Here is a 57,671-nt window from a genome sequence, read left to right as displayed (position 1 = left end):
GCTCGACGTCCAGCGTTATGCGGAGTCTCACCCCGAGTTTCCGCACCAGACGACCGCGGATCAGTTCTTCGACGAAGCCCAGTTCGAGGCGTACCGGCTGCTCGGTGAGGCGCTCGCTCACGAGGTGGTGCGCACGCTGGACGACGCGACGGGGAGCGCGGGCAAGAGCTGGGCGAGCACCGTGGAGGACCTTCGCCCCGAGCCCCGCGCCGTCAGACCAGGCGACGTCGCCGGCCGCGTCGCTCCGGCCTGAGCGCGGCGAGCGTGGCGCGGGTGAAGACCTGCGCGATGCGCCCGATGGCGCGCTCGTCAAGAGCGAACGCGTGGTGGCGCGGCGCCGCGCTCGGCCCGACAGCGCCCGGAGCTGCGTGAGGGGACGCGTCGCGCAGGCGTGGACGCGTCGCGCAGGCGTGGACGCGTCGCGTAGGCCTGGATGCGTCGCGCAGGCGTGGACGCATCGCGCAGGCGTCGCTCGGTCGTTTTCTGCGCCATTGGCGCAACGATTTCGTGAATCCTCCACCCCGCGCCGGGGCTTCTCCGGACGAAAGGTGGAGGAGCTCATGAAACGCAATGTGGGGAACATGGATCGGTTGCTGCGTGGTCTGGGTGCGCTTGCGCTGCTGGCGTGCGCCTGGGCGGCGCCGCTGACGCTCGCGACGCGCCTCGCCGTGTTCGGTCTGGCGGGCGTGTACATGCTGTTCACGACGCTCTCGGGCACGTGCTTCGGGTACGCTCTGATGGGCAGATCCACATGCCCCCTCCAGCGGAGCTGAGGCGCTGAATGGACGCATCGAGATCCCACGATCCGGTCTTCACGGCGGCGGCGCTCGGCGATGACGGCGCGCTGGAGCTGCTCGTCCGCGCCTACCACGACCGGGTGTACCGCTTCGGGCTGCGCGCGTGCCGCGACGCCTTCGACGCCGACGATGCGGTCCAGGAGGCCTTCACGAAGCTCGCTCGCCGCCCCGAGGTGGCGCGCGATCCGGGCGCCCTCTCCTGGCTGATGACGGTGGTCCGGAACGCGTGCCTGCGCATGCTTCGCCCCTTCGCGCGGGAGCGCTCGAGGCTGGGGGACCGGGTGGACGACATCGATGCGGTGCCGTCGGGCGATCTCGACCCGCAGGCAGCCTTCGAGCGCTGGCGGCTGGTCCGCGCCGTGCATGAGGCGATCGCCGTGCTGGAGCGGCCCTATCGGGAGGTGCTCGTGCTGCGCGACGTCGAGGGGCTGACGGGCGAGGAGGTGTGCCAGAGGCTCGGGCTCGGCGAGGCGGCCATGAAGAGCCGCCTGCACCGGGCGCGGCAACTGGTGCGGCGGGAGGTCCTCCGGCAGGAGGGCGCGCCTTCCGCCTCGGGGGTGCGGGGAGGGGAGGAGAGGAGGAACAAGCCATGTTCGTGAGCAGGAGCCTTGTGGAGCACTTCGCGCGCGGGGCGATCTTCGTCGCGGCCCTCGTGGCCTCGGTGCTCGTCGCGCGCGCTTCCCTCTGGCTGGCGATGGCGCTGCTGCCGGTCGCGCTGGTGGCGGTGGGCGGATGCCCGATGTGCTGGACGCTGGGGTTGATCCAGATGGTCAGGGCCAGGGCGCGAGGGGAGCACCTCGAAGAGCCGTGCGACGACGGCGGATGCGCCTGGGCGCCGCAGAGCCGCCGGTGAGCTAGCGCGAAGCGCTGGTCCCGGGGGCGCGCTCGGCGTATGAACACGGCCACCATGCATCGGGTGTTCATCGACGGACAGGAAGGTACGACGGGGCTCCAGATCCGCGAGCGGCTGCAGGGCCGCCGCGACCTCCAGCTGCTCGAGATCGACCCCGAGCGCCGCAAGGACCCGGCGGCGCGCCGCGCGCTGATCAACGAGGCGGATGTGCTCATCACGTGCCTGCCCGACGACGCCGCCCGCGAATCCATCGGATGGATCGAGAACCCGAGGACGCGCGTCATCGATCCGAGCACCGCGCACCGCACGGCCGACGGGTGGGCGTACGGCTTCCCGGAGCTCCGCCCCGGCCAGCGCGAGGCCGTCCGCGGCGCGCGGCGCGTCGCCGTCCCCGGGTGTCACGCGACCGGGTTCCTCGCGCTCGTGGTGCCGCTCGTCGACCAGGGGCTCCTGCCCAGGGACGCCCGCGTGATCGCGCACTCGCTCACCGGCTACAGCGGCGGCGGGCGCAAGATGATCCAGGCCTACGAGCAGGCCGAAGGGGCGCGCCGCGAGCAGCTCCGCGGCCCGCGCCCGTACGGGCTCACCCTGCAGCACAAGCACCTGCCGGAGATGCGCGCCATCGCGGGCCTCGACAGGGCGCCCCTGTTCCAGCCGGTCGTGGGCGACTTCTACAAGGGCATGCTCGTCTCGGTGCCCCTGTTCGCGGACGCCCTGGCCCGGCCGGCGACGCCCGCCGCGGTCCACGAGCTCTACACGTCGTATTACGCCGGCGAGCCGTTCATCCGGGTGATGCCGCTCGGCGGCCAGGGCGCGCTGGAGGACGGCTACCTCGGCGCGGTGGAGTGCAACGACACGAACCGACTCGACGTGTTCGTGTTCGGCAAGCCGGACCAGATCCTTGTCGTGGCGCGCCTCGACAACCTCGGCAAAGGCGCCTCCGGCGCGGCGGTGCAGAACCTCAACCTGATGCTGGGCGCGCCGGAGGCCACCGGCCTCGACTGAGCGCCACCCGGGTCACCCGGGTCACCCGGCGCGCGTGTAGAGCCGCGGCGCCGCGCTCTCGAGGGCGCCCATCAGGCGCTCCGCGGCGTCGGCCGACGCGCGCCGGAACGCGATCCGCCAGGGCCGGCGGAGCGGGCCGGACGAGAGCCGCTTGACCAGAAGGTCGCCGCTGCCGAGGTAGGCTTCCGCCACCCATTCCGAGAGGATCGCGATCCCCATCCCGGCGCGCGCCGCGTCGACCACGGCCTCCGTGAGCGGGAAGCGCAGGAGCTCGATCTTGGGCCGCTGCCGCCCGAAGACGGCGCCCATGAACCAGCGCGCCTCGGCCGGCGTTGCGTTCGGCGTGATCAGCGGGCCCTCGCGGAGGTGGTCGCGCGTGAGCGAGGCCCGCCCGGCGAGCGGGTGCGAGCTCGAGATCACGAAGACGACCTCGTCCGAGAAGAGCGGCCGCTCCACGAGCGCGCAGCCCGCCTCGCGGTCGCTCGGCAGGGACGACGTGGTGAGCAGCGCGACGTCGATGTCCCCCCGGACGAGCGCGGCGACCGGATCGTGGGTGTGCTCGACCGCGAGCACGATCTCGAGGCGGGGCAGCCTGCGCCGGAGGCTCGTCATCGCGGAGGGGAGCCAGCGGTACGCCGTGTAGCACTCGCACACGAGGCGGACGCGCGTCGTCGCGGCGACCGGCGCCGCGACCTCTCGCTCGAGCTCCCGGAGCTGCGCGAGGACGAGCCCGGCCCCCGCGATGAGCCGCTCTCCCGCGGCGGTCGGCGTGACCCCGCGCGCGGTGCGCTCGAAGAGGCGCGCGCCGACGCGGTCCTCCGCCTGGGCGAGCGCCCGGCTCACGGCGGACTGCGTGATGTGCATCGCCGAGGCGGCGCCGGACGTGCTCCCGGCGGCCGCCAGGGAGAGGACGAGCTCCAGGTCGCGGATCTCGAGCTGTGGCCGCGGTCCGATCGCGGGAGGCGCAGGGGGAGACGCTATGCGTGGCACGCATAGACCCTATCACGACGATGCGTTGGACGCACAGCCCCGCGAGGCGCACCTTGGGCGCCGTCAGGAGGTTTTCATGAAGCTCTATTTCGCTCCGCTCGCATGTTCTCTCGCCACGCGCATCGCCTTCTACGAGGCCGGCGCGGAGGCCTCGTATGTGGAGGTCGACCTCGAAACGAAGCGGACCGAGGGGGGCGCCGACTACCGTGCGATCCACCCGCTCGGGTTCGTCCCTGCGCTCGAGATCGAAGGAGGCGAGATCCTCGCCGAGAACGCGGCGATCCTTCAGCTCGTGGCGGATCGGTTCCCGGCGGCGGAGCTCGCGCCGCGGGATCCGCTCGGCCGGGCGCGCCTCCAGCAGTGGCTCGGCTTCATCGGGAGCGAGCTCCACAAGGCGGTCTACATGCCGCTCCTGGACAAGACGGCCTCGGCCGAGGTCAAGGCCCATGCGCTGGCCGGGGCGCCGCGCCGCCTCGGCTGGGCGGCCGATCGGCTCGAAGGGCGGGAGTTCCTTCTCGACCGTTTCTCGGTCGCCGACGCGTACCTCTTCGCGGTGCTCAACTGGTCCGTTGTCACGCCGATCGACCTGAAGTCCTGGCCGGCGCTCGCCGCGTACCACGCGCGCCTCCACGGACGTCCGAGCGTGGCGCGCGCCTTCGCCGAGGAGCGGGAGGGCTACTTCCGGGAGCAAGCGCGGCACGCGAAGGCCGCCGAGGCCGTCGACGCGCCGGCGCCGAACGTCTGACCCGAGCGGAGCGCGCACGGCGCGCCCGGCGGCGGGCGCGCTGGGTCCGCCGCGATCGCGGACCGGGACCGGGGCGACGATGCGTGCGACGCGAGCCGACAAAGTGGACGGAATGCGAGAGGAGGCGAGAGCGGTCGACGGCCGTTGAGGCGATGAGAAGCGGCGATGGAAGGACCGAAAGATTCGATGAATGATGGGAGGGGGCGGCGCAACCAAGGCATAGGCGCATGGGCATGGCCGGCCAATGGCCGGCCGATGGCCGGCGGCCAGCCGATGACCGGCGGCCAGCCGATGGATGACGATGACCGACGGTCAATGACCGACGGTCAATGACGCATGACCGACGGACGCGCGACGTCATGGCGCCCCTCACGAATCCAGCTTTTCACGCGCGACCGGCTCTGATACGAGAGTCATTATGAGACACTTGCGACAACTCTTCGTATGTTCGGTCCTGGCCATTGCTGCGATCCCGGTCGGCTGCACGGCGGACGCGCCGGAGGACGCCGAGCAGGAGTCCGAGGTCGGCTCGCTCAGCCTGGCCCTCGTCGGGAACAGCTCCTCGGGCGCGACGTACCGCCTGTCCCAAGCGTGGTTCGATATCTACGGCCCGACGGCGCGGACCATCTACGGAGGGGTCGACACGCCGGTGCTCGCGGAGGTGCTGCCGGTCGGCGGTTATAACGTGGCGCTCCAGCCGGGCTGGGTCCTCGAGCGGTGGACCGGCGGCGGTTACCAGGCCGTCTCGGCGTCCCTCACGTCGGCGAACCCGACGTGGGTCTACATCGGCGAAGGTACGACGTCGACCGTGGCGTTCCAGTTCCGGGCCGATGGCGACGTCATTTCGGTCGGGCAGGGGAGGCTCGACATCGTCATCGGGGTCGACGACACGACGCCGCCGCGCGAGGACACCGATGTGGCGTGCAGCAACGGTTACGACGACGATGGCGACGGCCGCCCGGATTGCTCCGATCCGGACTGCCAGTTCCAGCCGTTCTGCGGGCCGATCGGCGAGGACACCGATTGGGAGTGCAGCAACGGCTACGACGACGACATGGACGGCCTCGCGGATTGCTCCGATCCGGACTGCCAGGGGTATCCCTTCTGCGCGCCGGTGCGCGAGGACACCGATTGGGCCTGCAGCAACGGCGCCGATGACGACATGGATGGCCTCGCGGATTGCGCTGATCCGGAATGCCAGCCCTATCCGTTCTGCTCGCCGTGGCGCGAGGACACCGATTGGGCGTGCAGCAACGGCGTCGATGACGACGGGGACGGCCTCGCGGATTGCGTCGATCCGGAGTGCCAGTGGATGCCGTACTGCATGCCGGTGCGCGAGGACACCGACTGGACGTGCAGCAACGGCGCCGACGACGACGGGGACGGTGCCGTGGATTGCTCCGATGCGGACTGCCAGTCGCAGCCGTACTGCATGTCGTGGCGCGAGGACACCGATTGGGCCTGCAGCAACGGCTCCGATGACGATGCGGACGGCCTCACGGATTGCTCCGATCCGGACTGCGTGTGGTTGCCCGTCTGCGCGATGCCGGGCCTCGTCATCGAGGACTTCGAGGACGGCGATTTCCTCTTCTCCGCGCCGTACGCGGGCAGCGCCCCGCCGTTCACGGGGCCGTGGGTGACGTACGACGACGGGACCGTCCCGCCGGTCAACCTGTTCCCCGCTCCGGGGCCTTTCAGCTCGACGGCGCTCGCGGCGCACTCCCCGGGGGTGCCGTCCGCGTCGGGCGCTGGCGTGGCGCTGTCCTTCGAGATGTGGCCCGTCGATGTGTCGCCGTTCCAGGGCATCCGCTTCCACATCCGTGGCCAGGGCACGCAGGTTCGCTTCGACGTCGGCACGCTCCTTACGACGCCTGAGGGCGGGCTCTGCTCGGCTTGCTACGACAGCCACGGTATCGACCTCTGGGTCGGACCGGAGTGGGTCACCGTGGAGCTGCGCTGGTGGGATCTGATGCAGCAGGGGTGGGGCACGCTCGTGCCGTTCGAGCCGTGGAACGTCATGAACCTGAACTGGCGCACGCCCGTGGGACAGCCGCTGCGCATCGAGATCGACGACGTCCAGCTGTTCTGAGCTCGGGCGCCCAGGGAGCAGCGCCAGCGCTGCGCTGCTCCCGGGGGCCTCGTCCTCCGCTGTCGTGTCAGGCGACGTTGCGGGGGGGCGGCGCCGGGCGCGCGGTCAAACTTCGCATGCAGTGCATCAGGCCGGCCCGCAGGTTGGCCTTGGTCACGATGGCGCTGAGGTCGAGCCCCAGCGCCACCATCGTCTGCGCCACCGTCGGGCGGATGCCGCAGATGATCCCCTCGGCGCCGAGCAGCTGGATGGCCCGCACGAGCTTGATCAGGTGATCGGCGACCTTCGTGTCCACCATCTGCACGCCGGTGAGGTCCAGGACGGCGAACCGCGCCCCGCGGCTCGAGATCGCCTCGAGCAGGCTCTCCATCGCGTCGGCCGTCCTCGCGCTGTCGACGACGCCGATCATGGGCAGCGCCAGCACGCCGTCCCACACCTCGATGATCGGCGCCGCGAGCTCCCGGATGACCCGCTGCTGCGCCTCGATCACGTCGAGCTTCGTCTGGAGGGCCTGCTGCGCGCGCTGCCCCTCCGTCACGTCGAGCGAGAACCCGACGACGGAGCTGACGTGCCCCTCTTCCTCCGCGAGGGGGACCATCCAGCTCTCCCATACACAGCCGTGCACCTCGGCCAGCCCGTGCACCGGGTCACCGGCCAGCGCGCGCCTGACGGCGCCGTTGGCCTCGCCGTAGAGGTCAAAGATGTTCGCGCCGACGAGCTGTCCAGGTTGATGGCCGACGGCCTCCAGCCCCTTGCCTTCATGGTAGAGATACGTTCCGTCGGTATCGACGGCCCACATCGCTATCGGAAGAGCGTTGATCAAGGCGCGGAGCATCCTGTCCCGCGCCCTCAGCTCGGTCAGCTCGTCGAGCGCGCCGTCGCCGGCCGGCGCGTCACGGAACGAGCCGTAGACGAGCCCCTCCGAGCGCGCGCCGCGCACGACGCAGGCGAGCGGTTTGTAGCTGCGCTCCGCGCTCATGACGCGGCCGTGGACGTGAATGGGGGCCGTGCTCTCACGCACTTGCTCCCACCTTGTGGTGAGCGCGCCGCGGTCCTCCGGGTGGAAGAGCTCGGTCAACGGGGTTCCTTGCGCGAGCGCGGGCCCGATCGTCCGGCCCAGCGCGTCGCTCCATCGCAGCAGCGCGCCGTCGCCTCCGGCGACGAACAGCATCTCCGTGGAGTGAGCGATAAAGTCATCCAGCGAGCTCAGTGCTCCGTTTGCGTCAGCCATCGTATTCCCCTCCGCAACCGGACAGGCATACCGGGATTGCGCGTAACAAGGTAGATCGATGACCGCAAGCGAATAGTAGGGTGCAATCCGCGACGCGCACGAAGGCATGGCCTTACTCCAATCGTCGGAGCGCACGAGGCGGACATACCGCCTCGTGCCACGAACTCCGGCGGTCTGTACGACCGGTACGTACCGGTTCGTCCGCGTCGGAGCGGCTCAGCCGCCGGCGCCGGCGTCGCGGGTAGGAATGCCGAGCAGATAGAGCTTCTTCGCTCTCCCGCCGATCACGCCCTTCTCCCATCTGTAATCTTCGTTCTGGAGCCCGCTCAACAGCTCATCGAGGTCAGCGAGCGTGTAGGTCCTCGCGTTCGAGACCGCCCCGTCCCACGCGAAGCACAGCGGGATGATCGGAACGATATAGGTGAAGACGAGCTGCCGCAGGGTCATGGGCCTCGCCAGGGGCGTGATGAGGAGGCACATCACGAAGTTGATCGGGAGGGCGAGCCACCCGAGGAACAGCGGATGACTGTTGTCGCTGATCTCGAAGATACAGATGGGCTGCCTGCTCCTCTGGGCCGACTCCAGTATCTTCCTCGCGTTGTCCGGCCTCATGTGATGAAAGCTGCTGACCATGGTTCTGAGGCTATTGTTGAACCCAGCGATGTCGCCGCCGATCTTCGTGGCGTCCACCGGGGTTGTCTGGTAGGATACACGGCTCCCTTCCTGGTTGTTGATGAGCTCCGCCGCCTCCTTGCTCGGGTACAGGTCCGTGAGCGTCAGTCGGGTGCCCTCGAACCCGGGCTTCTCGCGCAGGGTCCGCACGACGTCGATCATCGGCCCGCCGCTCCCGGAGCAGAGGTCGACGATGTTCGATGTGTTCGACTCCTTCAATGCTCTGGCGACCAGCTCGACCAGCGCCTCGCGCGTGCCCAGCGCCCTGTGCATGATCACGAGCAGGCGTGTCATGCAGGCCCGTAGCCACCCGGGAAACCAGCTGAAATCCTCTATCTCGAACAGGTGTATGCGCTTCATTCGCTCCTCGGGGTCGTGCGGCCTGACCGCGCGCGCCAGCGCGGGTCGAGTGCTGGCACCGTCGGGCGGCCGGTCGTCTCTCCGGCTGCCCGGTCGGATCGAGTCTATTCAATTTTGCTCTGCGGCGCGATGGCATGGAGGTGCGGCGTGAAGCGCATGATCTTCGAGATGGAGACCGCGGACCCGGATGATTTCATGACGCTGCTCTGGCTCGCCGATCACCCCGACGTCGAGCTGCTCGGCGTGCTCGTCACGCCCGGCTCCGAGGATCAGTGCCGGCTGGTCCGCTGGGGGCTGGATGGCTGCGGGCGGGCGGAGGTCCCGATCGGCGCGCTGCACGGCCCCGCGTGGTGGGCGACGAGCGAGGGCAAGAAGGCGCGGGTCTCCGGCTTCCACCAGGCGTGCTACGGCCCCGGCATCCTGGAGCACCCGGCCGGCGAGGTCGCGGGCGGCCCCGCGCTGCTCGCCGAGCTGCTCCGCGAGCCGGACGCCACGGTGCTCGTCGGGGCCGCGCCCAAGAACATCGGCAAGGCGTTCAACGACGTCCCGGGGCTCCGGCTGGCTCGCTGGGTCCAGCAAGGCGGCTTCGCGGGCGACAACCTGGTCGCCGAGCCGCTCGAGAAGTTCCGCGGGCGCCTCACCTGCCCGAGCTATAACCCCGGCGGCGCGCCCCGGGAGACGCTCGCGCTGCTCGCCTCACCGCAGATCGGAGAGCGGAGGTTCGTCTCGAAGAACGTATGTCATGGGGTCGTCTATACCGAGGCCATGCGCGACGCGCTGAGCCGCCGGGTCTCCGGGCGATCGCCGCGGAGCGGCCTGACGGGGATGATCGACGCGCTCGATCGGTACCTGGCAGACAAGGGCGTGGGCAAGGCGATGCACGATCTCGTGGCGGCCGCCTGCGCGCTCGACGAGCGCGTCTGCGACTTCGTCGAGGTGGAGATCTACCGCGAGAAGGGCGAATGGGGGGCGCGCGCCATGGAGGGCACGAACACGCGGATCTCGGTCGGGTTCCACGAGGAGCGCTTCCTCGACGTGCTCGCGCGCTGAGCCGCCGGCGGAGCCCGCCTCACCGGGCTGCGCAGGTCGTGCGGAGGGCGCGCGCCCTGTCGATGCACGCGGCGAGGGCGTCCTCGGGCGGCTCGTCGGGGCACGCGGCCTCGAAGGCGCGGATGGCGTCGCGGAGGCCCCCCGCGCCGCCGGCGCCGAGATCGAGCTTGTGCTTGCGATCCTCGTCGTCGTCGTCGCCGCCGACGAGCAGGAGCGTCCCGACGACGGCGCCCACGACGACGACGCCCGTGACGACGCCCGCCACGATCACGCCCGTCTTGCCGTCCACGTCCGGCGGCTCCGCGTCCGGGAGCGACGGCGTGCCCGCCGGGATCGGCTTGGCCTCGAGGCCCGCGGCGAGCGCGGTGGTGGCGATGCCGCCCGCGAGCCCGAGGCCGCCGATGACGAGGCTCGACACCGTGAGCGCGCTCGGCCCCGCGTCCGCGCGGGCGCTCACGCTGGCGGAGAGGCGCACCTGCGCCGCGTTGCACGCGGCGTAAGCGTCGAGGCGGTGGATCTCGAGCGACGCGCGGGGCGCGGTCTCTGGCGGCAGCTTCGCGGCCAGGATGATGTCGTCCGCCGATCGCCGGACCGTGAGCGGTGCGAGCGGCTCGGGGGCGGCCGCGGGCCGCGTGGAGGCCTTGCCGCAGCCGGCCAGTCCACACGCGATGAGCAAGAGCGTCGTGCAGGAGAGGGCATGATCGCGCCTTCGGGTCATACAGCCACGCTACGCCGATCGAGCGCGGTTTTGTCGAGCGAAATTGGCCTCGTCGCGGTCCGGAACGACCGCCGGCGAGCGGGCTGAGCCAGGATGACAACGTGGTGTGGCCGACGCGTCGAGGAGCGGAAGGTGCGATAGGCGCTCGCCTCTCGACCGCCCTGAACGTGACCTTCACCGCGTGCGCGTCGAGGTGCCTTTCCAGGCGGCCGATCTCATGTTTGGCATGAAGCGGCGCGGGGGCGGTGGTCATCCGACGCGCCACCCGGCCGCCTCTGCGTGTCACGAGCACATTATCGCCCGGCTCAGCGCATGGCGGCCGGCGGGGGGCGTCGGCCCATCACGGGGTGAATGCCTGCAGCAGCCGATCGCGCTGCGCCCGCAAATAGCGGATGTCCTCTTCGTACAGCGCAGGGTGCCCGGCCGCGATGTGCGCCTGGGACGCGACGTCGCCGGCCGCGGCCCGCGCGCGCATGGAGGCGAGCAGCGCCGCGAGTCGATCGGCCACGGTGTCGAGCAACAGGGGCCCTGGCGGGAGGCCATAAGCGCGGCAGAACCGAGCTGCGTGCCGCGCCTGGTCCTCGGGGCTGCCGGCGCTGTCCGGGTTGCTCGGCGCGTGCAGCGGCGCGAAACGGTAGACAGCATACGCCACGTCCCACACGCGCGGGCCGGGATGTGCGGTATCGAAATCGATGAAGCCGACGACCCGGCCGCCGCGGACGACACAGTTGTAGGGCGCGAGGTCGCCGTGACAGATCACCTCGGCCGGCGGGCGGGGCGGGAGCTGCCACCGGTCGTCCGGTCCTGGCACGAACGTCGCGCTCGCGTCGTGGAACCGGCGCAGCAGGGCGGCGGCGGACGCGAGGAGCTCGGGCGTGCGCAGCTCGGCCGGGAGCGGGTTGTGTACCTCGCCATCGAGGTACGACAGCACCTCGTTCCCCTCGTCGTCGCGCCCGAGCGGCTCCGGCGCCGCGTCGAAGCCCGCCGCCCGGAGGTGCCGCAGGAGCCGGTGGATGGCAGGCGTGGCCGCCGTCGCGGGCCGGTGGACCCTGTCGCCGCGCCGGCGCACGGTGTTGACGCCGCCCTTGAATACCTGCTCGTCGACCATGCAAAGCCCTCTCCGCCGGGGCGCCAGCGCCGCGGTGGCGGAGTCGGCCCCTGTTTCGCCGCTGTCCGCGGAATAGCGGGTCTCCCCCGACGCACCTCGACCGCCTCGGCGCGCTACGGCCGGAGGAGGAGCTCCTCGAGGACGGTGGTCAGCTCGTCGACCCTCACCGGCTTGGTCAGGTACCGATAGAACCCGGCCTGCTCGGCGCGGCGGGTATCCCGGGCCATCGCCGCCGCGCTGAGCGCGATCACGGGGATGTCGCGCGTCTCCGGCCACTCCTCGAGCTTGCGCATGGCCTCGTAGCCGCTCATCCCGGGGAGGTTGATATCCATGATGACGACCTCGGGCTGCCGCGAGCGCGCGAGCTCGATGCCGATCTCGGCGTTCGGCGCGGTGATCAGGTGGACGCGCTCGAACTCGGAGATGAGCTCCTCCATGAACGCGATGTTCGACGGGTTGTCTTCGACGTACAGGACCGAATGGCGGACGCCGCCGGGCGCGGCGAGCGGCGACGCCTCCAGGCGCGCATCCGCCTGCGCCGGGGCGGCGACCGCAGGCGGCTCCTGGTGCGCCGGGAGCTCGATCCAGAACTCGGACCCTTCGCCCTGGATGCTGGCGAAGCCGACGCCGCCGCCCATGAGCTCCGCGAGCCGCTTCGTGATGGCGAGGCCGATCCCGGTCCCCTCGATCGGCCCCGTCTCCTGGCCGGCGCGCTGGAAGGGCTGGAAGATCTTCGCGTGCTGCTCCTGGGGGATGCCGATGCCGTTGTCGATCACGCAGATCTTCACGACCCCGTCCTCCGGCATCGACACAGCGATCGTGGCGCGGCCCCCCCTGCGGCCGTACTTGATCGCGTTCGAGCCGTAGTTCATGAGGATCTGCGCGAATCGCGTGCGATCCGCCGTGATCTTCGGGAGCTCCGCGGGGAGGGGCGCGAGGGCGATCTCGATCCCGGCGCGCTGGGCCATCGGGTCGAGCGTCGTCTTCACCTCGACCAGCACCTCGGGGACGTTCACCGGCTCGATCGACACCGTGACGCGGCCCGCCTCGATGCGCGAGAGATCCAGGATGTCGTCGATGAGCTTGAGCAGGTGCTCGCCGCCCTTGAGGACGTGCTCTATCCGCTCCTTCTGGCGATCGGTGAGCGGCGTCTTCCTGTCGCGGTGCAAGAGCTGCGCGAAGCCGAGGATCGCGTTGAGCGGCGTGCGGAGCTCGTGGCTCATCGAGGCGAGGAACTCGCTCTTCGCGGAGCTCGCGGCCTCGGCGATGCCCCGCGCCTTGCGCAGCTCCTCCTCGCGCTGCACGTCGCCGGTCATGTCCCAGAGGGTGCATACCGTCCCGCCCTCGGCCGTGCGGCGCTCGGTCGCGCGCAGGCTGCGCCCGTCGCTCGTGCAGAGATCCAGCGTGCCATCCGGCTCCGCGTGGTAGGCGAGCATCCTCTCGCGGAATCCGGCCGCAGGCTCGCCGCCCAGGGAGAACAGCCCCGCGGCGAGGCTCTCGCCGAGGATCTCATCATAGCTCCGCCCGATCATGGGGCCGTCCACCCGCGCGCCGAGCCAGTGCCGGTAGACGCTGTTGCAGAGCGCGAGCCGATCCTGCGCGTCGAACACGGCGAACGCGCCCTGGATGCTCTCCACCGCGCTCCGCAGGAGGTCGCTCGTGCGTTGCGCCACGGCCTCCAGGCGCTTGCGGTCGCTGATGTCGCGGATGGCGCTCGAGAAGAGCATGCCCCCCTCGGTCGTCAGCGGGCTGAGGCTGATCTCGACCGGGAACTCGCTGCCGTCCCTCCGGCGGCCGAACAGCTCCAGCCCCGACCCCATGGAGCGCGCCCTGGGCGCGGCGATGAACGCCGAGCGGTTGGCGACATGAGACCGCTGGAATCGCTCCGGGAGCAGGATCTCGATCGCCTGCCCGATGAGCCCGCCGCGCGTGTAACCGAACATCCGCTCGGTCTGGACGTTGACGAACACGATACGTCCGTGCTCGTCGACGACCACCATGGCGTCGGGCGCCGCGTCGATGAGCATGCGGAACGTGCTGTCGTCGATCTGGCGAGCGCCAGGCTCATGGGGCGCCTGCTCGGGTGCTGACAGGCGTTCGACGGAGGAGATCTCATGTGTCATCGGGGAGCCTCACACAGAACACGGCGCCAGGGGCGTTGTCCTCGATCCGGATGTCGCCGCCGTGCGCCTCGACGGCCATCTTGCAGAACGCGAGCCCCAGGCCGCGGCCGGCGCGGTGGAGGGCCGGGGCGTCGCCGCCGAGCTGGACGAAGCGATCGAACACCTGCGCGCGCATCTCGGCGGGGATGCCCGGCCCCGCGTCCGCGACGCGGATCTCCACGTGGGCGCCGCGCTTCGCGGCGCCCACGGTCACCGCGGTCCCGGCCGGGGCGTGGACGATCGCGTTCTCGAGGAGGTTCTCGAGCGTGCGGCGGAGCAGGTCCGGATCGGCCTGGACGCTGGGCACCTCGACGGCCTCGCGCAGCGAGAGCGACCGGGAGCTCGCGCGCAGGTCGAGCGCGGCGAACGTCTCGAGGACGAGCGCGCGGAGATCGACGCTCGCTCGCTCGGGGGTGAGCATCCCTTCCTCGCTCTTGCTGATGTCGAGCAGGTTGTAGATGAGCCGCAGCAGGGCACGCGCCTGGTCGCGGATGTGCCGCGCCGAGTCGCGCGCCTGCTCCGGGAGCGCGCGATCCCGGAGCAGGAACTGGGCGTGCAGGTCCATGCTGCTCACCGGGTTCTTCAGATCGTGCACGACGAACGCCGTGAGCCGCTCCTTCTGGAGCTGGAGGCGCATCAGCGCGTCGCGCTGCTGCCGGACGAGCTCGACGTGCTCGCGCAGCTCCGCGCCGAGCCGGCGCAGCCTCAGGGCGGCCTGCACCCGCACGAGCAGCTCCGAGGGGCGGATCGGCTTCGTCAGGAAGTCGTCGCCGCCGGCGCGCAGCGCGCTGTCGAACGTGTCGACGTCGCGGAGCGCCGTCAAGAAGACGATCGGCGTGCTCGCGCCCTCGGGCAGGCCGCGGATCCGGGAGCACACGGCGAACCCGTCCATCCCCGGCATCCGCACGTCGAGGAGCACGCAATCCGGCTTGTGGCGCTGGAATTGCTCGATTCCCTCCTCGCCCGTGACGGCGAGCACGACCTCGTAGCCGTCGTCCTCGAGCGTGGCCTGCGCCAGGGCGCGGTTCTGCTCGTTGTCATCGACGACCAGCACCCTGGATCTGGGCTCGTGCTGTTCCATGCGGCCTCGGCTCCGGGCGCGAGATTACATGAGAGGCAATGACTCTACAACCGCCGTCAGGCCATGCTCGTCCGCTGGACGGCTCGCCTCGGCCGGCGGGAAGCCTCATTTTTCCGTTACGACCTCGACACCGGTCCAGTCGGCAGGAGCGCCGTTGGCCATCAGATGAGCGATGCGCTGCTGATAGACATGGGCGGCTTTGTCGGCCGGGCTCTGCACGAGCACGCGCGCGATGCCCAGGTTCGCCTCCGCGAACCTCCGCGCGTAGTAGTCGGACAGCGCTTGCTCGAAGAGATCCCGGGTCTTCTGCTTGCGATCGATCGTCTCGGGAGGATCGCCGTCGAATACCTCGAAGACGGACACGGGCTCTCGCTTGCCCTTGAGCTGCACTCTGTCCAGAAAGCGGCAGCCGTGGCCGTCCCGAGCGTGCAATGCGGCCATGGTGCGCTCGCTCACCACGATGGCCACGCCGTACCGGACGGCGAGCCCCTCCAGGCGTGACGCCTGGTTCACCGTATCGGATATCACGGTCGCCTCCATGCGCTCTGCTTCGCCGATGGTGCCTAGCATCACGCTGCCGGTGTGAATGCCGATGCCCATGCCGATCGAGGGCAGGCCCACGCTTCGGCGCTCCTCGCTGAACCGCCTCACCGCGCGCTGCATCGCCACGGCCGCGGCCACGGCGTCATCGGCCTTGCCCGGGAAGAGCGCCATGATGGCGTCGCCGATGTACTTGTCGATGAAGCCTCCGTGGCGCCTGACGATCGGGCTGAGCCGGCCGAGATAGGCGTTGATGAAGGCGAACGCCTCTCCCGGCGTCATGCGCTCCGTCAGAGCGGCGAACCCACGCATGTCGGAGAACAGGACGGTCATCTCGATCGGCACGTGATCTCCGAGCGCGACGTCCGCGGCCCTGTCCCGGCCCAAAAGGCCGAGCATCTCGGTCGGCACGAAGCGGGCATAGGCCCGGTTCGTCGCGAGCAGCTCCTCGTTGAGCTGGGCGAGCTCGGAGGTCCGCTCGGCGACGCGGCGCTCGAGGTCGCTGTTGGCCTGCTGCAGGGCGCGTTGCAGGGCGCGCAGGGACAGGTGCGTCGTCACGCGGGCCAGCAGCTCATCATGCTGAAAGGGCTTGGTCACGTAATCGACGCCCCCGACCTCGAAGCCCATGATCTTGTGGGCCGTGTCCGTGAGGCTGGTCATGAAGATGACGGGAATGTCCCGGGTGGCCGGGTTGTCCTTGAGCCGGCGACAGACCTCGAAGCCGTTGACGTTCGGCATCATGACGTCGAGCAGGATGAGATCGGGGCTCTCGCGGCGGAGCAGCGCCAGCGCGCTCTCGCCGTCCTCTGCGGTGAGCGCGTCGATCCCGGCAAGATCGAGGTGCTCGACGAGCACCTGTCGGTTGGCCGGCGTGTCGTCAACGACCAGCACGCGGCGCCTCGACTCGCTCACCTCCGCGCTCCTCCAGCCATCGGGGTTCCTGTTGCAGCGTGATGCCGGGCTGTTCGACCGTCCGGGACCTTGCGGCTCGTCGCGTGATACGCGGGTCTCGTGTGTCTGTCCAGCGGAGGCGCCCGGCGCGCGCGGACGTCGCTCCTCGCGGCGCCCGCGCCTCGCGAGGTCGTGGCAAGCCGCGCGCCATGGCGGCCACCCAGGATGGCCGAGGTCGTGCAGCGTTCGCGTCGGCGCGCGTCGATTGCGCGACGAGATGCCTCTGCGCGCGGTGAACCGCGGGAGATCGCGCCAGACGGGGGCTGGAACGGAGGGTGCTAGAACAAGGTTGGAGTGAGGCTAGAGCGAGAGGGCGAGGCGAGCGCGGCGCAATGCACTGAGAAGCGCGAGGAGGAGAGACGCGAGGAGAAGGAGACGTATTTCTCGTGCGAGCGCTCCTATGGCAGCTTCAGCCGGAGCTTCACCTTGCCTGCGGGCGTCGACGCCGAGAAGGCGACTGCCGCTCTGAAGGACGGGGTCCTGACCATCTCCGTGCCCAAGACGCCGGAGACGCAGCCGAGGAGGATCCCGGTGCAGGCCCCTGCGCCGACTGCTGGAAGAGAGCAGGGCACGAAGGTGTCGTGAGCGGACCACGAGACAAGGCCGCTGCTCAAGAACCTCGCGTCGGCCATGACCATGCTGAGGCCGTCCTCCGCCGTTCCAGGCGCGTCGGGGTGCAATCGCGCGTAGGCCTGGGGGGCGTAGTCGCCCTGCGCAGCGCCAGCGCCGCGAGCAGCGCGCACAGCCACGCGAGGACGTAGGCGGCCGCCGGGGACGACCACGCGAGCCCCACGTAAAGCGCCGCGAAGAACGAGGCGAAGCCGAGCAGGCCGCGCACGAAGCCCGCGAGCAGGGCCACCGTGGCGGCCGCGCCGTGCCGGGGCAGGGTGAAGCACGGCAGGACGTTGCCGGTGATCGGGATCGCGAGCAGCAGGCCGCTCACGCCCGCCGGCGCGGCGCCAGCGCTGCGCACGATGCACCAGGCCATGGCCATCGCCGCGACCACCCGGCAGGCGAGCTCTACGCGCGGAATGGCCACCGCCGCGGGCGGCTCGCGCAGGCGCGGCAAGGCGAGCGCGCCCAGGGCGGGCGACGCCAGCGCCGCGGCGCACGCCAGCGGCGGGGGCAGCCGCAGCGCGAGCAGCGCCGCGCCCACCGACAGGAACGCCGCGTTGGCCGTGAGCAGCGCCACGCCCCAGCGCCGCCCCCGCCGCGCGCACCAGGCGAAGGTGAGCACATGAACGATCGTGGCCGGGACGCACACCAGCGTCGCGAGCGCGATCGCGCCCGCCTGGGCGGGCGCCTCCTGCAGCAGCACGAAGCCCATGATCGGGCCAACGATCATCGGCAGCCCGGCGAGCGTGCCGCCCACCGCGTGGCCGAAGCGGCGCGCCGCCAGCGAGGAGAGCAGCACCGACGCGCCCACCAGCGCGAGCTTCAGCAGCACGAAGGCCCGCGCCTCCATCGATCGCGCCGCACGACACGCATGGCTCGCGGGGTCCTGTAGGGCCACACCCCGTGTAAGACAATGCCAGAGGCTCTCCTGCTCGGCGCCGCGAGGTGGTCAGACCTCCGGCGCGCGCCTCGCGCCCCGCGGGGCCGCGAGGCGGGGCCTCGACGCGGCGCCGAAGCGACGCTTCACGCTGCGCCCGCCCGCCGGAGGCCGGAGGCCGGAGCGGAGACAGCGCGCTCGCCGGTTTGCGACGCTCGGGGGCTCTGGGCTGCGCCGGGCTCCCCGTGTACGCTCTCCGTGGTTTCCTCATGTCGACATGCCCTACGTGCCGAACCGAGCATGCGGACGGCGTCGCTGCCTGCGCGACGAACGCCGAGACGCTCGCGGCGGAGCCCGCGCCGCCTGGCGCCGATCCGGAGCTCGCGCCGGGAACGCCGGTCGGCGAGTACCGCGTCGAGGCGAAGATCGGGGCAGGCGGCTTCGGCACGGTCTACCGCGCGATCCACCCCGTCATCGGCAAGGCGGCGGCCATCAAGGTCCTGAGCCGCCAGTGCTCCGCGAACCCGCAGCTCGTCTCCCGCTTCGTCGCGGAGGCGCGGGCCGTGAACCAGATCAGGCACCGCAACATCATCGACATCTTCTCGTTCGGCGCCCTCGAGGACGGCCGGCACTACTACGTGATGGAGCTGCTCGAGGGGATGACCCTCGACGCCTACCGCCGCAAGCGCGGGCGCCTCCCGCCCGCCGAGGCGCTGCCCATCCTCGTCAAGATCGCGCGCGCGCTCGACGCGGCGCACGCGGCGGGCATCGCGCACCGCGACCTCAAGCCCGAGAACGTGTTCCTGGTCTTCGACGAGGACGGCGCGATCTTCCCGAAGCTGCTCGACTTCGGCATCGCCAAGCTGCTCGGCGAGTCCTCGAGCGCGGTGCACAAGACGCGGACGGGGCACCTGATCGGGACGCCGCTCTACATGTCCCCCGAGCAGTGCCGCGGCAAGAACGTCGATCACCGGACGGACATCTACTCGTTCGGGATCCTCGCGCACGAGCTGCTCGCCGGCGCGCCGCCGTTCGACGGCGAGAACGCGTTCGACCTCCTGATCAAGCACACGTCGGAAGCGGCGCCCCCTGTGTCGACGGTGGCGACGCACCTCTCGCCGGCGCTCGACGCGCCGCTCCTGCGGATGCTCGAGAAGGACCCCGTGAGCCGCCCGGCGTCGCTGCTCGAGGCGACCACGGCGCTCGTGGAGGCCGCGCGCGGCGCGGGGTACGAGCTGCCCGGTGGCCTTCTGCGGGCGAGCGACGCCGCCGTCGGACGAGGCGCCGGCGACGCCGCCGCGCGGCGCCGCGCGGCCGTGGAGGCGCTGGACGCTGGGCTCGCGCCGACGCAGCGCGGCCACGCCGCGGAAGCGAGCTCGGGGCTGCACGGGAACGAGACGTTGCTGCAGGGATCGCTGCCGAGCAAGCCGGAGAGCACGTCGACCACGGCGTCGCGGCGGAGGGCGGCGCTCACGGCGGTCGCCGTCCTCGGCATCGGCGCGGCTGCGGCGCTCACGCTGCACCTCGGGCACAGCGAGCCGGCGGCCGACGCCCCGCGCGCGCCCGCGTCGGCCGCGGCGATGCCGAGGACGGAGGCCGCGCTGGTCGCGCCCGTCCTGCCGGCTTCCGCCGCCGCCGAGGCCACGCCGGAGTCGGCCGCGCCGTCTCCGTCGCCGGAGGCGACCGCCGCAGCCGCGGCGAGCGCCGACGCGGCGCCGCCCGACGTCGAGCTCCGGATCCAGGCGACCCCGAAGGAGCTCGAGGTGTGGAGCGAGGGCAAGCTCGTCGGCAAGGCGCCGGGGCCGCTGCGCCTGCCCCGCGGGCGCGCCGTGACGCTCACCTTCAAGGCGCCCGGGTACCAGGAGCAGGCGCAGGAGGTCCCGGCCGAAGCGGACGGCGCGATCGCCGTGTCGTTGAAGAGGGCGGCGCCGACCGCGAGGGGCCCCGTCAGGAAGGGCGACCTGGAAAACCCGTTCCAGTGAGCATGCGCGCGCGGCCCAGCTCCAGGCGATACGTGCGCGCGATCGGGGGGGCCGCGGCGCTGCTCGTCGCGGCCGCCGGCTCCGCCGGGTGCGTGGAGCTCGGCGAGATCTCCCCGGGCGTGTGCGGCAACGGCGTCATCGAGCCGTCGCGCAACGAGGACTGCGACTGCTTCGAGGCCAGCGCGCCCTGCGAGGTGAAGACGCAGGACGCGCTGGGCGCGACCTCGACGACCTGGTGCAACCCGCGCGGAAGCGAGAACGAGTGCCGCTTCGTGTGCAACGACGTGGACCGCACGTGCCCGAGCGGGTGGGGCTGCGGGGTCGACGGCGTGTGCCGCGTCTCCACGGGCAATTTCAAGCCGCTCGGCGCCGCGCTGCCGCTCGGCGCGCAGCGGCTGATCACGGGTGATCTCGACGGCGACGGCCGCGGCGACCTCGTGGGCGTCGGCTCGACGAGCCTCGAGGCGCTCTATTTCGACGCGAACAGCACGGTGGGGACCCAGGTGTCGATCCCCTCGGCAGGGGACACGCCCGCGCTCGCGCGCCTCACCGACGACGAGACGACGGACATCGCGCTCAGCGTGGGGCCTGGCGTGGCGATCCTGAGCGGCGAGCCGGGCCGCACGTTCGCGCCGGTCCCCGTGCTCGCGTCGGTGTTTCGCCTGGGTTTGCTGCTCGGCGAGGCGTCCGAGACGACGACCCTCCGCGGCGCGTGGCTCTTGCCCGTCGGCAGCACGCGCGAGTACGGACAGACGTGGGTCGCCCTGGTCGCCGGGACCGACACGCGCGGGGCGGCGCCGGAGGATGTCATCGCCGTCGTGCAAGGGTCGGAGAGCGGCCCGCTGTCGTTCATCGATAGGCAGCGAGGGCTGCGCGACGTCGCCGGTCCGCTCGCGAGCGCGGAGCTCGGCGGCGGCCCGCTGCACGAGGTGGTCGTCGCCCTCGCGGACGACTCGGCCGTGCACATCTACTCGCCGGACGACGGCGCGCACACCGCGGTGGAGCTCCCGGCAGGGGCGCGGATCGCGGGCGCGGCCTTCCTCCGGGACGTGAACGGCGACGGCGTCCTCGATCTGCTCGTGGGCGCCACGTGCGCGCAGCCTGATCCCCGCTTGCCCGCGGGCGCGCCTTGCTACGAGCTCGACGTCGCGGAGGGCGCAGGCGGCGGCGCGTTCGGCGGCATGGCGCCGTACGGCGATCTCTCGTACCCGGCGGGCGGCATGAGCGCCGGGCGCTTGCCCGGCTTCGGGGCCCCCGTCGCGATCGGCGATCTCAACGGCGACGGGGTGCTCGACATCGTGGATCCCGACGCCGTGAGGCTCGGAAAGATCCGGCCGTCTCCTCCCTACCAGGTCGAGTTCGACCGGCTCGCGCCGGCGAACGGCCGGCGCTGGACCAGCGCGGTGATCGCGGACCTGACCGGCAACGGCGCGCCCGACGTCGTCGCCGGCTCCGCCGACGCGACGGATCTGACATTCTTCAACGGCGTCCCCGGCGCGGAGGCCGCCGATTTCAAGCTCAACGAGCTCAAGATCCCGACGCTGGGCAACGTCTCGAGCTTCGTCGTGGGCGACTTCGACGGCGATCTCTTGCCGGACCTCTCGTTCGCCGAGAGCGCCGGCAGCTCGCTGTCGAGCGCGGAGCACCCGACGCTGGCCGTCTGCTTCGGCCGGTACATGAAGGCGCCGGAGCCGCCGGTGCGGCTCGGCGCCTTCGAGGGGCTCCTCGACATTGCGGCGGTGCGGCTCCCCGAGCCGGACGACGCCGTGGACGACATCAGCGTGCTCTTCTCGCACGGCGGCGACGTCGCGTTCAGCCTCATCGAGGGCAGCAGCTCGCGGTCGCTGCTGCCGCCGTTGCCGCTCGTCCGCTCGGACGACGTGCGGCACGCAGGCGAGCTGCGCGCCGTGAGGAGCGTCGCCGGCCGCTTCGGGGGCGATCGGGCGGAGGTCGCCTCGCTGACGATCGCTCCTCCGAGCCCTGGCTCCTCCCGGGGCTCGGCCGAGCTCTGGCTCTTGCCGGCGGTCGACTCGAGCGCCATCGCCATGGTCGACGAGGCCAAGCACCGCGTCTCGCTCCCCGCGGAGCTCGTTCCCTCCCGGGAGCCCGCGTGGGCGCTGGATGGGGTCGCCGTCGATCTCGACGGCGATGGAACCGACGAGCTCGTCCTCTCGCTGCCGATCGAGGTCGCGGCGGAGGACGCGGCAGCGGAGCCGGGGACGCCGGCCCTGGCCGGCGCGGTCACCCTCGTGCGCCGCGGCGCGAGCGCCGCCTTCGAGGCGCCGGAGGCGGCCTTCTCGCCCGCGCCTCACACGCTGTACGGGGGGCTCCGCGCCGGCGACATGGACGGCGACGGTCACGCGGACGTCGTGGGCATCGCGTACGAGCTGGCGAAAGGGACGCGAACGATCACGGCGAGCCGACTCGCCGTCTTCTGGAACACGGGCGAGGGCGCGCTCGACGCGCCGATCGAGATCGAGGTACCCGACCCCAGCCTCAAGGACCCGGCGAGCGAGGTCACCAGCGTCGACTTCGCCCGCGTCGACGACGGGAGGGGAAGGTCGCTCGTCGTGCTCACGCGCAGCGCGGCCTACGCGCTCGATGTGTGCGGCGACGGCGCGGCGGGCTGCCATGATCTCGGCCAGCACCAGCTCCGCAAGCTGGACGGCATCCCCGGCGGCTCCGCGATCGCGACGTGCGACGTCCTCGGCGATGGGGTCGACGATCTCGCGGTGCTCAGCGACGGCGCGCTCCGCGTCCACGAAGGAGTCCCGAGCCGCCGATGAAGACCTCGCTGTGCGTCGTGCTCGTGGCCTTCGCGGCGACCGCGCTCGCGCCGAGCGCGGCCTCGGCCGAGGAGGACATCGAGCAGGCGAAGGCGCTCTACAACGCCGGCGCCCAGGCCTACGCGGCGACACGGTACCGCGACGCGGTGCAGTCGTTCGAGGCGGCGTACAGGAAGGCGCCGCGCCCTGCTCTCCTGTTCTCGCTGGCCCAGGCCTACCGGCGCCTGTACGTGGTCGAGCAGAGCCCCGAGGCGCTGCGGGCCGCCATCGCGAACTACCGGCGCTATCTGGAGCAGGTCCCGCAGGGCGGGCGCCGCGCGGACGCGACCGAGGCCCTGAGCGAGCTCGGGGTGATCGCCGCGCGCCTCGAGGCGAGCGCTCCGTCGTCGCCCGCCGCGCCGGAGGCGGCGCCGCCCGACGTCAGGCCGCGGACCCGCATCAACGTCACCTCGCCGACCGCGGGCGCCCGCGTGTCCATCGACGGCGGCGCGCTGGCCGACGTGCCGCTGATGGCCGAGGTGCAGCCGGGCAAGCACCGGATCAAGATCACGGCCGACGGCCACGTCGACGAGGAGCGCGAGGTGGTCGCGATCGAGGGGGACATCCTCGGGATCGACCGGGAGCTGCGCGAGCGGCCGGCGCTCCTCCAGGTGAAGGCCCCCGTCGGCGCGCAGGTCACGCTGGACGGGCGCTTCGTCGGCACGACGCCGCTGCCGCTCCTCCAGGTCGCCCCGGGCAAGCGGTTCTTCGTCGCCACGAAGAACGGCCACGGGCCGTTCTCCCGCGAGCTGTCGCTCCGCCGCGGCGAGCGCCTCGTCATCGACGTGGGCCTCACGAGCTCCTTCCAGCGGAAGATGTCCTATGGCCTCGTCGCGATGGGGGTCCTGTCCGCCGGCGTGGGCGTGCTGACGCTGGCCACGGGCCTCGAGGAAGAGGACCAGGCGCGCGAGATCGCGGAGAAGCGCGCGGCGCAGGGGATCTCGGAGAAGGAGCTGGGCGACTACCAGGCTCACCTCGACACGCGCGACGAGCTCGCGAACGCGACCGTCGGCCTGTTCGGCACGGCCGCGGCGTTCGCCCTCGGCGGCTTCGTGTTCTACGCGTTCGACACGCCGAACCCGCCGCCGCTGCCCGCGCGCACGGACCCCGCGCCCGCGCGCACGGGCGGCCCGATGCTCGAGCTCTCGGCCGCGCCGATCCTCGGGCCGGGGCTCGGCGGGGCGGGGCTCGTCGGCCGGTTCTGGTGAATCTGGTGAAGGCGCCGCAGCGCCCCGGGCCGCCGAGGGCGGCCATCGCGAGCTAGCGGCGGTATCTGGGAGGAGGTCGACCCGAGTCACGCGCCGTGCGGCGCCGGGGTCGCGGGCGAGCGAGGGAGGCGTCGAACGACGCCTTCGCCCCGCGCGCCCGCCTTCGCTCGATCAGTTGGGGAACCCGTCGAACTGGCAGGTCAGGCTGCAGCCGTCGCCGCCCGTGCGGTTGCCGTCGTCGCACGCCTCGTAGGTGCTCTGCAGCTTGCCGTCGCCGCAGTACGGGCCGTAGACGCAGCCCGGCGCGCACTTGCCGTAGCCGCCGGTGTTGTTGCCGTCGCCGTCGTCGCACTGCTCCGGGCCGTTGCGGATGCCGTCGCCGCAGCGCGGGCCGAGCTGGCAGCGCGGGCCGCACTGGCCGTAGCCGCCGTCGTTCTTGCCGTCGTCGCACTGCTCGCCCGGCTGGACCACGCCGTCGCCGCACTGCCCGCCGAGGCGGCAGTTGTTGCTGCAGCCCGTGGCCTCGTTCGGGGGATCGCACTGCTCGCCCCACTCCTCGTCGACCCGGCGGTCACCGCACTTCGCCGCCGGGCTGCAGTCGGGCATGCAGCTCCCGTAGAAGCCGTCGTTCACGCCGTCGTCGCAGGTCTCGGCGCCGTTGACGCGGCCGTCGCCGCAGTACGGCCCGTACTGGCAGAGGGCATTGCACCCGTTGTATTCGCCGCTGTTCTCGCCCTCGCCGAGATCGCAGTCCTCCTCCGCGGGCTGGACGATGCCGTCACCGCAGCGCGGCCCGAAGATGCACGAGGGCCCGCACTTGCCGTACTCGCCGTCGTTGATCCCGTCGTCGCACTCCTCGCCGAACTGCGGCTGGATCACCCCGTCGCCGCAGTGCGCGCCGAGCCGGCAGCTCACGCAGTTCGGGTCGGTCGCGCTGTCGCACTCCTCGCCCCAGTCCGCGTCGACGCGGTTGTCGCCGCACCTCGGCGCCGGCGTGCAGCCCGGCGCGCAGGTGCCGTAGGTGCCGTCGTTCACGCCGTCGTCGCACGCCTCGGCGCCGTTCCTGATGCCGTCGCCGCAGTACGGCCCGTAGTCGCAGGTCGCGGTGCACCCGCCGTACCCGCCGGTGTTCTGCCCGCTGCCGAGATCGCAGTCCTCCTCGGTGGGCTGGACGATGCCGTCGCCGCAGCGCGGCCCGTGGAGGCACGAGAGCCCGCACTGGCCGTACCCGCCGTCGTTGACGCCGTCGTCGCACTCCTCGCCGAGGGCCGGCTGCGTGACCCCGTTGCCGCACTGCGCGGGGAGCCGGCAGCTCACGCAGCTCGGGTCAGCCGCGTTGTCGCACTCCTCGCCCCACTCGGCGTCGACGCGGTTGTCACCGCACCTCGGCGCCGGCGTGCAGCTCGGGTTGCAGGTGCCGTACGCGCCGTCGTTCACGCCGTCGTCGCACCCCTCGGCGCCGTTCCTGATGCCATCGCCGCAGTACGGACCGTAGTTGCAGGAGGCGGTGCACCCGCCGTACCCGCCGGTGTTCTGCGCGCTGCCGAGGTCGCAGCGCTCTTCGTCGGGCTGGACGATGCCGTCGCCGCAGCGCGGCCCGTAGAGGCACGCGGGGCCGCACTGGCCGTACCCGCCGTCGTTGACGCCGTCGTCGCACTCCTCGCCGAGGGCCGGCTGCGTGATCCCGTTGCCGCATTGCGGGGGGAGCTGGCAGTTCAGGCAGTTCGGGTCGGCCGCGTTGTCGCACTCCTCGCCCCACTCGGCGTCGACGCGGTTGTCGCCGCACCTCGGGGCCGCCGTGCAGTTCGCGTTGCAGGTGCCGTAAGCGCCGTCGTTCTTGCCGTCGTCGCACGACTCGGCGCCGTTCCTGATGCCGTCGCCGCAGTACGGACCGTAGTTGCAGGTCGCGGTGCACCCGCCGTACCCGCCGGTGTTCTGGCCGCTGCCGAGATCGCAGCGCTCTTCCTCGGGCTGGACGATGCCGTCGCCGCAGCGCGGCCCGTAGAGGCACGAGAGCCCGCACTGGCCGTACCCGCCGTCGTTGACGCCGTCGTCGCACTCCTCGCCGAGGTCCCGCTGCGTGGCCCCGTCGCCGCAGTGCTCGCCGCGCTGGCAGCTCACGCAGTTCGGGTCGGTCGCGCTGTCGCACTCCTCGCCCCAGTCGGCGTCGACGCGGTTGTCGCCGCACATCGCCGCCGGCGTGCAGTTCGGGTTGCAGGTGCCGTAGAAGCCGTCGTTGACGCCGTCATCGCACCCCTCGGTGCCGTTCCTCCTGCCGTCGCCGCAGTACGGCCCGATCTGGCACTCGCGCGTGCAGCCGCCGTAGCCGCTCGCCGTGTTGCCGGAGCCGAGGTCGCACGCCTCGTACGGCGCGTTGACCGCGCCGTCGCCGCACCGGGGCGGGGCCACGCACCCGGGCGCGCAGGCGTTCGAGGCGTTGGCGTACGTGCTGTTGTTGACCCCGTTGTCGCAGGTCTCCAGGCCGTTCCTGACGCCGTCGCCGCAGTACGGACCGAGCTGGCAGTTGTTGCACTGGCCGTAGCCCGTCCCGTTCCTGCTGCCGTCGTCGCACTCCTCGCCCGGCGTCACGACCGGCGGGTCGACCCCGCACTGCGGCGTGCACACCGACGTGCCGGCGCTGAAGCCCGACAGCGTGAGCTGGTAGTTCGACCCGGTGACGTGGCGCTCGGCCTGGAACACCGCGATCTCGTAGACCTTGCCCGGCTCGAGGTTCAGGTCGACATCGTAGGTGGCGCCGCGGTCCGTGCAGCCGGAGTTGGCGGGGCAGGGGGTCACGCGGGCGTCGCCGTTGTCCAGGATGGTCACGCTCTCCTGGAGCTGCGCGTGAATGCTGCCGATGTCCGCGGTCAGCGTGTTCTTGATGAACACCCAGACGTCGTCGTCACCGAAGAAGGTGAGCACCGGATCGGCCGCGGCGCCGTTCGGCGTGAACTGGAACCAGTACCGGACCTCGCTCGTGAAGTAGTAGTTGTGCGAGGGGTTGCTCTGCTGCGCCCGCTCCAGCCCGGCGGAGACCAGGTTGTTGAGCGCGGGATCGGCGCCCGGCGGGTCGATGTCCACCGGCCAGAACGGGTTCCGCTGGTACACGTACCTGCCGGCCTGCGCGGTCAGCTCGATGCTGGTGACGAGCGTCCTGTTGTACGTCGGGTTGTCCCGGTACCACCACTGGAAGTTGTCCTGCCCCGTGGTCCAGCCGTTCGCGTCGCTCGGCGTGACGAAGCCGGGGCCGAACCTGCTCACGGGCTTGCCGGCGGTGTCGAGCGTCGGCTGGACGATCCTGTCGATCTGATTGCCGCTGGGGGTGATCTCGAAATCGAAGTGGCCGACGAGGTTGTCCGTCAGGTTGGCGTCGCACGCGGTGTTGCTGACGTTGCGGTTGTAGTCGCCCGGGCACCAGCCGATGAAGTCGCGGATGACCATCGGCAGCCGCATCTCGCTTGGCTGAGCGGTGCAGGTGTAGCCCGGCTCGATCGTGCACGTCGCGGAGCATCCGTCGCCGCTCACGGTGTTGCCGTCGTCGCACGCCTCGGTGGCGTCGCCGGGCAGGAGCATGCCGTCGCCGCACTTCGAGATGCACGCGCCGCGGCTGCAGTCCGGCTCGCCCTTGCAGTCCGGCGTGCAGCCGTCGCGCCAGTTGCCGTTGCCGTCGTCGCAGGCCTCGGTGCCCTCGCGAATGTTGTTGCCGCAGACGGAGAAGCCCGTGCAGTCCTGGGGCTCTCCGTCGTCGCAGACGCTCCCCGGCTCGATCCGGCAGGTCTCGTCGCAGCCGTCGTCCGAGAACGGATTGCCGTCGTCGCACTGCTCGGCGCCGTTCTTGAACCCGTCTCCGCAGACGGTCTTGCAGGGGAACCCGACGCGCGAGCAATCCCACCCGTCCTCGATCATCTGGCAATCGGCGCTGCAGCCGTCGCCGCTCGCCGGGGGCTGCTTCCCGTCGTCGCACACCTCGGTGCCGCCGATCTTGCCGTCGCCGCACACGGGCGGCGGCGGCGGGGTGCAGCGCCCGCCGCCCGGCGGGCACGTCCAGCCGACCTCGATCCTGCACTGCGCGGTGCAGCCGTCGCCGCCGACAGGGTTTTCCCCGCCGCCGTCGTCGCACTGCTCGCCGAGCTGCACTGCGCCGTCGCCGCAATAGGTCCTCACGGTGCAGGGCTGGCCGGGCTTGCAGATCCAGCCCTGCTCGAGCCGGCAATCCGCCGTGCAGCCGTCGCCCGACGCGGAGCCGCCGTCGTCGCACTCCTCGCCGTTGTTCACCCGGCCATCGCCGCACTGGAAGACGAGGACGCAGGCCCTGCCCGGCTCGGGGCACACGTACGCCGGGTCCACCGTCTTGCAATCCGCGCTGCAGCCGTCGCCGCCCGCGGTGTTGCCGTCGTCGCAGAGCTCGCCGGGGTTCACGGCGCCATCGCCGCACCGGAACAGGAGCACGCAGGGCTGGCCCGGGGTCGGGCAGCTGTAGAAGGACTCCTGCCGGCACAGGCTCGAGCAGCCGTCGCCGCCCGCGGCGTTGCCGTCATCGCACTGCTCGCCGGTCTCCTTGAGGCCGTTGCCGCAGGCCGGCAGCCGCGTGCACGGCTGGCCCGGCAGGTTGCACTGATACCCCGGCTCGCGCATGCAGTCCGCGCTGCAGCCGTCGCCGGACGCAGGCGGGGAGTCGCCGTCCTCGCACTGCTCGCCGTCGTTCACGCGGCCGTCGCCGCACCAGTAGTTGAGGGTGCAGGGCTGACCCGGCGTGGTGCACGTGTAGATCGGGTCCACCCCGCTGCAGTCGGCGCTGCAGCCGTCGCCGCCCACCGTGTTGCCGTCGTCGCAGACCTCGCCCGGGCTGAGCACGCCGTCGCCGCACCGGATCAAGAACTCGCAGGGCTGCCCCGGGGTCCTGCAGTTGTAGAAGGCCTCCTGCCGGCACAGGCTCGAGCAGCCGTCGCCGCTCGCCGTGTTGCCGTCATCGCACTGCTCGCCGGTCTCCTTGAGGCCGTTGCCGCAGGCCGGCGGCCGGGTGCACGGCTGACCGGGGCGGCTGCACTGATACCCCTCCTCGCGCATGCAGGTGGCGCTGCAGCCGTCGCCGCTCCGGGTGTTCCCGTCCTCGCACTGCTCGCCGTCGTTCACGCGGCCGTCACCGCACCAGTAGAGGCGGGTGCAGGGCTGACCCGGTCTCGGGCACGTGTAGATCGGGTCCACCGCGCTGCAGTCGGCGCTGCAGCCGTCCCCGCCCACCGTATTGCCGTCGTCGCAGACCTCGCCCGGGTTGATCGCGCCGTCGCCGCACCAGTAGAGGAGGGTGCAGGGCCGGCCCGGGGTCGGGCAGGTGTAGAAGGACTCCTGACGGCACAGGCTCGAGCAGCCGTCGCCGCCCGCGGTGTTGCCGTCATCGCACTGCTCGCCGCTCTCCAGGGCGCCGTTGCCGCAGACCGGCAGGCGCTCGCACGGCTGCCCGGGCTTCGAGCACACGAAGCCGGACTCGCGCATGCAGGTCGCGCTGCAGCCGTCGCCGGAGGCGGGCGGGTCGTCGCCGTCCTCGCACTGCTCGCCGTTGTTCACGCGCCCGTCGCCGCAGCGATAGAGGAGGATGCAGGGCTTCCCCGGCTCGGAGCACGCGTAAAGCGGATCCAGCGTCTTGCAGTCGGCGCTGCAGCCGTCGCCGCCCTGGGCGTTGCCGTCGTCGCAGATCTCGCCCGGATCCACCGCGCCGTCGCCGCACCGGATCAGGAGCTCGCAGGGCTGCCCCGGCGTCGTGCAGACGTAGAAGGACTCCTGTCGGCAGAGGCTCGAGCAGCCGTCGCCGCTCGCGGCGTTGCCGTCGTCGCAGAGCTCGCCGGCCTCCTTGATCCCGTTGCCGCAGACCGGCAGGCGCTCGCACGGCTGCCCGGGCTTCGGGCACACGAAGCCCGCCTCCCGCTTGCAGTCCGCGCCGCAGCCGTCGCCGGGCGTCTCGTTGCGGTCGTCGCACTCCTCGGAGCCGTTCACGCGGCCATCGCCGCAGTCGTAGAGCAGCGTGCACGGCTCGCCCGGCCTCGGACAGACGTACGAGGGATCGACGAAGATGCAGTCTGCGCTGCATCCGTCGCCGTCCGCGGTGTTGCCGTCGTCGCAGAACTCGCCCGGATCGACCACGCCATCGCCGCAGGCGATGGTCAGCACGCACGGCTCGCCGGGCGTCGGACATGCACAGTAAGGCTCGATCTCGCACAGACCGGAGCAGCAATCGCCGGGCAGGCTGTTGCCGTCGTCGCACGCCTCGCTGGCCTGGTTGATCTCGCCGTCGCCGCAGGCGGGCTCCTGGGGCAAGAGGCACTCGGGGGGCGGGTCGTCGACGGCGCAGGGATCGGGCCCACCGCCGCTCCCGCCGCCGCCGGAGGCGACGCCCGAGCCGAAGTCACTGCCACCGCCGCCGTCGCCGGAGCCGCTGGAGGTCACGCTCCCCGCGCCGCCTACGCCAGGATCGCCCGTGGTGGAGGGCGCACCCCCTCCACAGGCGGCGAGTATTTGCAGCAATCCCACGGCCAAAGCCAGATAAGACGTTCTCAACCTCACGACACACCTCGACGAACACGAGCGGCTGCGCTCGGGCAGGACCAGGACGAACACGAGCGGCTGCGCTCGGGCAGAAAGGCCGACGACCCGTCTCCAGGGTAGCCCGGCCGCCCTTCGCACCCCTAGACGAAAATCGCCTCATCCTGCGCCACTCAGCCACATCCGCAGGAGCGCCCGTTCGCAGCGGAGCCTGCGGAGCACCGCTGGCGATTGACGCGCGTTGCGCGGCGCAGCGACGGATGGACACGGTGTTTCATTTCAGCTGCGGGTGCACAGGCGCGCGAGCCAGGCTGGCAGCCCGGTTCGGTCTTGACATTCGCCCTGCGACGGGAGCCCGGAGACGGTTTGGGTCCCAAGAAGGCGCGGAGATCTCCGCGCCCCGCGGATCCCCGCTGTTGCGCGCTATCCGCCGGCTCGCCTGAGCACGCCGCCGAGGCCCATCCACTCGATGTACGCCCGCTGCACGTCCTCGGTCCTGCGGTTGATCTCCTCCGCGGCGCCGTTGCCCAGCGGGTCGAGCACGGTGCGCAGCGGCCGCTCCCCGGCCGGCAGCTGCGTGAGCTTCAGGATCGCGTCCGCGACCTGCTGCGGGTCCGGCGGACCCTGGCGCTTCATCGTCTCGATCACCGGCTTCCACAGCTCCGCGGCGAGCGCGAAGAGGGCGCCATACTCCGCCGCTCGGGCCTCGTCGGCCTGCATCGCGTTGGCCATCACGCCGGTCGTCGGGAACGCGCCCGGCTCGACGATGGCGACGTCGATCCCGAGCGGCGCGAGCTCGTAACTTGCGCACTCGGCCATCGCCTCCAGCGCGAACTTGCTCGCGCTGTAATGGCCGAAGAGCGGCGTCGCGACCCGCCCGACGGCGCTGCTCACGTGGACGAGGAGGCCGCTCTTCTGCCGCCGCATCGCGGGCAGCACGGCGCGGTTGACGCGCACGGCGCCGAGGTAGTTCACCTGGAACATCGCCTCGGCCTGCGCCACGGTGAACGCCTCGATCGGCCCCTGCGACAGGACGCCCGCGTTGTTGATCACCACGTCGACGCCGCCCGCCTCGTCGAGCGCGCGCGCCACGCCCGCGTCGACCGAGGCGTCGCTCGTCACGTCGAGCTCGATCACGCGGAGCGCGAGCCCCTCGCGCGCGGCGAGCTCCGCGAGCTCGGACGCCGGCCCCGCGTTCTTCGACGCGATCGCGCGCATCCCGGCGAAGACGCGGTGTCCCGCGCGGGCGAGGGTGACGGCGGTCGCGCGGCCGAAGCCGCTGCTGGATCCTGTGATGAGGGAACGGAGCTCTCGGGTCATTCTCTCGCTCGCTTTCGAAAGGGGGAGCAAGGAGCGTATCGCGCTGGATCCCCCCGTGGAACCGGAGAACGGCGATCGTCGGGGTGCGCGGGACAATTTGCCACGCCCTCATCTGGGTATCGTCGCGACAAGATCGATTTCACTGTGAATTGCAGCGGTCGAATCGCAGGCTCGCGCGTGCGCGCCGAGATAGTTCCATCGGTCCTGGAGCGGCCGACTCGGCGGATGGCCGGGCGGCGCGATCCACCCATGGATTGCCTGCCTTGACCCCTTTGGGTTGAACCGTATAGTCAGCCAGACGGTCTGGCTGCCCACAAATCGTGTCTGCCGGACCGTCGAGCACACGACCGCTGCCCCGCGCGGGTCGCGGACGTGTGCGCCGTGGTTGCATCGTCCACCATCACATCATCGGAGGTTCGAATGGAACACCTGATTCGGCAGATCGCCCAGGATCGTCTCTGGAAGCAGTGGATCGCGGCCAACACGTCCAGCGCGCCGACGCTCGACGCCGGCTGCATCTCGCGGAAGGAGGGCTGTATCTCGAAGAAGGCCGGCTGCATCTCGCGGAAGGCGGGCTGCATCTCGAAGAAGGCCGGCTGCATCTCGAAGAAGGCCGGCTGTATCTCGAAGAAGGCCGGCTGCATCAGCTGACGGAGCCGCCGGGGCCGCGAGCGAGGCGGCCGGACCAGGTTCATCTTGCCCTGGTCTTCTGCCTCGCTCGCGCGCGCCCGGACCGATGGGGGCCGCGCTTCTCGATGGCTGTTCAACCTTTTTCCAGGAGTCGACCGATGGACGCCCACGGACCGACGCTCGCGGCGATGATCGATCAGGTCAGGGACATCCCTATCTACCGACGGTCGATCGAGAATGGCTCTTTCCCCATCCTGGACAAGCCGGAGATCGCAAGAGGCTTTCCGGACAACTGGATGACCCCGAGGCTCGCCGAGGCGCTGAAGGTCGGCGAGGCGGAGCTCGTGCTCTCGACCGGGACCAACCACGCGCGGATGCAGATCATCCGCCCGCCTTTCTTCCTTCTGAAGTCGTACTACCGCCTGTGGAGCGAGCACCCCGACATCGCGGTCACCTGGCATGAGGGCTGCCAGCGCGTCTCGATCACCACGGTGCTGGCGACCGAGCACGTGGCGCGGCTCGCCGCGAGGCGGCGCGGCGCCGAGGCGCCGGCGCTCCCCGGCCTCGAGGATCGCCGGCTCGACGAGCGGACGCTCTATATCAACCTGCGGCTCGACCCGGCGCTCTGGGATCGCGGCGACGTCGAGCGCATGCTCGGCGAGATGAGCGCCGTCCGAGACGCGCATCCGCGAGGCCTTTATCACCTCGACTGCGATGGCTACCACCTCGCTCACCTTGTGAAGAAGGCCATGGACATGGGAGCGTGGGAGCGCTTTCCGAGGCCGGCCAGCGTCGTTCACGCCTACGAGCTCACGCCGAGGAACGTGCGGCGGTTTTTGGCGGAGCACGTCGAGTGCCCGATCGTCGACCTGTTCGGCAGCACCGAGCTCGGATATCTGTATTACAGCGATCGTCACGGCCGCTACTGGCCTTACCTGGACCAGATGCACCTCGAGCTGATCCCTGTCGAGGAGGGCAGCGCGATCTACAGCCTCATCGTCTCGAGCGTGCGCAACCCCTGCATGCCGCTCATCCGCTATCGCTCGGGCGACTGCGCCGAGACGGTCGACGGCTCCCCCGATCCGCTCCGGATCCGCCGGTTCTGCGGGCGCGAGCGGGAGCTCCTCTGGGCCGAGAAGAGGGGCCCGATCTCGCAGGCCGATCTCGATGACTGGATCGCCGTCTCCGCGCCGTCCGTCTTCATCTATCAGCTCCACACGGAGGGGCGGCGGCGGGGCCGATTGCTCTATACCACCTTCGACGACGCGCCCGTCGGCCCGGCCGCGGCGCGCGCGCTGCGAGAGCGGATCTGGGAGGGCGCCGGCCTCGACTGCGTCGTCGAGCACCGCGCCCAACTCGCCATCGGCAAGTCCGGGAAGTACGCATGGCTGGTGCAGGGCGGCGAGGCCGCGGAGCGAGGTGGCTCGTGACGACGGAACGACCCAGGGTGACGGCCGCCGCGCTGAAGGCGCGGCTCGACGGCGCGTTCTTCTCCGGCGTGGTGCGCCATTTCGTGCGGACCACCGGCGAGGAGCCCGCCTATGTCGAGCGTCAGGTGCTCGAATGCCTGCGGTACCTCTACCTGATATCGCGCTATCCGGAGCCGCTTGCCGGGCTGTTCCTGCCCGTGGAGCAGGCGATCGACGAGGTCTGGCATTACCTGATCTTGCAGACGCGGGAGTACCGCGAGCTGTGCGAGGAGCGCCTCCCGGGCCGCTTCTTCATCCATCACCGCAGCCTGCCCTACGAGGACTATCAGGAGGGGCAGGTCAGCCGGGAGCAGGCGATCGAGGAGGCGCTGCGCTGGCTGCCGCTCTACCGCGACGAGTTCGGCCCCTTCGACGAGGGCGCGCTGCCTCACTGGACGATGGTGCGCTTCCTCCACGAGCGCCTGGGCCTCTCCCTCGAGGCGATCGCCGCGCTCGACGCGGGGAACGGGGCCGCCCTGCGAGGCGTGGAGCGCGACCGTTGAGCCGTCAGGCTGTCGTCACTGCGCCCGTGCCCGCCACGTCGGTCAACACGCTGGTCCTGCTGCTTTGCCAGGTCCTGGGGATCGCTTCCGTGGTGTCGGTCCAGTTCGCCGGCAGCGTGGTGGGTGAGCGGCTCGCGCGGGACATGCGGCTCGCGACGGTCCCGGTGGCCGTGCTCGTGCTGTCCTCGGCCCTGGGCACCTGGCCGGCCAGCCAGCTGATGCGCCGCTTCGGGCGCAAGCCCTGCTTCATCGCCGCGGCGCTCCTGTCCGCCGGCTGCCTCGCGCTCGCGGCGCGCGCGGTGGACCGCTCCGATCTCCCGCTGTTCTGCGCGGCGGTCTCCGGCGTCGGCCTGCATGGCGCCTTCGTGCAGCAATACCGCTTCGCGATCCTCGAAGGGCAGGAGAGTCACCGGGCGCCGCGCCTCTTGACGATGATCCAGCTCGCCAGCGCGCTCGGCATCGTCCCAGGCATCTCGCTCTTCGGCCTGCTGGAAGGACGGACGTCGAGCGAGCTGCCCTCTGCCCTGCTCGTCCTCTCGGCGCTCCAGGTCGTCGCGGCGCTCGCGTTCGTGTCGTACCGGCCGCAGGAAGCGCGGGTCGCGGAGGCCCCCGCCGCGCACGACGCGGGGGCTCGCGCGCTGTACTGGCCCATGGTGGCGATGGGCGCCGGCGCATTCCTCGTGATGAGCCTCATCATGGTGCCGACGCCACTGCAGATGTGCGGCGTCGAGCAGAGCTCGATCCGGCAGGCGGGCTGGGTGATCGAGGTGCACCTCCTGAGCATGTACCTGCCTTCGCTCTCGGTGGGCGCTCTCCTGAAGCGGATGTCGATCGCGGCGCTCCAGGGGCTCGGGCTGCTGTTCTTGCTCGCGGGGTTCGTGATCAGCCTGGCTCCAGGGTTCGAAGGGCACCTGGTCGGGCTCTCGCTGGTCGGGGTCGGGTGGTGTTATGTGTTCGTGACCGCGACGACCCTTGTCGCGCGCAGCCGGCCCGGCCCCGAGCGTTTCCGGGCGCAGGGCGTCAATGATCTGTGCGTGTTCGCCGCCAGCGGCGCGGCGTCGCTCGCGTCCGGCGCGCTCCTGTCGGCGCTGGGGTGGAGCGGCCTCGTGCACCTCGGGGGGGTGCTGGTCCTGAGCTTGATGGCGCTCGCCCTTCGCGTCCACCGCGCCCCACGCCCGGCGCCGGCGCAAGGCGGCGCGCGTCTCTGAAGCGATCGCGCGGGGCCTCGATCGGCCTCCCGCGCACCCATGTCCGGAGAGGGAGGCGAACATCATGTCTGACGTGCAGCCGAATCGTTCAGGGGACAGCCCCGCGCCGCTGGGCCGCGTCGACGCCGTCGTCGTCGGCGCCGGGTTCGCGGGTCTGTACATGCTCTACCGCCTGCGCCGGCTCGGCCTCTCGGTCCGCGTCTACGAGGCGGGCGGCGGGGTGGGCGGCACCTGGTACTGGAACCGCTACCCCGGCGCGCGCTGCGACATCGCGAGCATGGACTACTCCTATTCGTTCTCTCCCGAGCTCCAGCAGGAATGGACGTGGACCGAGCGATACGCCACGCAGCCGGAGATCCTGCGTTATCTCGAGCACGTCGCGGACAGGTTCGAGCTCCGCGCGCACATCCAGCTCCGGACGCGGGTGACCGCGGCCGCCTTCGACGAGGCGACGGATCGGTGGGTGATCCGGACCGACGACGGCGCCAGCGTGTCCGCCCGGTTCTTGATCATGGCGACAGGCTGCCTGTCCGCCGCGAAGGTGCCCGACATCGCGGGGCTCGAGGCGTTCCGTGGCGAGCGATACCACACGAGCCACTGGCCGCACGGCGGCGTCGACTTCACCGGCAAGCGCGTCGGCGTCATCGGCACGGGCTCGTCCGGCGTCCAGGTCATCCCCGCCATCGCCGAGCAGGCGGCGCGACTCTTCGTCTTCCAGCGGACCCCGTGCTTCAGCGTGCCAGCGCGCAACGCGCCCCTGGAGGCGGCCTATGAATCGTGGATGAAGGCGAACTACGCGGAGCACCGGCAGAGGGCCCGCGAGACGCGCGCCGGGGTCATCATGGACGTCGACCCGCGCTCCGCGCTCGAGGTGCCGCCCGAGGAGCGGGAGCGCGCGTATCAGGCTCGCTGGGAGCAGGGCGGCACCGGCTTCCTCGCCACGTTCTCGGACGTGATGCGGTCCCGGGAAGCCAACGAGACCGCCGCCGAGTTCGTCCGATCCCGGATCCGCGCGACGGTCCGCGACCCCGCCGTCGCCGAGGCGCTGTCGCCGAGGGGGTATCCGCTGGGGACCCGGCGGCTCTGCGTCGACACAGGCTATTACGAGACCTTCAACCGGGAGAACGTCACGCTGGTCGACGTCAGGGCGTCGCCTATCGAGGAGATCACGAAGACGGGGCTCCGGACGCGGAGCGCGGAGTACACGCTCGACAGCCTCGTGTTCGCCACGGGCTTCGATGCCATGACGGGCGCCTTGACCAGGATCGAGCTCCGCGGGAGGGGCGGCGAGCCGCTCACGGCGAGGTGGGCCGACGGCCCGCGCACCTACCTCGGCGTCGCCATCGCCGGCTTCCCGAACCTGTTCACGATCACCGGGCCTGGGAGCCCGTCCGTGTTCAGCAATGCGATCGTCTCCATCGAGCAGCACGTGGAATGGATCGCGGACTGCATCGCGTACCTGCGAGAGCGGGGCTTCGCGCGCATCGAGGCCACCGCCGAGGCGGAGGACGCGTGGGTCGCGCACGCCAGCGAGGTGGCCGGCGGCACGCTGTATCCGCTGGCCAGCTCCTGGTACGTCGGGGCGAACATCCCTGGCAAGCCGCGCGTCCTCATGCCCTATGCCGGGGGCGTCGGCGCCTACAGAAAGCGGTGCGAGGCGGTCGCGGCTCAGGGATACGAGGGGTTCTCCCTGTCGAGGGCAGGGTAGCCGCGTCCAGCCGGGGTGGGCCCTCGTGATGGGCGCGATCGGCGCGGAGGCCGAGCACGGCGGTCCCCGCTCGCCCAGCGCCCGATCGGCGCGGCTCGCTGGCTCGAAGGGAGACGCGCGAGGGGGCCATCTGCAGCGCACGGCCGTCGGCTGCCCATCGCCTGGCAACTGTGGTAGCTGACCGCCGTGAACGCCACACACGAACCGTCGTACCTGGTCCCGGAGGCCGTCGCCGCCTTCGACGAGGGAGCGCGGCAGGCGGTCTACGACGTCATCGCCCTGCGGCGGGACGTGCGGCATTTCGAGCCGGGGCGCGCGCTCGACCGGGCTGTCCTGCGGCGCATCCTCGAGGCCGCCCACCTGGCGCCCAGCGTGGGATTCTCCCAGCCCTGGGGCTTCGTCGTGGTGCGTGACGAGGCGCAGCGCGCGCGGATCCGCGAGAGCTTCCTTCGCTGCCGTCAGGCGGAGGCTGCCCGTTTTCCGGAGGGCCGGCGCGAGCAGTACCTCTCCTATCGCCTCGAGGGGATCCTCGAGGCGTCGCTCAACGTGTGCGTCGCTGTCGATCTGAGGCCGCGCGGGGAGGCGATCCTGGGCACCATCGTCCAGCCCCAGGCGGTGCGCGCGAGCGCGTGCTGCGCGGTGCAGAACCTCTGGCTCGCCGCGCGCGCCGAGGGCGTCGGCGTCGGCTGGGTCAGCATCGTGGAGCCCGCCGTCCTCCGCGACGAGCTGCGCCTCCCGCCGGGCGTGGAGCCGATAGCGTATCTCTGCCTGGGCCACCCCGTCGCGTTCCGGCGGCGACCGATGCTGGAAGAGAGCGGCTGGCGAGAGCGGCGCGCGGTCGATGAGGTCGTCCACGAACATGGCATCTGGCAAGACCGCGACGGCGCCAGCGCGCCCGCGGCGGGCCGGTCGAGCGAGCCGCCGCGCTCATCGCTCCGCACGACGGCGATCTCACCGCTCGACGCCGCCGCCATGGAGGCCTCCCGTGCGCACCAGGCCACGCTCGGCCTGCCGGCGGGCAGCCTGGGGCGGCTCGGGCAGCTCGCGGCGTGGTGGGCCGGCGTGCGCAGCGATCTCCTGCTCTCGCCGCCCGCGCCGGGGCTGGCCGTGTTCTGCGCGGACCACGGCGTCGTCGCGGAGGGCGTGAGCGCTCACCCCTCGTCGGCGACGACGGCGAGGCTCGCGAACGTGATGGCCGGGGGCGCGGCGGTCTCGGCGCTGGCGGCGCGCCACGGCGTGCGGCTGGTCGCGGTCGACGTCGGCCTGGCGGGCGATCTCTCGGCGCTGCCCTGCGCGCCTGTCGTCCCGCTGGCGCCGCGGGTGGTGCGGCGTGGCACCGGCAACCTGCGGCGCGAGCCGGCGATGACGCGCGACGAGGCGGCGTGCGCGATGGAGGCGGGGGCCGAGACCGCCCGCGCGCTCGCCGCGGAGGGCGTCACGCTCGCGGGCGCCGGCGACATCGGCGTCGGCAACACGACCGCGGCGACAGCCGTCCTGTGCGCCCTCACGGGCGCGCCGCCGGCGAGCCTCGCGGGACCGGGCGCCGGCCTCGACGCGGAGGGCGTCGCGCGCGAGGCCAGCGTCGTCGCCGGCGCGCTCGCGCTTCACGTGCCCGATCCCACCGATCCTCTCGATGTGCTGGCGAAGGTCGGCGGGCTGGAGATCGCCGCGATGGCCGGCTTCGCGCTCGAGGCCGCGCGGCTGCGCATGGGCGTCGTCGTCGACGGGCTGACGGCGTGCGCCGCGGCCCTCTGCGCCGTCAGGATGGCCCCGGCGCTCCGCCCATGGCTCCTCGCCGCGCACCGCTCGGCCGAGCCGGCGGCGGCCCTCGCGCTCACCGAGCTCGGTCTCGATCCGCTCTTCGACCTGGGCCTAGGGGTGGGCGAGGGGATCGGCGCCGTGCTCGGGCTGCACCTCGTCGGCACCTGCGTCTCGACGCTGAGCGGGCTCGACCCTCGTCGCGAGCCCGCGGGCGGCTCCGGCGCTCACGGGGTCGTCGCTTCGGGCTCCGTCTCCGGCGCCGGCTCCTTGTAGAACGCCACGTCGTCGATCCACACGCTGAATGCACGGCTCGCCGAGAAGCGAAACTGGATGGCCCAGATCTTCGTCAGGTCGATCGCCTCGAACTGCTGGCCCCAGCTGGACTGCGCGAGGGCGGAGAAGGGCACCTTGAACTGAGTCCAGCAATTCTTCAGCGTGACGACCCTGGTGAAATGGTCGTCGCACCCGCCCCCTTCGGTGGTGCAGATGCCGCCCTTGCTCCAGGTCTGCACGTCGGCGACGTCAACGGTCACCTTCGTCGAGGCGGGGCCGTCCGCATAGGCAAAGAAGGTGATGCCGCTGTACGCGGAGGCGTCGTAGAGGCCCTGATTGGACGCCGAAGCGCTGTTCAATTGGAAGCCGAACAGGGCACCCCACTTCGAAAACAGGTCATCGCCCTCGACGTGCACTGCCAACGTGCTGTCGCCGCGCGGCGGCTCGAGGAGGCTCATAGTGAACGGCTCACCCACGTCGGGCGTTTGCGTCCCCTCGCCATCGTTCCCCACGTACCAGGCCCCTTGCCGGGGGTTCGTTTCATCCACCACTTTGATGATGGTGTCGTTGTCATCTTCCATGTCGTCGATCATCGACAGTTCCAGGGTGGGGTCGCCCATCGGCGGCTCCGGGCATCCTGCCCCCTTTCCGCCGCCTCCCGCGTTCCCGCCGGCGCCGCCTTCGCCGCCAGCGCCCCCGCCTCCCGCGCTCGTGCCGCTGGTGCTGCTGGTCGTACCGCCCCCGCCGCCGGCGCCCCCGCCTCCCGTGTTCCCGCCTTCGCCGCCTTCGCCGCCAGCGCCCCCGCCTCCGGTGTTGCCCTGCGCGACCTCGTACAACTTATCGAAGCCGAAGATCTGGGCACATCCAACCCCGAGCACCGCAATGAGGCACCCGCTGGTCCACCGCGCAAAAGCCAGCTTGCTGTTCATGGTCATGGAAGGGATCTCCGAGAAGCTTCAGCCAATCACGATAGGACGCTGCGTCCCAGAATGGAAGCGCGTCGGTCGCGACGCGAGCCGCCGCGGCGCGGGCTCGAGACAACGGTTTTCGGCCCCTCGCCGGCCCAGCGCTGCTCAGCCTGTCGAATCAAGGCAGCTCGGCTGCGCGTGCGCGGGGCGACCGTTCCCTACATGAGCTGTCTTCGTGAGGAAGCCTCCGCCATCGCCTGTTGGCGACTCGGTAGCTCTCACGAGCTCCCTATGAGCACGAGTCAACACGCCCCTTCGGCGCGGCGGCCGCGGGCCGCGCCGGCGAGCGCGAGCCCGAGCAGCGCTGCCTGGACAATGCATGTCTCGACCGCAGGGTAGATGCCGAGCGCGGTGAGTCGAGGGAGCGGCATCCGGTGGAGCGGCAACAACCCGCAGAGCTGGAGGGCGGCCACGGCGCGGCCGGCGAGCGGGACGCACAGCAGACAGGCGAGCCAGGCGGGAGGGCTCGCCCAGCGGCGCGCGGCCGCCCGGCTCGCGCGGGTGACCAGCGCCGCGCCGGCCGCGAGCAGCGCGAGCGTGATCGACACCCCGGCCACGGCGGGCGGCGCGACGGGGAGCGACACCCCGAGCGCGGCGTCGAGCGCCGAGAACGCCGCGCCGAAGCCGGCCAGCAGCGCGGCCGCGAACACGGCCGCTCGGCCGCCTCGCGACAGGCCGCCATGCCATGGATCCTGCGAGCGCACCTGCAGCGCGCCGCGCCGCCGGGCGAGCGCCGCCGCGCCGGCGAGCGCCGCGAGCGCGAGCGAGATCGTCGCGCCTGCCGTGAGCGTTCGCCAGAAGCCGGTCATGTGCCCGAGCGCCGCCGCGACCCAGGCGGCGAGCGCGAGCACCAGCGCCGCGCCCGACGCGACGTGGACGACACGCCGGCTCCGCGACGACGCGACGGCGGCGAGCGCGGCGAGGAACAGCGCCGCAGGGGCGAGCTCGCGCAGCGCCAGGCGGCTCGAGACCTGGGCCACGAGCCGACCTGGCGCGACTCCGGACCGCGCGAGCGCGACCTCGGCGTAGGTCGCGTCGCGCAGGAGCGTGGCCATGCCCGCGTCGAGCGCGTCTGTCGTCGCGCCTGCCGCGAGCGCCGCTCGAAGGGCGAAGGCGCCGTCGCCGAGGTCGCTCGCGAGCGCCTCGTTCACGGTGCGGACGCTCGCCTCGGCCACGTCGATGCCGTCGAGCTGGGCTGTGCTGAGCGCCTCGCGCGCGTCGACGAGCCTGCCCTCGCGCAGCGCGGCGCGCCCCCTGTCGAGCGCGGCGCGCGCGATGGAGAGGGGGTGTGACGCGGCCTCGCCGCCATAGGCCACGCGCCGCCGGAGCTCCGCGAGGAGCGCCGCGTGCCGCTCGGCGGGGATCCCGCGCGCGGCGAGCTCGGCGCGCAGGTCCGCGTCGGAGCGGACCGCGAGCTCGACCATCGAGTAGCCCGGGAGATCGAGCGGCCTCGGGCTTTCACCGGGCTCGGGGTGGTGGAGGCCGGCGACGTGGAAGGCGAGGTCCCAGCGGTCGCGGGCGGAGAGAAAGGTGAACGGCACCATGGCCGTGCCGCTGACGCCGAATCGAACCGCGGACTCGACACCGATGGGCGCGAGCTGCTCGGCGATGATCGCGTCGTGGAAGTTCGCCGGGTGCGGGACCAGGCTCGCCGCGCGCCGGGTATCGGCGTGCCCCGTCGGGCCGTGGCAGGTGGCGCAGTTCTCCTGGTAGAGCGCCGCGCCGCGCGCCGCGTCGGGCCGCGAGAGCGGCGCCTCCGCCAGCCGGAAGGCGGACGCGACCCGGTCGCGCGCGCCCCTGGCCGCGATGGCGACTCGATCCGCGGCGACCTTCGCCTCGACGAGCTCACGCACGCCGACGATGCCCTGCGCGAGGTCGCCCGCCCCGCTCTCGAGCGCGGACGGCTGGATGCGGGTGGCGACCTGGATCGCCTCGCCGAGCAGCGCCAGCTGCTCGTCATACTCGATGACGCTGGTGACAGCGCCGTTCGCGACGCTCCCGCCGTAGTCCATGGCGACATAGCCGAGCACATGGACGAGGCGGCGCGCCTCGACCTCGGCCGGCTCCCCCGGATCCGCCAGCGCAGGGCGCTCGCCCAGGAGCAGGACGGCGGCCATGGCGGCCGCGCCGACCGCCGCCATGGCGGTGCGCCCGGCCGTCGTTGCTCGCGGGATACGCGGGAGTCGCGGAAGCCGCTGGAGGCCCGCGGTGGAGCCGGCCCGCGCCGGCGCTCCAGCGCCCACCCCCGTCGCGATCATGCGCCCAGGTCGCGCGGCTAGGCGGAGGCAGAGAACAACCAGAAATCGCGATGTCACGTATCCCTCATACAATCGAAAAAGAGTTCATGCTAGCTTCCCTCGATCCTGCAGCGACCCGCTGCTCGACGACAATGCTTTGAGGTCCTCATGATGATCCCGCAGCGTGGCGCTCAGGGGCGCCGCACCGGCTGGCCAGGGAGCAGAAAGGTTTTGCAAGACTGACCTACCGCTGTCGCGCGAGGCGGCTACGGGCGAAGGCCCCGGCGTCCATCCTCCGTGCGAGCGCCCGTGCAAGAGCGAGCGGACGCGACTGAGCGCTGGGACGACGAGCGCCCGCCGTCGGCGCCGGACACGTATTCAGTGTTGGCCAGTGTTGGCCAGTGTTGGCCAGTGTTGGCGCTCGCTCGACAGTCGCGACGGAATTCTGTTGTGCTTGAGCGCGCCCCGGCACTCGCTGCCCTCCGGCGCGGCTCAGAGACAGAGAACGGAGTGGTCTGCCATCGGCGCGAGGCTCTCCGATTTAAGATGATCTCTCATGTGTGGTTTCGGTAAGATGGTAGCAGCGCGTTCACGTCCGATGCGCTGATCGCGAACGGTATCCGGCGCGATGCGATCGCTGACGTGACCGTGCCGGGAAGGCGCCCGGCTCGCCGCATGGCGAGCGTTTGTTGGAGGCAAGGCGGGATGAATCAGGAAGCTCGGAGGGTGAAGCAATGAAATTGAACCCCGGACATCTGGCCGCAGCGTCGGTGGCAGTGACGATGGCGTGGGCCGGCGAGGCGGTCGCTCAGTCGGTGATGAGGCAGCCCTATCTGCAGTCGTTGACGCCCAACTCGGTCTACGTGGTGTGGACGACCGACGTGGGCACGAACAGCCGCGTGCGCTACGGGACCGATCCGGCGAATCTGACGCAGACGGTGGACCTCGGCGCGCTCGCGACCCAGCACGAGGTACTCATCAGCGGGCTCACGCCGAACACCCGTTACTACTACAGCGTCGGTACATCGAGCGCGGTGCTGGCGGGCGGCTCCTCGTCCTTCTACTTCGAGACGGCGCCGCCCGTGTCCACGCCGAAGAAGTTCCGGGCGTGGATCATCGGCGACACCGGCTACGGCGGCACGGCGCCCTGGGCGACGCGAGACGCGATGCTGAACACCGTCGGCGCGTACCGCCCCGACCTGTTCCTGCACATGGGGGACATGGCGTACAACTTCGGCACCACCGAGGAGTTCACCAACGGCTTCTTCAATCAGTACGCGGCGATCCTCCGCAACACGGTCGTGTGGCCGACGTTCGGCAACCACGAGGGCCTGAGCTCCGACTCGGCGACGCAGACCGGTCCTTATTACACCGCCTACGTGCTCCCCACCGCCGGGGAGGCCGGCGGGGTTCCCTCCGGTACGGAGGCTTACTACTCGTACGACTATGCGAACGTCCATTTCGTCGTGCTCGACGGCTATGGCTCCTCGCGTTACTCGAGCGGCGCGATGGCGGCCTGGCTCGCCGCCGATCTCGCCGCGACGGAACAGGACTGGATCATCGCGTACATGCACTTTCCGATGTACACGAAGGGCACCCACGACTCGGACGAGGACTGGCTGATCATCGAGCACCGGGAGTACCTCGCGCCCATCCTCGACGCGGGCGGCGTCGACCTCGTGCTCGCGGGCCATTCGCACAACTACGAGCGCTCGTTCCTCGTGGACGGCGCCTACGATACGCCGACCACGGCGGACGGGCACATCGTCGACGGGCACGACGGCAAGCCGCTCGGCGACGGCCCCTACGTGAAGCTCCCTGGCAAGGGGAGCCACGAAGGGGCGGTCCATGTCGTCGCCGGCCACGGCACGTACGTGGGCGGCTCGGGAGGCCACCCGCTCATGTATTTCAACGAGGCGCAGAGCGGCTCGTGCCTCCTCGACGTCGAGGACAACCGGCTCACGGTGTCCAACGTTCGCTACGACGGCGTGATCAGCGACCGCTTCGCGATCGTGAAGGGAACGGCCCTCGACGTCGCGGCGCCCGACGGCGGGGAGCGCCTGCCGCCGGGCGGCATCTTCCCGATCCGCTGGGCGACCGTGGGGAACATCCCCACCGTCCGGATCGAGTACACGACCGACAACGGCGCGACCTGGACCACGATCACGAGCAGCGCCGCCAACACGGGCCGCTACAACTGGGTGGTTCCCTCCACCGACACGACGACGGCGCTCGTGCGCGTCTCCGACGCCGAGCACCCGCTGCTCTCCGACGAGAGCAACGCCGGCTTCACGATCCAGAGCCTCCCCCGCACGGCGGTCTACTTGGGCGACTACTGGGTTTACGACGACCTGGGCGTCGACCGGGGTACGGCCTGGCGGAACCTCACGTTCGACGACTCCTCGTGGAAGGGGGGCTGGGGGCAGCTCGGCTACGGCGACGGCGGGGAGAGCACGGCCCTCTACCGGGCCACGCCGTCGTATCCCACCGCCTACTTCCGCAAGATCATCCCGATCGACGGGCCGGTCGCGCAGGCGACCATGAAGCTCATCCACGACGACGGCGTTGTCGTCTGGCTCAACGGCGCCCAGGTGGCATCGAAGCGCGTGACCAACACGGCCTACGGTGACTATGCGTCCGCGGAGTCGCGCGACGACGAGCTCACCACGGTGACGCTCTCCCCGAGCTCTTTCGTGGTCGGAAGCAACATCCTCGCCGTGATGGTCAAGCAATCGGCCCCCAATTCGACCGATCTGTCCTTCGACATGGAGCTGACGCTCACCTATGCGCCACCCGGCAGCGGGAGCAGCAGCAGCTCGAGCTCGTCCAGCAGCTCGAGCTCGTCCAGCTCGAGCAGCAGCTCGAGCGCCTCGAGCACGAGCGTATCCAGCACGAGCAGCAGCAGCACGGGCGTATCCAGCACGAGCAGCAGCTCGAGCGCCTCGAGCACGAGCACAGGCAGCATCATGATGAGCAGCTCGATGAGCGTGGGCAGCGGCGGCGCGGGCGGGGCCGGCGGCGCTGGCTCCGGAGGCACGCCCGTGTGCAGGACCGTGCAGCGCGGCGTCTTCGGCACGGTCTGGGACGCGACGCTCTGGTCGGCTTCGCCGACCTACAAGGATGGGTCGTACCCGTCGATCTACACGGGCGGAGCCGGCACCGGAGGCTTCCGTGCTGCGCTGGTCTGGTTCGACCTCTCGTTCATCCCCGCCGGCGCGCCGGTCTACTCGGCCACCTTGACGATGAATCAGGTGTACAAGTCGTCGGTCACCACCGTTCGTCTCCACGAGGCCCTCGCGCCCTGGGGCGAGACGACCGTGAGCTGGAACAGCTACAACCAGAGCTGGGAGCCGCTCAGCTTCGCGTCGATCGTCACCGTCAACGGCGCCGGCGATCGGACCGCCAACCTCACCGACCTGGTGCAGGATTGGGTGAGCGGCGTCCTCCCGAATTACGGGTTCGTGATGGAAGAGGACGTGGCGGGGGCGACGCCGTGGCGGGCCAGCGAAGACACCACGGCGTCGCGCCGCCCGCGCCTCGAGGTCTGCTACGCGGAGTGACCGCGCACGGCGACGCCCCGGCGGGCATCGCCGGCCGGCCTCGTCGCCCCCCGCGCGTCCACGATCTCCCCTCCATCCCTAGTCAGCGCTGAGCGCCGCAAGAGCGCCCGGAGGGCAGGCTCGCGCCGTCGAGCCGCCTGCGGGCGCATGTGTCAACCGCAAGTTGACGTCGTTGACAGCGGGCCATGACAGCCGCGAGCGTGCCTGTTCGCCGGAGCGGGTGAAACGCCGTCGTTCGGCGGAAAAATGCAATCATGGTGCCCTGATGTGCTGCCGGCGGTGATGGCGCGCCGTGGCCTGGGCATTGCTCTCCACGTGAAGACAGGACAAGACATCACGTGGACATCGCGAGGACATGACGACCCGTGGGGGGAGGGGTGCGCAGAGGGGGTGAAGGGTGGGGGTCGTCGGTCGCGCGCAACGTCAATGATTGAGGGATGAACTCATGAGCTTGAAATTGACCTATGCTTTCGGTGCCCTGTTGTCGTTCGGCCTCGCCGGCTGCCTCGCGGCGGACGGCGCCGACCTGGATGTGGACGTGGACTCGGCGAGCGACGCGCTCAGCGCCGTGAGGATCGAGGCCGAGAACCAGAGCTGGTCCATCTCGTCGGGCGACAGGATCGAAGACAACGCGGACAACGTGAAGCTCCGCGCCAACCAGAGCGGGGACACCTTCAAGTTCTCCGCGTCGGTCGCGTCCGGCACGTACAAGATCGTCCTTCGTTACGCCACGCGGAACGTGTACGGCAAGTACGAGCTCGCCGTGAAGGGATCGTCGGTGAAGTCCTTCGACGCTTATGGCTCCTCCACCGGCGACAGCTGGACGACCGCGACGCTCGGGGAGAAATCGCTCTCTGGCAATGTCGAGTTCGCGCTCACGTGCAAGGGCAAAAACTCCTCGTCGTCGGGGTACGACCTGAAGGTCGACTACATCGAGCTCGTGCCGGTGGGCGGCGGCGACTCTGGCGGCAGCTCGGGCGGCAGCAGCTCGGGCGGCGGCACCACGACGGCGGGGAACGGCGGCGTCGTCAGCTCGACGATCATCGTGAAGGCGGGCGAGACGTTCGACGGCGGCGGCAAGCGGTACATCGCCGACAAGAACACGCTCGGGGACGGCAGCCAGGCCGAGGACCAGAAGCCGGTGTTCAAGCTCGAGGACGGCGCGAAGCTGAAGAACGTGGTCCTCGGCGCGCCGGCGGCCGACGGCATTCACACGTACGGCAACGTCACGCTCGAGAACATCGTCTGGGAGGACATCGGCGAAGACGCCCTGACGGTCAAGAAGTCCGGCACCGTGGTGCTGAACGGCGGCTCCGCGAAGAACGGCGACGACAAGGTGTTCCAGATCAACGCGGCCAGCACGTTCAAGGTGTCGAACTTCACGGCGCAGAACGCCGGCAAGTTCATCCGGCAGAACGGGGGGACCGACTTCAAGGTCGACGTCTTCATCGACCGGTGCGACATCTCGAAGATGAAGGAGTCCATCTTCAGGACGGACAGCGGCAGCAGCAGCGTGACGATGACGAACACCCGCTACAGCGGCATCGGCAAGGCGCTCTTCATGGGCGTGAGCTCCTCGAAGATCACGACGTCCAACAACACGCAATACTGACCCGGCGGTTCTGCACATTTCCGCCAGGGAAGGAGCGTCCTCGCGGGCGCTCCTGCTCGCTCTCGCGCGGTGTCAAGGGTCAAGGGCCCTCCGCTCCGTCTCTTCCTCTCTGGCGAGCTGGCGAGAGGCGGGCGAGAGGCCTGGAGCGATGTGTCGCGTCAGGCGCGCTCATGTCAACGTTCACATTCTGCGATCACTCACTGTTCCGGGAAATGTACCGCTAAATTGCGGATCTTTGTCGCGAGGAGAGAAGCGACTGTCATCGCGATAGGAACGCCGGTGTGGCATCATGCGCCAATGCGTACCATCACGGATAGGCTCACACGTAGCGCTCGATACCTCGCCTTCGCGGCCATGCCATTCGCCATCCTGAACTGCTCCAGCAGCGATCCCGATGTGTCGGGGGACGGCGGCGGGACCGCGGCGAGCTCCGGCTCACCGAGCGCCAGCAGCAGCACCAGCAGCAGCGCCAACAGCTCGAGCTCGAGCGGCGGCGACGCCTCGACCACCACGACGTCGGGGGCAGGGGGCAGCGGAGAGGGTGGCGCGACGGGAGTCGGCGGGAGCGGAGAGGGCGGCTCCGGAGGGAGCGGCGGCGCGCCCTCCGAGGAGTTCGCGCTCGCGAGCACCAATCACGCGGAAGGCGCCAAGTTCGCCGACAAGTACACCTGCCAGACCGCCGGCTTCCAGAACAGCGTCATGCCGGAGCTCCACTGGACCGCGGGGCCCGCGGGCACGAAGAGCTACGCCATCACCTTCATCGATGTCACCCTGGCGCACGCGACGCCGTCGCAGCCCAACGGCTATCACTGGGTTCTGTACAACATTCCTGCCACCACCACCTCGCTGCCCGAGGGGTTCAAGCAGGCGGACGCGACGAAGCTCGGCGCCCAGCAGAACTCGAACTACCTCGGGCCTTGCCCCAATTTCGGCTCCAGCACCGGCACGAAGACCGACACCTACGAGTTCACGATCTACGCGCTCGCCGAGGAGTCGATCACGATCACGGGCAGCGGCACGGCTGCAGTGAGGGACGCGGAGACCAAGCTCGAGGCGAAGAACCTGGGCAGCGCGAAGCTCACCGGCACGTCCAACGCCTTCTCGAGTCGATGAAACGGCAGCTGCTTTCTCGGTCCTGAAGCATCCTCTCGAGTGTTTCGAGAAGCTTCACAGGGAGGCGGGGAGGCGGGGAGTAAAATTTCATGAATCTCCCTGTCTCCTCGCCTCCCCGTTCGAGCTTCTCTTCCCCGGAATGCCAGTAAGATGAGGGGATTTGTCAGCTCTACAGCTTGACCCCTGGGTCGCAGGTGCGATGTCTCGATGACCGTCGTCGGACGCGAGGCGCCTGCCGAATCCATCCGTCCGTCATCCAGAGGCGGGATCCCGGCGGCGACCCTCCCGACGCTTCGGGGCCTGCTGCGGGGAAGACAGGGTCTCTGCGAGCTTGCCGCTCCCCTGTTCGAACAGCTTCTTCTCGTACCAGGGCCGTGTGGCGTGCGCGCGAGCGAGATACGCGAGCGCGAGGACGCCGAGGAGCGGCAAGGCGGCGTAGGCCACCGAGTGGGCCGTCACGTCGGGGCCGATCGCGCTGGCTGAGCTCCACGAGGGGACATAACGCGCCTTCACCGTCTCGCCCTCGCGGAGGCGGGCGAACGCGCCGTGGGACACCTCGTCGGAGAAGGCGGCGCCGCCATCGCCCCGCATCGTGACCTCGAAGCGGGTGTGGTCGCCGTCCTCGTTCTCCTGGAGCCGCGTCACGCGGACGTCCACCGTCTCGCCCAGCCAGCGGCGCGCGTGGAAGGCCGCGAACGCCATGTTGAACACGAGCGACGCGACGGCCGCGGCGATGGCCCACCGCATGTGGAACGCCGCCCTGCGCGCGAACCGCTCGCCGAGCGGCTCGGACGAGAGGAGCATGCGCCCCCCGCGCGGGGGCGCGAGCAGGTATCCCTGCGCCTGCTCGCGGTACCCCTGGGCCTGCGCCTCGGGATCGGGCGCGCGCCGGAGCTCGCCGATCGCGAAGACCCTCTCGCCTGGAAGGAGCTCGGCCACGCGGACGCGCCGGGTGAGATCGATCCGGATCATGCCGTCGAGCGCGTCGACGAGCTGCACGTCCTCGCCCGGCTCGACCCGGATGCGCGCGCCGGACGCGTGGCGAAGATAGAAGGGGTGGACTCGGACCTTGCGGCCGGTCTCGGCCCACTGGTAGGTCCAGACCCCGGAGGTCTCGGACTCGGACCCTTCCTCCTCGATCTCGACGCGCACCGCCACGTCCGCGCCTTGCTCCCGCTCGACGGTGCCCATGACGACGGCCTCGCCGGGGGCGAGCGCGGCGCCGGGCATGAACGAGGCCTCGGCCTGCGCGGCGGCGCGGCGCTGCCGGCGCGAGAGCCGGAGCGCGAGCGCCGCGAGGACGAGCAAGCCGGCCGTCGCGACGCCGTCCACCAGGAGCGACGACAGCCCGGCGTCGAGGTGGTATCGGCTCACGAGCAGCCAGATCCGGGGTTCCATGGCCGGCCATGAGAGCGCAAACCGGCGCGCCCGTGCGAAAAACCCGGCGCGCGCCTGCCTTCCGGAGGAACGATGTCTGCCACGCCGCCTCCCTTCGGCGTCCACGAGCCTGACACGGCAGGGCCGATCGTCGTCAAGCGCGCGCCGTCGAGCCCGCGCTGCGCGGCAAACGTCGCACAGGTGCGCTCTCGTCCCACCACCGGATCCGCTGTTCCACAGCACTCTCGTGGTGCATGCAGACGTTGACACCGCGACGCGACGCACGGAGATTCCGCCCTCAACACCAGGCCCGGGATGATGAGGCTCTCCATGCGCCCAGACGGTTTCTCGCTCTCGTGCTCGGCACTCGCCAGCGTTGCTTTCATCGGTTTTCGCGGTACCGAGCACGTCTCGCAGCCGTACGAGTTCGAGCTCTTCTTCTCCGTCCCGACGAGCACCGACGTGCGCAAGGCGGTGGGCGAGCGGGCGACGGTGCGCGCGAGCCGCGGCGACGGGAAGGACCCGCTCGTCGTGCACGGCGTCATCGCGAGCGTTCGCCTCTTGCACCAGAGCGCGGAGCGGGCGCTGTACCAGGCGCTGCTCGTGCCGAAGCTCTGGTTTTTGCGCCACTTCTGGCGCAGCCACGTCTTCACGAACCAGCCCGTCAAGGAGTTCCTCTCCGCGACGCTCCAGAACGGCGGGCTCGCGGGCGGCGAATTCCGCTTCTCGATCAACGACGGCGACTACCCGGTCGAGGAGTTCGTCGCGCAGTACCGCGAGACGCACCTCGCGTTCTTTCACCGGTGGCTCGAGCGCGAGGGCCTCTACTACTTCTTCGAGCACCCGGAGGACGGGCCCGGCGAGGTGCTCGTCATCGTCGACGATCGCGGGCTGCACGACGACTTCCCGGGCGGCGGGGTCGTGCGCTACGTCCCGCTCTTCGGCGACGACGTGACCGCGCCGCCGGGCCTGCACCAGATCGAGCAGACCGTGCAGTGGCTGCCGAAGACGGTGACCATCGCCGACTACAACTACTCGAACCCGTCCGCGTCGGTGAAGGGCGAGAGCAGCATCACCGCGAACGGGGTGGGGGCGATCCGCGAGTACGGCTTCCGCGTCTTCGTGCAGAGCGACGCCGAGCGCCTCGCGCAGGTGCGCGCGCAGTCGATCGGCTGCCGCGAGGTGACCCTGCGCGGGAGCGGCGACGCGCTCGGGCCGCGGGCCGGGTACCGGTTCTCGCTGGACGATCAGCCCGCCGACGTCGTCGACCAGTGGCTCGCGCTCGAGGTGCAGCACAGCGCGTCGGTCGCCGGGATCACGCCCGAGGTCGCGCGGCTGACGGGGCTCTCGGCCAAGGACATCTACGCGATCAAGCTGCTCGCGATCCCGGCCGACGTGCAGTTCCGCGCGCCGCAGGCGACGCCGTGGCCGCGCATCTACGGGTTCGAGAACGCGATCGTCTGCGGCCCCGCCGACAGCCAGTACGCGCAGATCGACGCCGACGGCCGCTACCTCGTGCGCTTCGAGTTCGACACGAGCGGCCTGCCCGACGCGCGCATCTCGACGCGGGTGCGCATGATGCAGCCGCACGGCGGGACGACCGAGGGCTTCCATTTCCCGCTGCGCAAGGGCACCGAGGTGATGATCTCCTTCCTCGGCGGCGACCCGGACCGGCCCTTCATCGCCGGCGTCGTGCCCAACGCGCACCGGCCGAGCGTCGTCGCGGAGCGCAACCTCAGCCAGAACATCATCCGGACGGGGAGCGGCAACCAGCTCGTGCTCGAGGACGAGCAGGGCAAGGAGTTCATCTTCCTCAGCACGCCGAACAACCGCACCGGCATCTACATGGGGACGCCGAGCGCCAACCACGGGGCGGTCTACACGGGCGACGGCGACACGCAGACCGGCACGTTCCTGTCCCCCGAGAACGCCGACCCGGCCATCGCCGGCAGCAGCCTCGTCGACGTCACGTTCAGCTACCTCGAGACGACCTCGGGAGACGGCGGCTCATGGATCGGCGGCGACTCCTGGGAGAACGTCAGCGGCAACAAGTTCAGCATGGTGGTCTGCAACCTCTGGGCGGGCATCGGCGGGACGTACACGCTCCAGGTCACCGCCGCGGCGACGGAGACCTACTACGCGACGCGCAAGACCACGATCAAGACGGGCCGCGAGGACACGGTCGAAGCCGGCGGCATGAAGCAGACCATCACCGACGGGATGACGCTGACCATCACGAGCGGCGGGATGAAGCATGACGTCCACGGCAAGTTCGAGCAGACGATCGAGCCGGAGGGCTCGTCGACGGTGACCGGGCCGTGGATGCACAAGGTCACGGCCGAGAACTTCGACGACTACAAGAGCTGGAAGACGGAGGTCGCCACCACCTGGAAGGGCCACTTCGGCGCGGACGTCGACCTGAAGTCCGACACGAACTTCCTGATCAAGGCGCCCAACGCGAAGATCACGGCCACCAACCTGAAGTGGGAGGTGCTCGGGCTGACGTTCGACCTCACGCCGAACAAGCACGAGCTCTTCGTCTACAAGGGGGCGACCGGCGTCATCAAGACGGACCACGCCGCGCTCGCCCAGCAGGCCTACTTGCTCAAGCTCGAGACGTCGTTGATCAAGCTCGACTTCGCGGCGATGGACAAGAAGGCTGTCGGCGCCAAGATGGATCAGTTCGGCACCTACCTGAAGCAGCAGGCGATCGCGCTGACCCTCGCTGGGGTCATCGCGTGGAACAGCGCCTTCACGAAGATCTGAGCGCGGATGCGAGTCGTCAAACCCCTCAAGGTCCCGGCGCTCACGCGCGTCGTCGAGGTCGCGCGGCGCCTCAGGTTCCACGTGGGCGCCATGATGGCGTTCCCCCTCGACGCGCCGCGCGCGCTCGTCGATGAGATGTCGTTCTGGCAGGCCGCGACGGCGGCGCTCGGGAGCCTCCCGCTCGACGACGGCATCACGAAGGCGCGCGGCGAGCTGCTCGTCGCGGGCCGGTGCTACGCCCCGGAGGGCCGCCGCGTCGGCGCGTCGTTCGTCCGGGCGCGGCTCGGCTCCGTCGACAAGCGCCTGGCCGTGCTGGGCGACCGGTACTGGAGCGGCCACGGCTTCACGGAGCCGGAGCCGTTCTCGGAGATGCCCATCGACTGGGCGCGCGCGCTCGGCGGGCCGAAGGACGCGGCGAACCCCTACGGGAAGGGGATCGAGGAGATCGAGCGCGGCGGGCAGCGCGTCCGTCCGCTGCCGAACGTGGAGCACTACGGCGCGCTGATCCGCTCGCCCGGCGACCGGCCAGGCCCGGCGTCCTTCCTCGCGATGGACGTGACGTTCGGCCAGCGCCGCGCCCGCGCGGGGACGTACGGCGCGGACTACGTCGAGAAGTGGGCGCCCGGCCTGCCGCCCGACGTCGATCCCGCCTTCTTCAACGTCGCGCCGAGCGATCAATGGCTGGCCGAGCCGCTCCGCGGCGACGAGGCGTTCCTCGTGGAGAACATGCATCCGACGCGCCCGCGCATCGAGGGCGCGCTCCCCGGCCTCGCCGCGCGCGTGCTCGTCACCCGCCGCGACGCGAGCGGGGAGGCGTTCCTGGAGCTGCCTGTCCGCTGCGACACGGTGTGGCTCTTCCCCTCGGCCAACCTCGGCGTCGTGATCTTCCACGGCTCGATGCCCGTGGCCGACGACGACGCCGGGGAGATCGTCGACCTCGTCGTCGCCTGCGAGGAGATCGGCCGCCCCCGGCCGATCGAGCACTACCGCGAGGCGCTCGCCCGGCGGATCGACAAGGACCGGGGCTCGATCGCGTCCCTCAGCGACAGCGATCTCATGCCGCCCCGCGAGTCGGGCGTCGCCGCGAACGTCGCCGGCATCGAGATGGTGCAGTGGCTCAAGAGCGAGAACCTCGCCATGCAGAACCTGCGGCGCGGCGCGGAGCGGGAGCGCGAGCGCCGCCGCGAGGAGCTGCTCGCGGACGGCATCGACCCGGCGCGATTCGGCCTCGACGCGCCGCTGCCGGAGGAGGAAGCGCCTCCGCCGGTCGACGATCTCGACGCGCTGGTGACGTACCTCGACGCGGCGTCGCGGAAGATGGAGGAGGAGAAGGAGAGGGCCGAGCGGCTGAAGAAGGAGGCCGAGGAGCGCTTGAAGGCGCAGGCCGCGGAGATGGACGTGTCCGAGGAGGCGCTCCGGCGCGGCCAGACCGGGGAGGAGCCGCCGGGCGGCCCGCCGCGCTTCTCGGCCAAGGCGCAGCTCCAGCAGTACGCAGAGCTGGCCGAGGCGGCGCGCCTCGGCGGCGTGCCGAACCTCGAGCTGGAGGCGATGCTCGCGGATCCAGGGTTCCCCGAGCAGCTGCTCCGCCTCGAGCAGGCGGCGCGCGAGGGCTACCGCGGCTCGGCGCACCTGCGATCCGCGGCCCTGCCGATGACCGCCGAGGCCTCGGAGATGGCGCGCGTCGTCGTCGACGCGGCGCGCGAGGCGGGCGAGCCGCTCGACGAGCGCGATCTCACCGGCGTGGACTTCCGCGGGGTCGACCTGCGGGGGATGCGCTTCGCGCGCGCGTTCCTCGAGGGGGCCGACCTGCGCGGCTGCGACCTCTCGGGCGCGGTGCTCGAGGGCGCGGTGCTCGCGAAAGCCGACCTCTCTGGCGCGAACCTGACGGGCGCGCGGCTCCGGGGCGCGAACCTGGGCAAGGCGAACCTCGAGGGCGCGGTGTTCGACGACGCCGATCTGACCGAGGCCGTCCTGATGGGCGCGAGGCTCGCCGGGGCGAGCCTGAAGCGGGCGAAGCTCGAGCGCGCCGACGCCCTCCAGGTGAGCTGGGGCGGCGTGGATCTCTCGGGCGCGGATCTCTCGCTCTGCTCGTTCCTCCAGACGAGCTTCGCCGGGGCGAACCTCGCCGGGGCGAACCTCGAGCGGGCGATGCTCCTCGAGTGCTCGCTCGACGGCACGGACTTCTCGGGCGCTCGGCTGCACAAGACGTCGTTGATGAGCTGCACCGGGGCGAAGGCCCGCTTCGCGGGGGCGCGCTTCTCCGAGGGGGTCGCCGTCCACAAGAGCGGCCTGCCGGAGGCCGACTTCCGCGACGCCGTGCTCGACAAGACCTGCTTCCGGACGACGGACCTGCGCGGCGCGCGGTTCGATCGAGCCCAGATGACGATGACCGATCTCTCCGAGGCGGACGCGACGGGCGCGACCTTCGACCGCGCCGTCATGAAGAACGCCCTCTTGATCCGGACGAACCTCGACCGCGCGTCGCTCCGCGGGTGCAATCTGACGGAGGCGATCCTCTCGAAATCGCGCCTGGCGGGGGCCGACTTCACGGGCGCGCAGCTCTGCCGGGCCGATTTCAGCCGCGCGCGCGGTGACAACCGCACGACGTTCGCCGAGGCGAGCGTCGAGTTCACCCGGTTCGACCGGCAGGCGGCGCCGGCTCCTGGAGGCGCGACATGAACCGCGACGAGGTGCTCGACAAGGTCCGCCACGGGGACCCGATCCAGGCCGTGGACATCTCCGGGCTCGACCTGACGGGCGCGGATCTCTCGGGCGCGGTGTTCGACCGGGTCCGCATGCCGCGCGTGATGCGGGGCGCGCTCGTCAAGGAGTCGACGTTCTCGGAGTGCGATCTGTCGGGCGTGGACGCGGCGGGCGTGGACCTGCACCTGACGACGTTCTTCCGGAGCCGCCTCGACGGGGCGACGCTCTCGGGGGCGAGGCTCATCGGCGCGACCTTCGTCGAGTCGAGCTTCGAGGGCGCGGCGCTGTCGGGCGCGGAGGCGCCCATCGCCAGCTGGACGACGTGCTCGCTGGAGCGCGCCTCGTTCGAGGGGGCGAACCTCGACCGGGCGAACCTCGTCGAGGTCAAGGCCGGCGGCGCGAACTTCTCTCGCGCGAACCTCGAGAAGGCGACGTTGTACAAGCTCGACCTGCGCACCGCGCTGCTCGACGGCGCGAACCTGACGCTCACGACGCTGGTCGAGGCGGCGCTGGGCGCGCGGGCGTTCCAGGGAACAAAGCTGTTCCGCACGCAGTTCATGCGCGGCAGCGTCGCTGGCTCGAGCTTCGCGGGCTGCGACGCGACGCAGTGCAACTTCACCGGGGTCGACGTGTCCGACTGCGATTTCTCCGATGCGGTCCTGACGCAGGCGCTCTTCGTCGAGGCGAGCGCGGCGAAGGCGCGGTTTCCGCGGGCGAAGCTGCAGAACTCCATCTTCGAGCGGGCCGCGCTCGCGGAGGCCGACTTCTCGGGGGCGGAGCTCGTCGAGGCGTACCTCGCCTTCGCGTCGTGCGCCGGCGCGCGCTTCGTCGGCGCGAAGCTCGCGTACGCGGACCTCTCGCACTGCGACCTCTCGGGCGCGGACTTCACGCAGGCAGCGATGTTCCGCACCAAGCTGCACCGCGCTCGCCGCGACGGGGCGAAGGTGCCGGCGGGCGCGGGCTGGCTCGGCGACGACGAGAAGCTCGCCGCGATCGAGGACTGGAAGCCGCGCCGCGGCGGCGAGCGCGATGGGCAGCGCGCGTGACCGTGCCTGCTGCGCGCGCCGCGCGGAACCACGAGACACGAGTGCGCCCTGGGGCGAGGCCGCGTTCCACGAAGTTCATTGATTTTTGCCGTGAAATCGTCGAAACTAGCGTTGCGGCGCGCACGTCCTGACCGGGCGGATCCAGGCCGAGGAGACCCGAGATGCAGAGCATGGCGGCCCGCGAGCCCCTGACGGTGGCACACGACGACAGCGCGCAGGACGACCTCCTGGCCGCGGTGGATCTGCCAGCGATCGAGCGGTCGCCCTCGCCGCGACGGGTGCCGTCGCTGGAGACGGGCGTCGTCCGGGGCACGGCGTCGGGGCTCGTTGTCGAGCTCGGCGGCGGGCCGGTCGCGGCGCGGCGCGCGAAGAGCTGCCTCGTCGCGCCGGACGCGGGGGATCGGGTGCTCTGCGCGGTGGAGGGCGAGCAGGTCTTCGTCCTCGCGGTGCTGGAGGGCGAGGCGGGCGCGACGACGCGGATCGTCGCCGAGGGCGATATGAAGGTGCAGGCGACGGGGCGGCTCGGGCTCGGCGCCGGCGACCAGATCGAGATCGCCGCCGCCAGGGAGGTCGGGCTGTTCGCGGGCAAGCTCCAGATCCGCGCGCAGGCGGCGGCGGCGGCGATCGAGGAGATCGGGCTCGTCGGCCGGTCGCTCGAGGCGCACTTCCAGAAGGCCGTCGTCGTCGCCGAGCGCATGGAAACGCGCGCCGACCGGCTCGTCCAGCGCGCGAAGCAGGCGTTCCGCTTCGTCGAGGCGCTCGAGCAGGTGCGCGCGGGCGTCTTCGATCTCCGCGCGGAGGGCCTCGCGGCGGTGCGTGGGGAGAACACGATCGTCGCCGCGCGGACGCTCGCGAAGCTCGACGGCGAGCAGGTCAAGATCGGCTGAAGGGGCGCGCCGCGCGAGGCCGCGGGCGCCAGCAACGACGAGGGGTGAAGCGATGCTCGCGAAGACGACCGCAGGGGGGATGTGCCTGGCGTTCCCGGACGTGTGCCTGACCCCGACGCCGGCCCCGGTGCCGA

40 protein-coding genes and 1 pseudogene (2 of these 41 cut by a window edge) are annotated in these 57,671 nt (G+C 71.1%); 27 read left to right on the top strand and 14 right to left on the bottom strand.

The annotated features are described in order from the left end of the window. The 5 genes from WMF11_RS28250 to argC form a co-directional block, all read left to right on the top strand. On the top strand, positions 1 to 253 hold the end of the coding sequence (locus WMF11_RS28250; protein WP_437972913.1) for a hypothetical protein. 2,780 nt of this gene lie to the left of the window's left edge; only the last 253 of its 3,033 coding nucleotides appear in the window; its start codon lies off the left edge, out of view; the stop codon is at positions 251 to 253. Between the two features lie 307 nt (positions 254 to 560). Then, positions 561 to 773: a YgaP-like transmembrane domain gene (locus WMF11_RS28245; RefSeq protein ID WP_437972912.1), complete on the top strand. Its 213-nt coding sequence runs from the start codon at positions 561 to 563 to the stop codon at positions 771 to 773. An 8-nt stretch (positions 774 to 781) separates the two neighbouring features. Beyond that, complete coding sequence (locus WMF11_RS28240; RefSeq protein ID WP_437972911.1) at positions 782 to 1,396, top strand: RNA polymerase sigma factor; 615 nt, start codon at positions 782 to 784, stop codon at positions 1,394 to 1,396. Continuing rightward, positions 1,387 to 1,650, top strand: coding sequence for a hypothetical protein (locus WMF11_RS28235; protein WP_437972910.1), 264 nt, complete (start codon positions 1,387 to 1,389; stop codon positions 1,648 to 1,650). The genes WMF11_RS28240 and WMF11_RS28235 overlap by 10 nt, the downstream gene beginning before the upstream one ends. A 54-nt stretch (positions 1,651 to 1,704) precedes the next feature. After that, a complete protein-coding gene (argC, locus tag WMF11_RS28230; RefSeq protein WP_437972909.1) occupies positions 1,705 to 2,655 on the top strand; it encodes an N-acetyl-gamma-glutamyl-phosphate reductase in 951 nt (316 codons plus the stop codon). A 21-nt stretch (positions 2,656 to 2,676) separates the two neighbouring features. Here the strand turns inward: argC and WMF11_RS28225 are convergent, their stop codons facing one another. Next, a complete protein-coding gene (locus WMF11_RS28225; protein WP_437972908.1) occupies positions 2,677 to 3,645 on the bottom strand; it encodes a LysR family transcriptional regulator in 969 nt (322 codons plus the stop codon). A 76-nt stretch (positions 3,646 to 3,721) separates the two neighbouring features. On the opposite strand from WMF11_RS28225, the gene WMF11_RS28220 reads away from it, so the two are divergent. Together WMF11_RS28220 and WMF11_RS28215 are read left to right on the top strand one after the other, a co-directional pair. Next, positions 3,722 to 4,390 carry a glutathione binding-like protein gene (locus WMF11_RS28220; protein ID WP_437902381.1) on the top strand — a complete coding sequence of 223 codons (669 nt, stop codon included), beginning with the start codon at positions 3,722 to 3,724 and terminating at the stop codon, positions 4,388 to 4,390. Positions 4,391 to 4,817: 427 nt separating this feature from the next. After that, positions 4,818 to 6,479 (top strand): hypothetical protein, encoded by a 1,662-nt coding sequence (locus WMF11_RS28215; protein WP_437972907.1) that lies wholly within the window; start codon positions 4,818 to 4,820, stop codon positions 6,477 to 6,479. Between the two features lie 67 nt (positions 6,480 to 6,546). On the opposite strand, the gene WMF11_RS28210 is transcribed toward WMF11_RS28215, so the two are convergent. Together WMF11_RS28210 and WMF11_RS28205 are read right to left on the bottom strand one after the other, a co-directional pair. Then, entirely contained in the window at positions 6,547 to 7,710 is a 1,164-nt protein-coding gene (locus WMF11_RS28210; RefSeq protein WP_437902378.1) for a PAS domain-containing protein, read from the bottom strand. A 216-nt stretch (positions 7,711 to 7,926) separates the two neighbouring features. Next, positions 7,927 to 8,742 carry a hypothetical protein gene (locus tag WMF11_RS28205; protein ID WP_437972906.1) on the bottom strand — a complete coding sequence of 272 codons (816 nt, stop codon included), beginning with the start codon at positions 8,740 to 8,742 and terminating at the stop codon, positions 7,927 to 7,929. Between the two features lie 147 nt (positions 8,743 to 8,889). Here WMF11_RS28205 and WMF11_RS28200 point away from each other — a divergent pair, with 147 nt between their 5' ends. Then, positions 8,890 to 9,792, top strand: a complete 903-nt coding sequence (locus tag WMF11_RS28200; protein WP_437972905.1) for a nucleoside hydrolase — start codon at positions 8,890 to 8,892, stop codon at positions 9,790 to 9,792. Positions 9,793 to 9,811: 19 nt separating this feature from the next. Here the strand turns inward: WMF11_RS28200 and WMF11_RS28195 are convergent, their stop codons facing one another. From WMF11_RS28195 to WMF11_RS28175, 5 genes are all read right to left on the bottom strand, one after another. After that, entirely contained in the window at positions 9,812 to 10,510 is a 699-nt protein-coding gene (locus WMF11_RS28195; RefSeq protein WP_437972904.1) for a transcriptional regulator, read from the bottom strand. Between the two features lie 340 nt (positions 10,511 to 10,850). After that, positions 10,851 to 11,618: a phosphotransferase gene (locus WMF11_RS28190; protein WP_437972903.1), complete on the bottom strand. Its 768-nt coding sequence runs from the start codon at positions 11,616 to 11,618 to the stop codon at positions 10,851 to 10,853. Between the two features lie 113 nt (positions 11,619 to 11,731). Next, positions 11,732 to 13,741: a PAS domain-containing hybrid sensor histidine kinase/response regulator gene (locus WMF11_RS28185; protein ID WP_437972902.1), complete on the bottom strand. Its 2,010-nt coding sequence runs from the start codon at positions 13,739 to 13,741 to the stop codon at positions 11,732 to 11,734. Further along, on the bottom strand, positions 13,731 to 14,861 hold the full coding sequence (locus WMF11_RS28180; protein ID WP_437972901.1) for a hybrid sensor histidine kinase/response regulator: 1,131 nt from the start codon (positions 14,859 to 14,861) through the stop codon (positions 13,731 to 13,733). The genes WMF11_RS28185 and WMF11_RS28180 overlap by 11 nt, the downstream gene beginning before the upstream one ends. 105 nt (positions 14,862 to 14,966) lie before the next feature. Continuing rightward, positions 14,967 to 16,313: an adenylate/guanylate cyclase domain-containing protein gene (locus tag WMF11_RS28175; protein ID WP_437972900.1), complete on the bottom strand. Its 1,347-nt coding sequence runs from the start codon at positions 16,311 to 16,313 to the stop codon at positions 14,967 to 14,969. A 333-nt stretch (positions 16,314 to 16,646) separates the two neighbouring features. On the opposite strand from WMF11_RS28175, the gene WMF11_RS28170 reads away from it, so the two are divergent. Continuing rightward, a complete protein-coding gene (locus tag WMF11_RS28170; RefSeq protein ID WP_437902364.1) occupies positions 16,647 to 16,937 on the top strand; it encodes an Hsp20/alpha crystallin family protein in 291 nt (96 codons plus the stop codon). Between the two features lie 25 nt (positions 16,938 to 16,962). On the opposite strand, the gene WMF11_RS28165 is transcribed toward WMF11_RS28170, so the two are convergent. Continuing rightward, positions 16,963 to 17,817 (bottom strand): hypothetical protein, encoded by an 855-nt coding sequence (locus tag WMF11_RS28165; protein WP_437972899.1) that lies wholly within the window; start codon positions 17,815 to 17,817, stop codon positions 16,963 to 16,965. A gap of 296 nt (positions 17,818 to 18,113) precedes the next feature. Here WMF11_RS28165 and WMF11_RS28160 point away from each other — a divergent pair, with 296 nt between their 5' ends. The 3 genes from WMF11_RS28160 to WMF11_RS28150 are packed head-to-tail and all read left to right on the top strand — an operon-like array spanning position 18,114 to position 23,859. Then, entirely contained in the window at positions 18,114 to 19,826 is a 1,713-nt protein-coding gene (locus WMF11_RS28160) for a serine/threonine-protein kinase (RefSeq protein ID WP_437972898.1), read from the top strand. A gap of 32 nt (positions 19,827 to 19,858) precedes the next feature. Then, positions 19,859 to 22,612: an FG-GAP repeat domain-containing protein gene (locus tag WMF11_RS28155; RefSeq protein ID WP_437972897.1), complete on the top strand. Its 2,754-nt coding sequence runs from the start codon at positions 19,859 to 19,861 to the stop codon at positions 22,610 to 22,612. Further along, entirely contained in the window at positions 22,609 to 23,859 is a 1,251-nt protein-coding gene (locus tag WMF11_RS28150; RefSeq protein ID WP_437972896.1) for a PEGA domain-containing protein, read from the top strand. The genes WMF11_RS28155 and WMF11_RS28150 overlap by 4 nt, the downstream gene beginning before the upstream one ends. A gap of 171 nt (positions 23,860 to 24,030) precedes the next feature. On the opposite strand, the gene WMF11_RS28145 is transcribed toward WMF11_RS28150, so the two are convergent. Next, positions 24,031 to 30,417 carry a DUF4215 domain-containing protein gene (locus WMF11_RS28145; protein WP_437972895.1) on the bottom strand — a complete coding sequence of 2,129 codons (6,387 nt, stop codon included), beginning with the start codon at positions 30,415 to 30,417 and terminating at the stop codon, positions 24,031 to 24,033. Between the two features lie 402 nt (positions 30,418 to 30,819). Beyond that, positions 30,820 to 31,716 carry an SDR family oxidoreductase gene (locus WMF11_RS28140; protein WP_437972894.1) on the bottom strand — a complete coding sequence of 299 codons (897 nt, stop codon included), beginning with the start codon at positions 31,714 to 31,716 and terminating at the stop codon, positions 30,820 to 30,822. A 420-nt stretch (positions 31,717 to 32,136) separates the two neighbouring features. Here WMF11_RS28140 and WMF11_RS28135 point away from each other — a divergent pair, with 420 nt between their 5' ends. The 6 genes from WMF11_RS28135 to cobT all read left to right on the top strand — a co-directional run bounded on the left by WMF11_RS28135 (position 32,137) and on the right by cobT (position 39,268). Next, complete coding sequence (locus tag WMF11_RS28135) at positions 32,137 to 32,367, top strand: hypothetical protein (protein ID WP_437541335.1); 231 nt, start codon at positions 32,137 to 32,139, stop codon at positions 32,365 to 32,367. Positions 32,368 to 32,504: 137 nt separating this feature from the next. Further along, entirely contained in the window at positions 32,505 to 33,776 is a 1,272-nt protein-coding gene (locus tag WMF11_RS28130) for a hypothetical protein (RefSeq protein WP_437972893.1), read from the top strand. After that, entirely contained in the window at positions 33,773 to 34,318 is a 546-nt protein-coding gene (locus WMF11_RS28125; protein ID WP_437972892.1) for a glycine-rich domain-containing protein, read from the top strand. Before WMF11_RS28130 ends, WMF11_RS28125 begins: the two co-directional genes overlap by 4 nt. A 26-nt stretch (positions 34,319 to 34,344) precedes the next feature. Next, entirely contained in the window at positions 34,345 to 35,526 is a 1,182-nt protein-coding gene (locus WMF11_RS28120) for an MFS transporter (RefSeq protein ID WP_437972891.1), read from the top strand. Between the two features lie 64 nt (positions 35,527 to 35,590). Beyond that, on the top strand, positions 35,591 to 37,234 hold the full coding sequence (locus WMF11_RS28115) for a flavin-containing monooxygenase (RefSeq protein ID WP_437972890.1): 1,644 nt from the start codon (positions 35,591 to 35,593) through the stop codon (positions 37,232 to 37,234). A gap of 186 nt (positions 37,235 to 37,420) precedes the next feature. After that, on the top strand, positions 37,421 to 39,268 hold the full coding sequence (cobT, locus tag WMF11_RS28110; RefSeq protein ID WP_437972889.1) for a nicotinate-nucleotide--dimethylbenzimidazole phosphoribosyltransferase: 1,848 nt from the start codon (positions 37,421 to 37,423) through the stop codon (positions 39,266 to 39,268). Here cobT and WMF11_RS28105 read toward each other — a convergent pair. Continuing rightward, positions 39,220 to 40,197, bottom strand: a complete 978-nt coding sequence (locus tag WMF11_RS28105) for a hypothetical protein (RefSeq protein ID WP_437972888.1) — start codon at positions 40,195 to 40,197, stop codon at positions 39,220 to 39,222. The two genes, cobT and WMF11_RS28105, sit on opposite strands and share 49 nt — an antisense overlap. 281 nt (positions 40,198 to 40,478) lie before the next feature. Beyond that, positions 40,479 to 42,377, bottom strand: coding sequence for a c-type cytochrome (locus WMF11_RS28100; protein ID WP_437902351.1), 1,899 nt, complete (start codon positions 42,375 to 42,377; stop codon positions 40,479 to 40,481). A gap of 830 nt (positions 42,378 to 43,207) precedes the next feature. Between WMF11_RS28100 and WMF11_RS28095 the strand changes: the two genes are divergently transcribed. From WMF11_RS28095 to WMF11_RS28080, 4 genes and pseudogenes are all read left to right on the top strand, one after another. Continuing rightward, complete coding sequence (locus WMF11_RS28095; RefSeq protein ID WP_437972887.1) at positions 43,208 to 46,033, top strand: DNRLRE domain-containing protein; 2,826 nt, start codon at positions 43,208 to 43,210, stop codon at positions 46,031 to 46,033. Between the two features lie 445 nt (positions 46,034 to 46,478). Beyond that, positions 46,479 to 46,970, top strand: a pseudogene (locus tag WMF11_RS28090) (pectate lyase); the annotation flags it as partial. A 9-nt stretch (positions 46,971 to 46,979) separates the two neighbouring features. Beyond that, positions 46,980 to 47,645: a pectate lyase gene (locus WMF11_RS28085; RefSeq protein ID WP_437555504.1), complete on the top strand. Its 666-nt coding sequence runs from the start codon at positions 46,980 to 46,982 to the stop codon at positions 47,643 to 47,645. Between the two features lie 354 nt (positions 47,646 to 47,999). Further along, positions 48,000 to 48,758, top strand: coding sequence for a YbhB/YbcL family Raf kinase inhibitor-like protein (locus WMF11_RS28080; RefSeq protein WP_437902349.1), 759 nt, complete (start codon positions 48,000 to 48,002; stop codon positions 48,756 to 48,758). 252 nt (positions 48,759 to 49,010) lie between these two features. Here WMF11_RS28080 and WMF11_RS28075 read toward each other — a convergent pair whose 3' ends face one another. After that, a complete protein-coding gene (locus WMF11_RS28075; RefSeq protein WP_437972886.1) occupies positions 49,011 to 50,156 on the bottom strand; it encodes a hypothetical protein in 1,146 nt (381 codons plus the stop codon). Positions 50,157 to 50,465: 309 nt separating this feature from the next. Between WMF11_RS28075 and WMF11_RS28070 the strand changes: the two genes are divergently transcribed. The 5 genes from WMF11_RS28070 to WMF11_RS28050 all read left to right on the top strand — a co-directional run. Beyond that, positions 50,466 to 52,901 (top strand): type VI secretion system Vgr family protein, encoded by a 2,436-nt coding sequence (locus WMF11_RS28070; protein ID WP_437902347.1) that lies wholly within the window; start codon positions 50,466 to 50,468, stop codon positions 52,899 to 52,901. A 6-nt stretch (positions 52,902 to 52,907) separates the two neighbouring features. Further along, positions 52,908 to 55,580 carry a DUF2169 domain-containing protein gene (locus WMF11_RS28065; protein WP_437902346.1) on the top strand — a complete coding sequence of 891 codons (2,673 nt, stop codon included), beginning with the start codon at positions 52,908 to 52,910 and terminating at the stop codon, positions 55,578 to 55,580. After that, positions 55,577 to 56,650: a pentapeptide repeat-containing protein gene (locus WMF11_RS28060; protein ID WP_437902345.1), complete on the top strand. Its 1,074-nt coding sequence runs from the start codon at positions 55,577 to 55,579 to the stop codon at positions 56,648 to 56,650. Before WMF11_RS28065 ends, WMF11_RS28060 begins: the two co-directional genes overlap by 4 nt. A 161-nt stretch (positions 56,651 to 56,811) precedes the next feature. Next, a complete protein-coding gene (locus WMF11_RS28055; protein ID WP_437902344.1) occupies positions 56,812 to 57,537 on the top strand; it encodes a DUF3540 domain-containing protein in 726 nt (241 codons plus the stop codon). Positions 57,538 to 57,589: 52 nt separating this feature from the next. Then, positions 57,590 to 57,671: the 5' portion of a DUF4150 domain-containing protein gene (locus WMF11_RS28050; RefSeq protein ID WP_012237562.1), read on the top strand. The gene runs 311 nt beyond the window's last position; only the first 82 of its 393 coding nucleotides appear in the window; it begins with the start codon at positions 57,590 to 57,592; the stop codon falls past the right edge of the window.

It is taken from the genome of Sorangium sp. So ce295 (assembly GCF_051527405.1).
In the GTDB taxonomy this organism is placed as follows: domain Bacteria; phylum Myxococcota_A; class Polyangia; order Polyangiales; family Polyangiaceae; genus Sorangium; species Sorangium cellulosum_B.
The sequence above is the reverse complement of the archived record's forward strand: the minus strand, read 5'-3'. Positions and strand labels throughout refer to the sequence as shown.

Coding starts and splice junctions, on each gene's coding strand:
- WMF11_RS28140 (WP_437972894.1), bottom strand. CDS start 31,716: ATGACCCGAGAGCTCCGTTCCCTCATCACAGGATCCAGCAGCGGCTTC.
- WMF11_RS28160 (WP_437972898.1), top strand. CDS start 18,114: ATGTCGACATGCCCTACGTGCCGAACCGAGCATGCGGACGGCGTCGCT.
- WMF11_RS28190 (WP_437972903.1), bottom strand. CDS start 11,618: ATGGTCGACGAGCAGGTATTCAAGGGCGGCGTCAACACCGTGCGCCGG.
- WMF11_RS28060 (WP_437902345.1), top strand. CDS start 55,577: ATGAACCGCGACGAGGTGCTCGACAAGGTCCGCCACGGGGACCCGATC.
- WMF11_RS28105 (WP_437972888.1), bottom strand. CDS start 40,197: ATGAACAGCAAGCTGGCTTTTGCGCGGTGGACCAGCGGGTGCCTCATT.
- WMF11_RS28240 (WP_437972911.1), top strand. CDS start 782: ATGGACGCATCGAGATCCCACGATCCGGTCTTCACGGCGGCGGCGCTC.
- WMF11_RS28065 (WP_437902346.1), top strand. CDS start 52,908: ATGCGAGTCGTCAAACCCCTCAAGGTCCCGGCGCTCACGCGCGTCGTC.
- WMF11_RS28195 (WP_437972904.1), bottom strand. CDS start 10,510: ATGACCCGAAGGCGCGATCATGCCCTCTCCTGCACGACGCTCTTGCTC.
- WMF11_RS28235 (WP_437972910.1), top strand. CDS start 1,387: ATGTTCGTGAGCAGGAGCCTTGTGGAGCACTTCGCGCGCGGGGCGATC.
- WMF11_RS28075 (WP_437972886.1), bottom strand. CDS start 50,156: ATGGAACCCCGGATCTGGCTGCTCGTGAGCCGATACCACCTCGACGCC.
- WMF11_RS28220 (WP_437902381.1), top strand. CDS start 3,722: ATGAAGCTCTATTTCGCTCCGCTCGCATGTTCTCTCGCCACGCGCATC.
- WMF11_RS28095 (WP_437972887.1), top strand. CDS start 43,208: ATGAAATTGAACCCCGGACATCTGGCCGCAGCGTCGGTGGCAGTGACG.
- WMF11_RS28115 (WP_437972890.1), top strand. CDS start 35,591: ATGTCTGACGTGCAGCCGAATCGTTCAGGGGACAGCCCCGCGCCGCTG.
- WMF11_RS28245 (WP_437972912.1), top strand. CDS start 561: ATGAAACGCAATGTGGGGAACATGGATCGGTTGCTGCGTGGTCTGGGT.
- WMF11_RS28100 (WP_437902351.1), bottom strand. CDS start 42,377: ATGGCGGCGGTCGGCGCGGCCGCCATGGCCGCCGTCCTGCTCCTGGGC.
- WMF11_RS28180 (WP_437972901.1), bottom strand. CDS start 14,861: ATGGAACAGCACGAGCCCAGATCCAGGGTGCTGGTCGTCGATGACAAC.
- WMF11_RS28135 (WP_437541335.1), top strand. CDS start 32,137: ATGGAACACCTGATTCGGCAGATCGCCCAGGATCGTCTCTGGAAGCAG.
- WMF11_RS28185 (WP_437972902.1), bottom strand. CDS start 13,741: ATGACACATGAGATCTCCTCCGTCGAACGCCTGTCAGCACCCGAGCAG.
- WMF11_RS28070 (WP_437902347.1), top strand. CDS start 50,466: ATGCGCCCAGACGGTTTCTCGCTCTCGTGCTCGGCACTCGCCAGCGTT.
- argC (WP_437972909.1), top strand. CDS start 1,705: ATGCATCGGGTGTTCATCGACGGACAGGAAGGTACGACGGGGCTCCAG.
- WMF11_RS28210 (WP_437902378.1), bottom strand. CDS start 7,710: ATGGCTGACGCAAACGGAGCACTGAGCTCGCTGGATGACTTTATCGCT.
- WMF11_RS28205 (WP_437972906.1), bottom strand. CDS start 8,742: ATGAAGCGCATACACCTGTTCGAGATAGAGGATTTCAGCTGGTTTCCC.
- WMF11_RS28080 (WP_437902349.1), top strand. CDS start 48,000: ATGCCATTCGCCATCCTGAACTGCTCCAGCAGCGATCCCGATGTGTCG.
- WMF11_RS28130 (WP_437972893.1), top strand. CDS start 32,505: ATGGACGCCCACGGACCGACGCTCGCGGCGATGATCGATCAGGTCAGG.
- WMF11_RS28055 (WP_437902344.1), top strand. CDS start 56,812: ATGCAGAGCATGGCGGCCCGCGAGCCCCTGACGGTGGCACACGACGAC.
- WMF11_RS28165 (WP_437972899.1), bottom strand. CDS start 17,817: ATGGAGGCGCGGGCCTTCGTGCTGCTGAAGCTCGCGCTGGTGGGCGCG.
- WMF11_RS28150 (WP_437972896.1), top strand. CDS start 22,609: ATGAAGACCTCGCTGTGCGTCGTGCTCGTGGCCTTCGCGGCGACCGCG.